The following is a 55,350-nucleotide window of genomic DNA, read 5'->3' as shown; positions in this document are numbered from 1 at the left end:
CTGACAAGAAGATCAAATTGTGGAATCTCGACACGCGTAAAGAAATTACCACTCTGAGAGGGGATGGTTACTCATTCTACAGTGTCGTCTTCAGCCCGGATGGCAAAACTTTAGCTTCCGCTAGTTTGGACAATACGATCAAATTGTGGAATCTGAATCTTGATGATTTATTAGCACAGGGTTGCAGTTGCCTTAAGAGTTATTTGGCTAGCCATCCTGATGCAGTTAAGGTGTGTCCAAGGCAGTAGGGAGAGGGGAAGCAGGGGGGCAGAAGAGCAGAGGAGCAGGGGTGTAGATGATGGTGAGTAGACGTAGCCCGTTGTAGACATCACCTGTGGTAGTTCTAAGTTTAAATGTATAGTGTGAGGCGTAGGCGTAGCCCGTCGTAGACATCGCTCACTAAAAAGAAATGCGATCGCAGCTTAAAACTCGTGGTGTCCAGTGATTCTAAGCTTAAATGTAGAGCCAAAGGCGATCGCTCACTAAAAAAGAAATGCGATCGCACTTTAGAACCTAATTTTTGCAGTGATTCTAAGCTTAAATGTACAGCTAAAGGCGATGCACTTTAGAACTCGCGGTGTCCAGAACCCCATCTAATTTTTGTAGTGATTCTAAGCTTAAATGTATAGTGTGAGGCTTAGACGTAGCCCGTCGTAGACATCGCTTGATAACGAAGGGACAAAATTCAAGTTTGGAACTCGAAACGCCGAGTTCCGAACACCAATCACCGAGCAAAAAGGTCGAAGCTCCGAGTTCCGAACACCAATCACCGAGTTCTAATGTTGGATTTACCTCAATACGGTTCGGTTAAGGTAAAAGACGGCGATTTATCGCGTCTTTGCGATCTAGGGCGTGTCATCAAAAAACCTTATCCGAACCGTATTGGGATTTACCTACTCCAAAGATATTCGCTGCTACTTCTTTTCTTTAATTGCAGCGTCACCGAACAGCCCGTCGTAGACATCGCACTTACTAATCTCAGCAAAGAGAAAATTATTTTTAAGCATTGCTTATTAGCATCCGAGATTCGATAAACTCAGATTGCCCCAAGATTTACTTACCATGTCCGATTCCCAAACTGTTAGTGCTGCTGTTGCCAAACTCTACAATACCTACCCCTTTCCGCCGGAAGCCCTGTTGGATGAACCACCTCCAGGCTACAACTGGCGCTGGAATTGGCTAGCCGCTCATAACTTCTGCACAGGTCAAAAACCTCAAAAGCAAGATATTCGGATTTTAGATGCAGGTTGCGGTACCGGCGTGGGTACAGAGTACCTAGTTCACTTGAATCCTCAAGCTTCGGTTGTGGGAATTGACCTCAGTACTGGCGCTTTAGCTGTAGCCAAAGAACGTTGTCAGCGTTCAGGGGCTACCCGCGTTGAATTTCATCACCTCAGTTTGTTTGATGTGGAACAGTTACCGGGTGAGTTTGATTTAATTAACTGTGTTGGCGTTTTGCATCATACCCCCAATCCCATTCGCGGTATTCAAGCTTTGGCGAAGAAGTTAGCCCCAGGTGGCTTGATGCACATTTTTGTGTATGGGGAATTGGGACGCTGGGAAATTCAACTCATGCAAAAAGCGATCGCACTTCTTCAAGGTGACAAAAAAGGCGACTACCGCGATGGTGTCCAAGTCGGGCGACAAATATTTTCTTCCTTACCAGAAAATAACCGAATTGTCAAATACGATAAACAGCGTTGGTCATTAGAAAACAACAAGGATGAATACTTTGCTGATATGTACGTTCATCCCCAGGAAATTGACTACAACATTGAGACGCTGTTTGAATTAATTGATGCTTCGGGATTGGAGTTTATTGGTTTCTCGAATCCGAGTTTCTGGGATTTAGAGAGACTTTTGGGTAAAGCACCAGAGTTAGTAGAACGGGCAAAAGAATTGAGCGATCGCCAGCTTTACCGGCTGATAGAATTACTAGATCCAGAAGTAACTCATTACGAATTTTTCCTCGGTCGTCCTCCCCTCATCAAAGCCGATTGGACAGACGATAAGGCTCTACTGACAGCGATTCCCGAACTTAATCCTTGTATTGAGGGATTTCCCAGCCAATGTTTTTTTAATTACGATTACCAGATTATTAATTTATCAGTAGCAGAGTTTGAGTTTATGCAAAGATGTGATACTCATTCCACAGTTGCAGAAATTTTGGTAGGTGTAGAACTGGGATTGGATGAAGTAAGAAGGCTTGTCCAGCAGCAGTTGATTTTGTTGACACCTGCTTAAGTCTCGTCAGATTAAATTTGAAAGCCTATTTTGATGTTAGTCCGAGCAGGCGGACTTTGCTTGTGTAGCCGCGATTTCCAATCGCCTGGATTATTCTCTCTCCAGAGTCATAGAAGAGCGTTAATTACACTGCATTTTGATACGGAGTTAATCAAAGCAATTTATACTCGTGGTGAAGTGCGATCGCCCATCACTACTTTTGGTAAATCTAATGTAAATTAGTAAAGTGCCCAAGAAACGCGTTATTGTACATCCAAAGAATTGGAGTTTTTGGGAATTCAGCAGTGGTGCAATGTCTAACGACGGTCTGCTACTCTACAATTTCTGATTTGCAGCCCGTGTCTATGCTCCTCAAGCACCAGTTGATTTGAAGCACCCTAGTTATACAAAAACCCTGGAGGAGAATTATTCACCGAAAAAAAGCGAAATTGGAAGAAATTTTGAATTTTGCAGGCAGTAATTATTGATAATTCTCCCCTTCACTTCCCCATCTCATGAGCCGCACTCTCGCCACTATGAGCGCGATTTTACTGACTGCCTGATGTTGACAAGAAGTTAATTGTTTTTTCCTAAAGTATTGTTACCGGATCGTGATATGATTCAGCTGACTGAATGTGCAGTCATCATATTTAACTGTACTGGTTTCAAGTCCCGTGAGCTTGTCAGACGAATCAATTGCGCCCACTCCGACAACGCAACAAGATGCTAAAACTGGTTCTGGAGACACAGAATCAGGTAACTCCATGCAAGAGTTCCATCAACTCTTCCAGCGATTGTTGGTAATCACGCTTGTCTTGACGGGGGTTATTTTTATCTCTGTGTGGATTTTTTATTCCTTAAACATTGCCCTAAATTATTTAATTGGGGCATGTACAGGTGTGGTTTACTTAAAAATGTTGGCTAGAGACGTTGAGCAGCTTGGTAGTGAGAAAACCAATCTGAGTAAAACTCGTTTTGCTCTGTTTATGGGAGTAATGCTCGTGGCAACTCAATGGCGTGAGCTACAGATTCTGCCCATTTTTTTGGGATTTCTAACTTACAAAGCCACGCTCCTCGTCTATATGGTGCAAATTGCGTTCATTCCTGATTCTTAAAAAGTCAGGCTCACAAAGATAGTAATCCCATCCTCGCTCGTTGGGGAAAATGCTTGAAGAATGCAAATGCTTAGTGTCTTAAACGCCTTTAATTCTTTTCCCCTTGCCGCATTAGAAGTAGGTCATCATTTCTACTGGCAGTTGGGCAATCTTAAAATTCATGGGCAAGTTTTTCTCACCTCATGGTTTGTGATTAGTATTCTAGTAGTGGCTTCAATAGCTGCTACTCGCAATGCAAAAAGAATTCCTAGTGGCATCCAAAATTTGATGGAGTATGCCCTAGAATTTATTCGTGGTTTGGCGAAAGACCAACTCGGTGAGAAAGAGTACCGCCCTTGGGTGCCATTTATTGGCACATTGTTTTTGTTTATTTTCGTATCGAACTGGTCAGGGGCGCTAATTCCCTGGAAGCTCATCAAGCTACCTTCGGGTGAATTGGCAGCTCCAACCAATGACATCAATACGACTGTTGCATTGGCACTGCTGACCTCCTTAGCGTATTTTTACGCAGGTTTTAGCAAGCGTGGTTTGGGCTACTTTAAGAAATATATCGAGCCGACACCCATTCTATTGCCGATCGCAATTCTCGAAGATTTCACCAAGCCCCTCTCCCTAAGCTTCCGGCTATTTGGTAATATTTTGGCGGATGAATTGGTTGTAGCGGTTCTGGTGCTGCTAGTTCCTCTGTTTGTACCTCTACCCGTAATGGCCTTGGGTTTATTTACCAGTGCCATTCAAGCCTTGGTTTTTGCTACCCTAGCCGGAGCATACATTCATGAGGCTTTAGAGGGACATGGTGAAGAAGAACATGAGGAGTCACATTAGAGTCCCTCAGTTGATGTAATGTTAGATTTTGGATGCTTATTTTAGATTCAATTCAAAATCTAAAATCGGAAATCTAAACACAAAAATTGTTCATTTTGTACTCAAGGTAAGGAAAATCAACATGGGCTCATTAATTTCTGCTTCTTACGTTCTAGCTGCTGCGTCAGGCGCCGGTGTTGATCCATTAGTTCAGGCTGCTTCAGTTCTGGCTGCTGCTCTAGCAATTGGTTTAGCTGCAATTGGCCCTGGTATTGGTCAAGGTAATGCTGCTGGACAAGCAGTAGAAGGTATTGCCCGTCAACCAGAAGCAGAAGGAAAAATTCGCGGTACTCTGCTATTAACCTTGGCATTCATGGAATCCCTGACTATTTATGGTCTAGTTATTGCCTTGGTATTGCTATTCGCTAACCCCTTCGCGTAAGACCTAAAAGTATTTGTGAGTGTGGAGACGTGAACCATCACGCCTCTACAATCGAAAATATTTTGAGTATTTAATCCTTCTGATGTAGTTTACTACCAATTTTGGATTTTGGATGATCAAGAGTTTTTGGTATATGCTCCTGAGCTATACCTGCTCTCAAATCTACAAGACGCTCCTACGTTGCTCATAGCTTTGCCATGCCGTTGGCGCAGCCTCTCTAAGAGTTGGCTTTACGCTACGCCATCGTCAATCTAAAATTGCAAATCCAAAATCCCTTGCCCCTTCTTGGCTCTGGGTTTTCTAAAATATGAAAGGTTGGATGATATTGCTAGCCATGAAAACTGCTACTCCAGCCAAAGAGGAGAGAAATGTTTGATTTCGATGCTACCTTGCCCTTCATGGCATTGCAATTCCTGCTATTAGCAGCTTTGTTGAATGCAATTTTATACAAGCCACTGACTAAGGTACTAGACGATCGCGATAATTATATCCGAACGAATACCCTTGAGTCGCGGGAGAGCTTGGCAAAAGCCGAGCGTTTAGCCGCCGAATATGAACAGCAACTAGCAGACGCTCGCAGACAATCGCAAGCGACTGTAGAAGCCGCTCAACTGGAAGCTAAGAAAATTACTGCCGAGAAAATTGCTGAGGCCCAAAAGGAAGCTCAGACTCAACGAGAACAAGCTGCTGTTGAAATAGAACAACAAAAGCAGGAAGCTTTTCGCACCTTAGAGCAACAAGTTGATGCTCTAAGCAGGCAGATTCTAGAAAAACTATTGGGGTCAACTCCAGTTAGATAAGCTAACGAGACTGGCTCTGTGAAAGCATACGCGCAACTGGGCCCTAGTCCAGAGCGCAAAATTTAAGTGTCAAAAAAGGCACTTTTTCCCAACGAGATAAAGATACTTTATTTCCCTGCGGGAAAATACAACGTATTAGCAAGCGAGCAGCGCACTTGTAAATGGGTATCATGGGCACATTCTTATTACTTGCCGCAGAAGCGAACGCTGTTCAGTCTGAATTGGCAGAAGGCGCAGCAGAAGGTGGTTTCGGTCTAAACCTAGACATTTTTGAAACCAACCTGATAAATCTAGCGATTCTGATTGGCATATTATTCTACTTCGGACGTAAAGTTTTAAGCAACATCCTGAACGAGCGACAATCCAATATTGCCACTGCAATTCAGGAAGCAGAAGGGCGCTTAAAAGAGGCAAAGACTGCCCTTTCCCAAGCGCAAGAGCAATTAAAGCAATCTCAGGTAGAAGCAGAACGCATCCGCCAATCTGCCACAGAAAACGCTCAAAAAGCGAAAGAAGCCTTGTTAGCGAAGGCAGTGCAAGACGTAGAACGCTTGAAACAAACAGCAGCAGCAGATTTAAACACTGAAACTGACCGAGCGATCGCACAACTGCGGCAACGAGTTGCTACACTAGCATTGCAAAAAGTCGAATCGCAACTCAAAAGCGGGATTGCCGACGATGCTCAACAAAGTTTAATTGACCGCAGCATCGCACAACTGGGAGGCAATGTATGACAAGTCAAGTAGCTTCAGCCGAAGTAGCCCAACCTTATGCACAGGCACTTTTGTCAATAGCGCAATCGAAAAACTTGACCGAAGAGTTTGGGGAAGATGCGCGGACTTTCCTGGGACTGCTTAGGGCAGACAAACAGCTACACAACTTCTTCAGCAACCCGTTTATTCAGGCTGAGAACAAAAAAGCTCTCATCAAACAAATACTCGGTGAAGGCGCTAACCCCTACTTACGCAATTTTTTGCTGATACTAGTAGATAAGCGGCGCATTGCATTCTTAGAAGATATTTTTCAACAATATCTGGCGCTGTTGCGGCAGCTGAATCAAACCGTATTAGCGGAAGTAATTTCAGCCGTTCCCCTCACAGAAGCTCAACAGCAGGCAATCATCCAAAAGGTCATTGCCATCAGTAATGCTCGCCAGGTAGAACTAGAAACCAAGGTAGACAGCGAGTTAATTGGTGGTGTGATCATTAAAGTAGGCTCGCAGGTAATTGACGCTAGTATCCGGGGTCAGTTGCGCCGCCTTTCATTGCGCTTAACTAATAGTTAGAAGTTAGAAGTTAGGAGTTAGAAGTTAGGAGTTAGAAGTTAGGAGTTAGGAGTTAAGAGTTAAGTAAATAGTAATTTATTTTGACTTTTAACCTTTGCTTTTTTAACTCAAATCTCTTAACTTATTACTACTTACTATTAACTCATCACTCCTAACTATTAACTCCTAACTGAATTAATTTTTCCGTCTCGAAAGCAAAAAAGATAGACACATGAGCATATCAATTAGACCTGACGAAATTAGCAGCATTATCCAACAACAAATCGAGCAATACGATCAAGAGGTCAAAGTTGCTAACGTTGGTACTGTTCTCCAAGTTGGTGATGGTATTGCCCGGATTTATGGTCTGGAAAAGGCTATGTCTGGGGAACTTTTGGAATTTGAAGATGGCACAATTGGCATCGCCCAAAACTTAGAAGAAGACAACGTGGGCGCGGTGTTGATGGGTGAAGGGTTAGAAATTCAAGAAGGTAGTTCTGTAACCGCTACTGGTAAAATTGCCCAGATTCCAGTAGGAGAAGCCTTAATTGGACGAGTTGTAAACGCTTTGGGTCTTCCCATCGATGGTAAGGGAGACATCAAATCCTCAGAAAGCCGTTTGATTGAATCTCCAGCACCCGGTATCATTGCCCGTCGGTCTGTACACGAACCCATGCAAACGGGTATCACAGCTATTGACTCAATGATTCCTATCGGTCGCGGTCAACGGGAATTGATTATTGGCGATCGCCAAACCGGTAAAACTGCGATCGCGATCGACACCATCATCAACCAAAAAGAAGAAGATGTAATTTGTGTCTACGTTGCGATCGGTCAAAAGGCTTCCACAGTTGCTAACGTGGTGCAAACATTGCAGGAAAAAGGCGCACTCGATTACACCGTCGTCGTCTTTGCTAGCGCCAGTGAACCAGCAACCCTGCAATACCTAGCTCCCTACACAGGCGCAACTATTGCTGAGTACTTTATGTACAAAGGCAAAGCTACCCTGGTAATTTATGATGACCTTTCCAAGCAAGCCCAAGCTTATCGCCAAATGTCCCTATTGCTGCGTCGTCCACCAGGACGCGAAGCTTACCCCGGAGATGTATTCTACATTCACTCCCGCTTGTTAGAAAGAGCCGCAAAGCTGAGTGACGAATTAGGTAAAGGCAGTATGACCGCCCTACCAATTATCGAAACCCAAGCTGGTGACGTTTCAGCATACATCCCCACCAACGTAATTTCCATTACCGATGGTCAAATATTCCTATCTTCTGACTTGTTTAACGCTGGTATCCGTCCCGCTGTAAACCCCGGTATTTCCGTATCCCGCGTGGGTTCTGCCGCTCAAACCAAGGCAATGAAAAAAGTTGCCGGTAAGATTAAATTGGAACTAGCCCAATTTGACGACCTACAAGCCTTCGCTCAATTTGCTTCTGACTTGGATAAAGCCACTCAAGACCAGTTAGCACGGGGTCAAAGGTTACGCGAACTTCTCAAACAGCCACAAAATTCGCCACTCTCGGTATACGAGCAAGTAGCAATTCTCTACGCTGGTATCAATGGTTACTTGGATGACGTTCCTGTAGATAAAGTCACAACCTTTACTCAAGGTCTGCGGGAGTACTTAAAGACTGGTAAAACCCAGTATGCCCAAGGAGTACAAGCCTCCAAAGCACTAGGTGATGCAGAAGAAGCTGCCTTGAAGGAAGCACTTAGCGAATACAAGAAAACCTTCAAAGCAGCAGCGTAATCAAAGTGAGGAGTGAAGAGTTAAGAGTTAAAAGTTAATGAAATACTCCTAGCTCTTAACTCCTAACTCCTAACTCCTAACTCCTAACTCAAGAATATGCCCAATCTAAAAGCAATACGCGATCGCATCCAGTCGGTCAAAAACACCAAAAAAATCACAGAAGCCATGCGCCTTGTAGCTGCGGCTAGAGTGCGCCGAGCGCAAGAACAAGTGCTAGCAACTCGCCCCTTTGCCGATCGCTTGGCACAAGTATTGTATGGTTTGCAAAGCCGTCTGCGCTTTGAAGAAGCAAACCTACCACTACTGAAAAAACGCCAAGTTAAATCAGTTGGGTTGTTGGTTATTTCAGGCGATCGCGGTCTATGCGGCGGCTACAATAATAACGTCATCCGTCGTGCAGAAAACCGCGCCAAAGAAATCAAGGCAGAAGGTTTAAACTATCAATTTGTACTCGTCGGGCGCAAAGCTACCCAGTACTTTCAACGCCGCGATCAGCCTATTGATGCCACCTACAGCGGCTTAGAGCAAATTCCCACCGCAGCGGAAGCTAATCAGATTGCCGATCAACTACTTTCCTTGTTCCTTTCGGAAGAAGTTGACCGCATCGAATTAATCTATACCAGATTCCTTTCCTTAGTTAGCTCCCGTCCTGTGATCCAAACCCTACTGCCCCTCGATCCACAAGGTCTAGAAGCAGCCGATGATGAAGTCTTCCGCTTGACAACCCGCGGCGGTAAATTTGAAGTCGAACGGGAGAAAGTGACTAGCCAAGCCCGCACATTGGCTCCTGACATGATTTTCGAGCAAGATCCAGTGCAGATTCTCGATTCTCTATTGCCCCTGTATCTGAGTAACCAGCTATTGCGGGCGCTGCAAGAATCGGCGGCTAGTGAACTAGCAGCGCGGATGACAGCCATGAGTAATGCTAGTGAAAATGCTGGTGAACTGATTAACACCCTCACCTTGTCTTACAACAAAGCTCGACAAGCTGCAATTACTCAAGAACTCCTTGAGGTTGTGGGCGGTGCTGAAGCACTAACTTAGGGTATAGCTAATTATTTATTTGTAGTGCGTTGTAATATATAGCCAATTGCTAATTATTTTAAGATTAGCAATTGGCTATTTTAGTATTGGGGACTTTTAATTATGTCTATTAACACATTTCAAGAATTGCGTATTATAATTGAAGTATGAAACGCATGGGTCCGTCACGGTTTCGACAGGTTGGCGAACGCTGCTCTGTGATTCAGGTCGAGAGTGAGTCTCCTCTCGGAAATCAAAGGCTCAAACAAAAAGTAAATGCGAATAACATCGTTAGCTTTGCTCGTAAGGATGCTCTAGTAGCTGCCTAAACACCTCTTATAGGTTCGAGCGTCTTCGGTTTGACTCCGTTAAGGACTGAAGACCAAACCCCAACGGATGCTCTAGTAAGCGTTCTCTGGTTGGCTTGCTGGCTAAGATTAAATCAGAGCATCCTACGTTCGGGATAATGAACGATTCCCGCCTTGAGGGTCAGAAAGGCTAAACCTGTGAATGAGCGGGGGGTCAATACCCAATTTGGACAGCAGTTCGACTCTGCTCGGATCCACTAAAAATAGTTAACGAGTCCACTTGACACTGTGATGTGTAAGTGGACTTTGTTTTATGGGAAACTCCCATTAGAATTTTCTAGAATGTATAGCAATCGAAATATAGATTAGGACGTTAAACGAATAGCTGTATCAACTCTCTCCCGAAAATTGTCGATAGTACCAACTGATTTCCTGACACGATTTTTTATGGGAAACCAATAATGTTCAATCTCATTTAAATCAGGAGAGTCGGGTGGTAAATACTCAAGTTCACATCCAACTGATTCAATTAATTCACGAATTTTCTGAGATTTCTGAAAAGTGGCATTATCAAGAATAAGTCAAGTTGCTGATAGTTGGGAGATACTTCGTCAGTATGGCAACATGCTTAGTCCCTCAGTACTATTTGTCATGGAACGTATGCTATTTAGTAGCGAAAATAATTCTGCTGCTGATAAAGAATACGTGGGGTTAGAAAAACCGAATCACCATTGGAAAGATGCAACTGAACAAATGAAAGCATTAACTGGAATTGCCTTTTCATTTTCACCAGGAGTTGGAGTAGAAGGAATTCTATTTCAAAAAGTTTAAAAGAATCATCTTAATATTATAAACGCCACAGTTTTGAGCCATCTGAAAGGACACAAGTATGAGATTTATTCGATTTCTTTGGGAAATATCATGGCGGAGTATCTTAATTGGAACTATCACAGGCTTAATTAGCGGTGGTAGTAATGCAATGCTGATTTCACTCATAAATAGGGCTGTCAGTCAAGCATCACTCCCCAATGCACTGTTATATTTTGCGGCATTAGCTCTTTGTACTCTCTTCACAAGTACTGTCGCGCAATTCATGCTGATTAATCTCTCGCAAAATGCCATCTACCAATTGCGAGTTAGGTTAGGTCAAAATATCTTATCTTCACCTTTAGAACATCTAGAAAGACTTGGAGAAAATCGTTTACTTGCAACACTAACTGATGATGTTCGAGTTCTTTCACACGCTGTATCTGCAATTCCGAGTATCTGTATCGATTTCGCTACTGTTCTGGGATGCTTATTCTACTTGTCTTTGATTTCCAACATTATATTTGTCTTGACGATCGCTACATCTGCTGTTGCTATTTGGTGTGTGCAAACCAGACTAGGCAAAGCGCAACATTTGTTCTCTATAGCACGTGAAGAGGAGGATAATTTATTCAAGCATTTTCAAGCTATTACAAGAGGTACTAAAGAACTAAAACTGCACAAAACTAGACGAGAAGACTTTTCCTCAAAGAACTTGCAAGGTAGTGCCACAAAACTGCGTCAGAAGAATACTACCGCAATGCAAAGTTTTGCGATCGCTAATGGGTTAGGGCAATTTTCACAGCTTTCTACTTTAGCTTTGATGCTTTTCATATTGCCCTGGTTTATGCATATCCCAGTTCCAATGTTGTCAACCTATGTCCTCACTACTACCTATTTATCCCTACCACTCCAGAACCTATTACGCAGATTACCCGATCTCTTGCAAGGTAATGTTGCATTGCAGAAAATAAACATGATGAAGCTGTCATTAACCAGCCAAGCAGAAGTTGACACAACAATTAACTCCTACAGTGTCAAACAACCTAGTCAAATTGAACTGAAACTTGAACTCGATCGAGTGAGCTATCTCTATCACCCTAATAGTGATGAGAAAGGATTTCTCTTGGGGCCAAACAATCCATCTTTGCCTCCAAAACATAAATCGGGACAGGGACGTAAACCCAGAGATATCCATCCGCCTCGTGGCAACGAAAAAGAGTTTCTCTTAGGGCCGCCGGGACATAAGCCCAGAGATATGCATCCCCCTGCTGACGATGAAAAGGGGTTTTTACTAGGCCCAATTAGTATAACTTTGCAGCCGGGACAAATAACATATATTGTCGGTGGTAATGGTAGTGGCAAGTCAACGCTAGCTAAATTAATTACGGGATTGTATCCACCTAAAAATGGGTCAATTTATCTCGACGGAGTATTGATTACAGATGAAAATCGGGAATGGTATCGCCAGTATTTCTCTGCTATTTTCTCTGATTTCTATCTTTTCGATAGCTGTTTAGGGTTCAATCATCCGAATCTTGACCGAGAAGTTGAAAGTTATTTGAAGCAATTGCAGTTAGACCATAAAGTTCAAGTAAGGGATGGTGTTCTATCAACAACTAATCTGTCCCAAGGGCAGAGAAAACGCCTCGCATTACTAACAGCTTATCTAGAAGATCGCCCAATTTATTTATTCGATGAATGGGCATCTGACCAAGAGCCACACTTTCGAGACCTCTTTTATCGGCAGAGTCTTGTTAAACTCAAAGAACGTGGTAAAGCCGTGATAGTAATTACTCATGATGATCGTTACTTTCACCTTGCTGATCAAATTATTAAGCTTGATTATGGTAAGGTTCAACCTGACTATGTTCCGACAAATAGCCATCTAAGTGAAAGTAAAATTTATGAACTAAAATTATCGAATTAATAATCTTAAAGTTCTAGATTTAAGATGGCTATATCAGGTGAATATTACCTAAATAACTCTGAAAAAATGGGTTGGCATTGCAGGCTTTAACCCTTTGATTTGTGATAACATGATGTCGGAATTATATCAACTAGGTAAAAAGTATGAGTGTTAATGAGCAGGAATGTAATTATAGGATTCATAATGAAATGACTCAAATTCAAATAGATTTGGAGAGAGCATTAAAAAATATCCTAGAACAAGCTGGTAGTAAAATTAAGCCAGAAAAACAAGAAGAATTAAAGAAGGAAGTTGAAGATACTAAGCAGATTATCGAACGTTTTAAGAGTAGATATGCTTGAAATTTTCTCAACAATAATTGCCTGGAAAAAGCCATTACAAATCTCAGCTTATGGTTACATAAACTCAGCCAAACAGAGGCGGGTCTGGTTTTTACTTAAGGAGTGAACATGGCATTGAATCATTACCCAAATTTATCCAAGCTAACTGACTCCACATCTTCACTCCCACTCATAAAGAAACAAGGCATAACAAAATGGTTAATTGGATTTCTCTCCCTATTTTTACTTATGGGTGTCAGTTATCTGATTCATGACCAGCTTGTTAAACGACAACAGCAAGCAAATCTACGCTTGGCAGTAGTGCCTTTAAAACGGACAAATTTTTCTATCACTGTCTCAGCCAATGGGACTGTTAAACCTGAGCGGGCAATCAATCTCAGTCCTAAAACGGCAGGTACTTTAAAAAGGCTGCTAGTTAAGGAAGGTGATTATGTCAAAGAAAAGCAGGTGTTGGCTTATATGGATGATTCTAATTTGCAGGGACAATTGATCCAAGAGCAGGGGAGATTGGCACAAGCAAAGGCAAATCTACGCAAACTTATGGCAGGTAATCGCCCTCAAGATATTGCTCAGGCGCAGGCGAAATTGGAGGAACTCAAAGCAAAATTACGCAAACTCATGACAGGTAATCGCTTTCAGGATATTGCTCAAGCGCAAGCCCGTTTAGAGAGATATCAAGCTACTTTGAGTCAAGCAAACGACGACTTTCAGCGCAATCAGAAACTTTACGATGCTGGAGCAATTTCTCGGCAAGCTTTAAACCAAAAACGTGCAGACCTCGACAGCGCCCAAGCCCAAGTAACGGAAGCACAACAAGCACTATCTCTGCAAAAGGCGGGAACCCGTCAAGAAGATATCGACCAAGCCCGTGCAGAAGTAAAGCAGCAACAACAAGCACTATCTCTGCAAAAAGCGGGAACCCGTCAAGAAGATATTGACCAAGCCCGTGCAGAGGTGATATCTGCTAGCGGAGCGTTACAAAACATCCAAACTCAGATTGATGACACACTGATTCGCGCACCCTTCGATGGGGTTGTGATTCGCAAGTATGCTGACCCAGGGGCTTTTGTCACGCCAATGACGGCAAGTAGTTCGGTTTCTTCTGCAACTTCATCATCGATTCTGGCATTAGCTGATACAAATCAGGTTGTGGCAAATATCTCCGAGAGCAACATTTCTCAAATTCAGATCAATCAACAAGTGGTAATTAAGGCAGATGCTTACCCCGGTAAAACATTTCAAGGACGAGTATCGCAAATCGCGGCTCAGGCAACAGTAGAACAAAATGTCACTAGCTTTGAAGTGAAAGTTACTCTGCTTTCAGATTCCAAGAAGTTATTGCGCTCTGGAATGAATGTATCTTTGGAGTTTAATGTTGGTGAATTGCAAAACGCCTTGACTGTACCAACGATCGCAGTGACGCGTCAACAAAAGGTAACAGGTGTTTTTGTGGCACGAAAAAATCAACCACCTGTATTCACTCCCATTACAACTGGAGCAACGGTTAACAATCGTACCCAAGTCAAGGCGGGACTAAACGGTACAGAAAAGGTTTTGATTATCTCCCCGCCTCAACCTCAAAATAAGTCTGGTATTTCTTTTCCAGGTTTACCAGGAAGCTCTAAAGCGGGCAGTTCTGAACAAGAACCTCCAATGGGGCCACCACCTGGCGCTGCTCCTCCCGCTCATTAATTCAAGGTACAAAAAATGACTATTTCCTTTCGCTTACCTCGCAGAATAGCGACTTCTCGTCGTGCCCATACTGTCTCAGTAATCGAAATCTTATCAATGGCAATGGAGGCATTATGGCGCAATAAACTTCGCACTGGTTTGACGATGTTGGGTGTAATTATTGGCATTACTTCTGTAATTGCCATTACTTCTGTTGGCCAGGGTGTGCAAAAAGCGACAGAACAGCAAATTCAGTCTTTGGGAACTGATGTTTTGCAGGTTTTTGCAGGTGCCGCCCGTTCTGGTGGGATCAGTCAAGGGATGGGTTCTAGTTCAACACTTACTTGGGAGGATGCCAAAGCTATCCAAGAGGAGGCTCCTGCTGCTCAAGTGGTTTCTGCCTACCTCCAGCGTCCGGGGCAGGTGGTTTATGAAAAGTTGAATAATTCTACTAATATTGTCGGAACCGATTTGAACTATCCCGAAGCCAGAAATACTTCCCTTACCCAAGGTAGGTTTTTTATCCAAGAAGAAATGGACAACGCTAAATCAGTGGTTCTACTGGGGCAGACAGTACGAGATGAACTATTTGGCACTGGTAAAAATCCTGTCGGCGAACAGATTCGGATTCAAAGTAACATTTACGAAGTTATTGGCGTATTTGAGAAGAAAGGTTCAGAAGGCCCGATGGATCGGGACGATCAAGTTTTCATTCCCCTAACTAATATGTCAAGTCGCATCGTGGGGAATAATGCTTTAAAAGGTTTTGCGATCAATGGCATTTATATAAAACTAGCCAATCAAGAGCAGTCAGCAACGGCTCAATTTCAGGTTGTGAATCTTCTGCGCCTACGTCACAATCTCAATTCATCTCAATCTGATGATTTCAGCATTAGAAATCAAACAGATGTTGTTAATACCTTCACGACTGTGGTGGGCTTGTTTACGATGATGGTAGTAGCGATCGCTAGTATTTCTCTATTAGTAGGAGGCATTGGCATCGCTAATATTATGCTGGTTTCTGTGGTTGAGCGAACCAGAGAGATTGGGATTCGCAAAGCCGTTGGTGCAACTAATTCCGCCATTTTGAATCAGTTTTTAGCAGAATCCATTGTAATTTCTACCGCCGGAGGCGGTATTGGTATGGGAATTGGGATTGGCATTGCCTTTGGCGCTGCGATGATTTTCCATTTTCCCTTTATCGTCTCTGTGTGGTCAGTTGTGTGTGGATTTGGATTATCGTTCATTGTCGGCTTACTGGCTGGGGTGATTCCGGCTCGGAATGCTGCTCAGTTAGACCCAATTGCCGCCTTACGGAGTGATTGATATGACAACTATGATTTGGATGCAGGCGATTAGCAAAACTTATCGCTTGGGTGAAGTGACAGTACCGGTGTTGAAGCAGATTGATTTAACAATTGAGCAAGGGGAGTATGTTGCCATTATGGGTACATCTGGCTCAGGAAAGTCTACACTGATGAACCTGATTGGCTGCCTAGATTGTCCAACGGCCGGACACTACGTTTTAGAGGGCAGAAACTTGACTAGTTTTGGCAATGACGAACTGGCGCATATCCGCAATCAGCGCATTGGCTTTGTATTTCAGCAATTCAATCTGTTGCCAGGTGCTACGGCGCTTGAAAATGTTATGCTGCCGATAATTTACGCTAATATTCCTAAGCAAAAACGTCACCAGCAAGCAATTCAAGCACTGACACGGGTGGGATTAGGCGATCGCTTATGCAATTTTCCCAGCCAACTTTCTGGAGGACAACAACAACGAGTAGCGATCGCTCGTGCGTTAGTTAACCGCCCAGCACTGATGCTAGCTGATGAACCAACAGGTGCTTTAGACACTCAAACATCCCAAGAGGTAATGAATTTATTCACCGAACTCAACCAACAAGGCATGACGATCGTGATTGTCACCCACGATCTGGCGATCGCAGCCCAAACGAAACGAGTGATTCGAGTCCAAGATGGTTTAATCAGCTAATTATTTGCTGTTCCTGGGTTTGTGTGCGTGCGCTTCCAAACCTCCTTCCCCTTTTTTTAAGTACCCGTCGTAGTCGATCTGCACTCAAGTTTACTTGGCGTTCAGATGCCAGTTTTTTGGCTAATTGTATAGAGTTATAAGCCTGTGACTCTTGAGCTAAACAATTTTCGAGATAAACCAAATCTGATTCTGAATATCGAGGTTTTCCTCCTCGACCAGGAGCATCCCATAAACCTGCTAAACCCATCTTTTCCCAGCGATGAAGGGTTTGACGCACTGTTGAAATCGCCCAGTTCAAGCCTTTAGCAATTTGCTCATTTTTTAAGCCGCGAGTATTCAGCAGTAAAACTTGAGCGCGATCCTTAGTACGTTGAGGAACATCTTTGGCTTTTCTCAACTCTTCTAAAGTCAGCTTTTCTTCTTCAGTTAGAAACACTTTTAATCGGCATCCCATAAATAATACCCTTTTACACTATTAATTTTTGCTATTTTTATATCTATTTACGGTCTATATACTTAATCACATACGTATTTCATCACACACTTTAAAAAGTGAACTACAAGTATGAATAATACCGAGATGGAAGGCTGCTACATGAGAAGTATTGGCTTGATAACACTATCAAAGTTTGTAATTTATCATCGAAAATCGCTTTTTATCATAAATTTAGTCACATCATAAATGACACCATTAGCCTGCATAGACAGGTTTATTGGTTAGCCACACGCTGTAGCTTATAACTCAACAATAATTTGTTGGCGCTATGTTGATTAATGTTTAAAGTCGATAATAAAAGACTTTATCATTAAATTTCTGAAATTATTAGTACAGTTACGGATGTTTATGGAAACTTTAAAAATGATTTTTCCTCTAGTTCCCATTGGGATGAGCATCAAAATATATACAAGCACAGTTGTTTTTTATTCAACTCGTCTCAGGAACATTTGCTTTGATCGTCTCTAAACAAATAGCTATTTTATAAACTTTACAGAAAATTTATATTTTACATAACCAGATTTTTGATGGAGACAACAACATATTCAAGACCTATTGGATAAATCAATATTAGCAGCTTATTTGATACTTAGTAAAATCTTTCCTACCTTTCCTACCTTTCCTACCTTTCCTACTTTTCCTACCTTTTCTAATTACTTCTAAAGGAATAGAGCTAAACAAATAAGTTTTTATACTTGAGATATAAATGTATTCTCTAGCGATATAAAAATATGACAAATAATTTAGGATTAGTAGAGAAACTAGCAAGATAATATTGTTTAATTATGCTTTTATTCTCAGAAAAGATGATGGTAATGATATTTTTGAATTAGGATATAACTAGATAAATAGCAAAAATAAATACTCAGTGAAATTAAATAATTAATTAAGATTTAGTATATTTTTTGTAGTCACATTTTTAGCTAAAAAACAGCAATAATTGATACAAGTTAAATTTTTCAAAAACTGATATTCATTACAACTTCAACATTAAATAATAGAGACAATGGGGGCAGAAGAAAAACCTGTTAATTTGCGCTCGGAGACGAATAATGGTATCGATGTCTACGACCGGCAAGGCCAATGCAGAGAACGCTCAACATCGGCTAACTATACAAACTGTAGAAATTGCCCCTAACACAACGGCGATTCGCTCTCTTGATTGGGATCGCGATCGCTTCGATATCGAATTCGGACTGCAAAACGGCACAACCTATAATTCATATCTAATTAGAGGCGAACAAACAGTTTTGATTGATACTTCTCATCAGAAGTTTCGCAATCTGTATTTAGAGACTCTCAAAGGTCTTGTTAACCCCAAGACAATTGATTATATAATTGTCAGTCATACAGAGCCAGACCATAGCGGCTTAGTAGAAGATGTTCTCCAGTTAGCTCCTAGAGCTACTGTTTTAGCCTCAAAAGTTGCGCTTCAGTTTTTAGAAGGCTTAGTACACGATCCTTTTTCCAAGCGGGTTGTCAAAACTGGCGATCGCATTGATATTGGTAAAGGACACGAAATGGAATTCGTGAGTGCGCCTAACCTGCACTGGCCGGATACAATCTTTAGCTTTGACCGCAAAACCCAAATTCTCTACACCTGTGATGCTTTTGGGATGCACTTTTGTGACGATCGCACATTTGACGAAGATTTAGAAGCGATCGAAGCTGACTTTAGATTTTACTACGACTGTTTGATGGGCCCTAACGCTCGTTCTTTGGTGAATGCCATGAAGCGGATGGGCGATCTCGGAAAGATTAATATTATCGCAAATGGTCACGGCCCACTATTACACCACCATTTAGATGTTCTGACCGGGTGCTACGAAAATTGGAGTCAAAAACAAGCTAAAGCAGAAACAACAGTTGGCTTGTTTTTCGTCTCAGAATATGGGTATGGCGAACGCCTTGGTCACGCGATTGCTGAAGGTATCCTGAAAACTGGCGTTGGCGTAGAAGTACTAGATTTGAGTACTGCTGGGAGCCAAGAAATTCAAGAACTAGCCGGGAGAGCAGCTGGGATCATTATCGGTATGCCCTCGACTACCGCCGCCGCCGCCCAAGCGAGTATCAGTTCAGTGCTAGCTGTTGCCAAGAACAAGCAATTTCTTGGGCTGTTTGAATGTTACGGTGGGGATGACGAACCCATTGATACACTCCGCAAACAATTTCTTGACTCTGGCATCAAAGAAGCTTTCCCACCCATTCGGATTAAAGAGGCTCCCACAGCATCAACATTCCAGTTGTGTGAAGAAGCGGGTAAAGACATCGGACAATTGCTAGTGCGCGATCGCAACATCAAGCAAATTAAGTCCCTTGATGTCAACATGGAAAAGGCGCTGGGTCGCATTAGCAGCGGACTATATATAGTTACCACCAAAAAAGATAACGTCTCAAGTGCCATGCTGGCATCCTGGGTAACGCAAGCGAGTTTGCAACCATTAGGATTCACAATTGCTGTTGCGAAAGACCGCGCCATTGATTCCTTAATGCAAGTAGGCGATCGCTTCGTCCTCAACGTTTTGGAAGAAGGCAATTTTCAAGAACTCAAGAAACACTTCCTCAAACGCCTGCATCCTGGTGCTGACCGCTTTGCAGGAGTAAAAACTCAAACCGCGAAAAACGGTTCGCCGATTCTGACAGATGCTTTGGCATACATGGAATGTGAAATACAGACCAGCATGGAATGCAGCGACCACTGGATTTTATACTGCACCGTCCAAGAAGGTCGTGTCTCCAAAAACGATGGATTGACCGCTGTTCGCCATCGCAAAGTAGGTAATTACTACTAAGGAATTGGGGATTGGGAAAACTCTTCCCCAGTCCCCAGTCCCTCAATACGGTTCGGTTAAGATCCTCCCGCCTACGGCGACCCCCTTAAAAAGGGGGTAAATAGGAGGAAAAGCCCCCCTTTTTTAAGGGGGGTTGGGGGGATCTCCGAGAGCCAAATATACTAACCGAACCGTATTGCCCAGTCCCCAGCCCCTAGTCCCCAGTCCCTAGTCTCTGTTCCCCAACTTTAAAACAGCTATGACCAATTCCAAGCCACGCGACGTACAAGTTTTACCAATTGCTACCAATACTAAAGCTATCAGGGCACGTAGTTGGTCACGTCTGCGGTTTGAAATTGAATACGCACTTGAAAGAGGTACAACCTCCAATTGCTATTTAATTGAAGCTGATAAAACCGCACTTATCGATCCACCGCCAGAAAGCTTTACCGAAATTTATTTAGAGGCATTGCGGCAGACTTTAGATTTGACAACTTTGGATTATATTATCCTGGGTCATTTCAACCCCAACCGAGTTGCAACCCTCAAAGCAATTTTAGAACTGGCACCACAGGTAACTTTTGTCTGTTCTCTTCCCGGTGCGAACAATTTGCGGGCTGCTTTTCTAGAACAAGATTTAAATGTCTTGGTGATGCGGGGGAAAGAAACTCTGGATTTAGGCAAGGGTCATGTTTTAAAATTCTTCCCCACTCCTAGTCCGCGCTGGCCGGAAGGACTTTGTACCTACGATCAGCAAACCCAAATTCTCTACACAGATAAGTTATTTGCAACTCATCTCTGTGGTGATGAAGTGTTTGATGATAACTGGGAAGCGCTCAAAGAAGACCAGCGTTACTATTTTAACTGCTTGATGGCTCCCCAAACTCTTCATGTGCAAGCAGCTTTGGAGAAAATCTCAGATTTGCAGGTGAGAATGTATGCTGTGGGTCATGGGCCTTTAGTACGCAGTAGCTTAATTGAGCTTACCAAAGCTTATGGAGAGTGGAGCCGTTCTCACAACGATCGCGAAATTTCTGTTGCCTTACTTTACGCTTCAGCTTACGGAAACACAGCTACTTTAGCACACGCGATCGCTCTGGGACTAACTAAAGGTGGAGTTGCAGTTAAATCAATCAACTGTGAATTTGCTACCCCTGATGAAATTCGCATCAACCTAGCGCAATCAGAGGGTTTTATCATCGGTTCTCCTACCATCGGTGGTCATGCACCTACTCCCATTCATACCGCTTTAGGGATTGTGCTATCGAGTGGTGACAATAGCAAACTCGCCGGGGTTTTTGGTTCTTATGGCTGGAGTGGCGAAGCATTTGACTTAATTGAAGGTAAACTCCGGGATGCCGGATATCGCTTTGGCTTTGACACCTTGAAGGTGAAGTTTAAACCTGATGATGTCACTCTCAAGTTCTGTGAAGAACTAGGTACAGACTTTGCCCAAGCACTAAGAAAGGCTAAAAAGGTACGCGTACCCCAACAAGCCGCTACCCCAGTGGAACAAGCTGTTGGTCGGATTGTTGGTTCCGTTTGTGTGGTGACAGCGAAACTTGGAGAAGTGTCTACAGGGATGTTAGGCGCTTGGGTTTCTCAAGCCACCTTCAACCCACCTGGACTAACTGTTGCGATCGCCAAAGACCGAGCGATCGAATCTTTGATGTATCCAGGCGGTAAGTTTGCCTTAAATATTCTACCTGAAGGCAATCATCAAGATTACATGAAACATTTCCGTAAATCTTTCGCCCCTGGAGAAGATCGATTTGCCAACTTTAGTACAGCAGTTGCAGATAATGGCTGTACCGTCCTCACTGACGCATTAGCATATTTGGAATGCTCAGTCAACCAACGTCTAGAATGTGGCGATCATTGGGTCATCTATGCAACTGTAGACGAAGGTAAATTACTCAAACCTGATGCTGTTACTGCCATCAACCATCGTAAAACAGGCACTCATTATTAATATTGTGAGAAGTTTAACTTAACAAAATTGCCTTGACTATAGAGCTAAGGCATTTGATGACAAAAATTCTCTTTTTTCTTGTGGGATGGGCATCTTGCCCGTCCCAGTTTTTTTGTCGATATGCAGAATACGCCCAAGTAAATTTTAGTTATCTAGAAGGTTCTCTATCTTTAGACAGATGTTCAGGGTTATTTAAGTTTTAGATTATACACTATATGTTCTTATGTTACAACTCCATCTATTGTTTTAAAAGAACTCCGACAATACTCTGGTAAATTTCTGAAATAAAGAACCACTGACTACGAACTGTATCAAGAGCGCTTGCTCAGAACTGCTGATGAAACGGATGTTGCTGGCGTATTGCGTTATATCAAGGGTTTGGTAAATTTGCCTAATATAACTTTACAAGGTGTTCTAATTTCCATATATCTTGGCCGATCCACTATTAGGCTATTCTGAATAATCCCAATAAACCTTGAATATCCAAATGTTTAAAATCTGTCTAGCTGTTGCTACTTTTTTACCTTTTATTTTCTTTCCTCTTTACTCACAATTCCCGCATTCACCACTAACTTCTATCAACGTTGCTTTTCTTTTTTTTGGAACTGCTCATGTTGCAACTACTGGATATTTTTATTGGTGCAGAGAATTTAGAGAAAATATTATAGTTAAGAATAAGATGAGATACATATTCTTACCTATTATGCTGTTTCTGATAGCAGGATTTATTTATGCTTACTCACCGGATTTTTTAAAGATATATCTGCTGCTGTTCTATTGGGTTTGGCAATCTCATCATTACGGACGCCAAAATATTGGTGTGTATAGCTTCTGGGTTAAACGACCTCTGAAAAAACTGGAAAGACAATGTATCACAATAGGAACATTAGCAGGTACATTTGCAGCATTGAAGATAACAGGTTATGCAATCGCTCCTATTTTCTTACATCAATTAATTGATATGATGTATTATTTTGGACTGTTTCTTGCTGTTAGCGCTTTTTTTCTATCAGCTTGGACAATCTTCAAAGGTGCGAATCCTTTTCTTTTTGTTATGTCACTCTTTTTTGTTCCGGCTTTTCTTTCAAATAATATTGCCATAAGTTTTTTTACTTATGCGATCGCACATGGTTTGCAGTACATCGTATTTATGGGGGCGATCGCACTTGGGGATAGTAAGAAAGCACTGATTCCTTTCAGTATATATATGATTCTTGGTGGGGCGATTTTATATAGTAGTCAGTGGGCTGGTGATTCTGTGTGGATACAGTTCTTTGCTGGTGGAGTACTTGGTTTGACAATGGCCCATTTTGTTGTAGACGCCCATGCATGGCGTTTGTCAATGCCAGTGCAGAGAGAATTTGTGTTGAAGAGACTAACTTAATTCTCTTTCTGTTTTTTTGATTTTTTATGCCATACTCGTTCAAGTTTTATGGATACTTCAAGCCTAAATTTTTCTTTTCAGGAGTGTGCGTTATTAATTGGCTCGTACTCAAATGTATAACATAATACGGTTAATTTAAGTATTTATTTTTTCTCTTTTTGTCCTTCACTACCTATCAAGCGGGCAGGAAAACTCTGGCTGCTCAACTCAGGCACAGGAGAGTTTAGCTTTGCCGATTTAAAGCGGGGAGTGTTTGAATCAGTCGTCTTTTGTCCGGGATATCTGCGCGGTTGTGCATTCTATGGCAACTTTGCAGTAGTGGGAATTTCCCAACCCAGGCATAACAAGACATTTAGCGGCTTGGCTTTGGGGACTTCCAAGAAATAAATGTCGTCTAATGGCGATCGGGTTTCGCAGCGACGAAATTCGGCGGGTGGTAAGGCTGGGATGAAAAGCAATTCAATCAAAATTTATGTCTAATTCCGGCTTTGTAACAGTTTGCCTTAAGCGAACCTTATTATGTACGCCCCTAGCAATGTCTTTGAAGCAAGAATTTCGTGAAAAGTAAAATATTTCACAGGATAATACAATTCTCAGTATTAAAGCGGAAACAACATAAATTCACCTACTGAAATTCCGCAATTGCCACAAAGACAATTGCAAAAACACAGTGTAGCCTTTAACTAGAAAAACACTATCAGGCAGTTTCTAGACAAAACTTTTATATTATTTTTTGTTCTTATGACTCCAAAACACACCAAAACTAAATTTCCTCTTTGGCAATATCTGAACCAGCCCTTATTTAGCCGCGAGACTAAATTAGTATTGAATCCCCGACGCTTTGTCTTGATTTGGCGTCTGCACCTTCTAGAACGTTGCTGGGGTAAAGAATGTGACGCCAAAGGGCCTCAACAGCATTAGATATTTGAAAAGCTGGCAAACTAAGCCTCGTCTACAGAACGAGGCTTTTTGCCGTCAAGTAAAGCACTGACAGTCATATCTCCCATGACATTAATTGCGGTGCGGCAGCGATCCAAAAACCAGTCTACAGTAACTAGCAAAGCAATGTACTGGGTAGGTAAGCCTACAGAAGTGAATACCAGTGTCATTGTCACCAGTCCAGCATTAGGAATATTCGCCGCACCTACCGAGGCAAATATCGAGGTAAGGATGACAACTAACTGCTGTGTTAAGCTCAGATGTTGCCCAATTAGTTGGGAAATATACAACGCAGACATTGCTTCATAGAGGGCAGTACCATCATTATTGAAATTTGCCCCGACTAATGCCCCCAAGGCAGCAGAAGATTCTCTTAAACCGACTTTTGTTTGCAAAACCTCAAAAGTTACGGGCATTGCTGCCGCCGAAGAAGAAGTTGAGAAAGCTGTTAAAAAGGCATCAGAACCGCCAGCGAGGAATTTTAGCGGGTGTACCCAAGAACCGAATTTTACTCTGGTGAGGTAGTAGCAAGCTTGCAATCCCAGTGCTAACAACACGGCTAAGATGAATGCACCCAAAGATTTAAACGGTGCAAAGCCCTGCATCGCAATAGTTTTAGCTACAATCCCAAAGACTGCGAACGGCACTAAGGCAATTACCCAGTTGAGGATGCGGACTACCGCTTCAAATAAAATTCCGATGACATCCTCTATCGGCTGGAATCCATTCTTGCCTTGGGCAATTTGTTCAGATTTTAATCCCCGCAGGACAATGCCAAAACTTAGAGCAACCACAATCAACTGGATGACATTATTATCAACCAATGGCTTGAGTACAGCTTCCGGGACAGCATCTTTGAGTATTCCCCAAGGATCGAGACTCTGAGCAGTTATTGCCGTACTGGTTGAGGTGGCTACATTGCCCCAAGTCCCTGGACGCAGAACATTGGCTACCAAAAGTCCCACTAAAATAGCTACAGTTGTGTTGGTTAAGAGTAGTACTGCCAGCCGCCGCCCAGCTGTACCAGGGATATTGGTAGTCATCAAAGTATGCAGCACAGCTACTAGAATTAAGGGTGTAGCCAAGGCGCGGAGAGCCTTTAGCACCAATTCCGCCGGAATTGCTAAATTGTTGATTAAAGCCGCGTTGCTGGGGTTGGGATTTCCCGCACCAAGGGCAATTCCGACGCTGATTGCGGCGACTAAGGCGATGACTATTTGTAAGGTGAGAGGGATACGCTGCCACCAAGGGCTAGCTTTGGTTGCAGGCGAAGTAGTTCTCTCTGTTTGACTCATTGGCTAGGTACTGCTTAACTACTGTAACTATTAAAACAACACTAATGATAGTGACAATTCCCGAAAAAGAACAGCATTAATTTTAGTTAAAAACTGTTAATCTAATATTCCGTTGCTTTGCAAAATCTAGCTCAAAAGGGTATACCACAAGGTAGGCCCCTAGAGGGATCTTGGCTTGTGGTTGGAGATGCTTATGTCCTTTGTTCCTTTACATATTCACAGCGACTATAGTTTGCTCGATGGGGCAAGTCAGTTACCAGAGTTGGTAGATCAAGCGATCGCACTGGGAATGAAAGCGATCGCCCTTACCGATCATGGTGTCATGTATGGAGCGGTTGAATTGATCAAAATCTGCCGTAGTCAAAATATTAAGCCGATAATCGGCAATGAAATGTATGTAATTAACGGTGATATTGAAAAACAAGAACGCCGCCCCAAATATCATCAAGTTGTCTTAGCTAAAAATACCAAAGGTTACAAAAATTTAGTTAAATTAACTACAATTTCTCACCTCAAAGGTGTTCAAGGGAAAGGAATTTTTTCTCGACCTTGTATTAATAAAGATTTATTAAAAGAATATCATGAAGGCTTGATTGTCACCAGCGCTTGTTTGGGTGGAGAAGTCCCCCAAGCGATTCTCAGTAATAGACCAGATGCCGCCCGAAAAGTTGCCCAATGGTATAAAGATGTATTTGGTGATGATTATTATCTAGAAATTCAAGATCATGGCTCCCAAGAAGACCGAATTGTAAATGTTGAAATCGTCAAAATTGCTCGGGAACTAGGAATTAAAATTGTTGCGACTAATGATTCGCATTTTATTTCTTGTTTTGACGTTGAAGCCCACGATGCTTTGCTATGTATTCAAACTGGCAAATTAATTATTGAAGAGAAGCGGATGCGTTATAGCGGTACTGAGTATCTCAAGTCTGGTGAAGAGATGCGGCAGCTATTTCGTGACCATTTACCAGATGATGTGATTGTAGAAGCGATCGCTACCACTGAAGAAGTCGCTGACAAAGTTGAGCCTTACCATATTATGGGTGAGCCTCAGATTCCTACACCCCCCATTCCCCCTGGTCATACTGCTGACACTTACGCCGAAGATGTTGCATGGAGTGGACTTTTAGAACGCTTAAATCGCAAATCTCGTCAGGAAGTCGATTCCGTCTATAAAGAAAGATTGGAATACGAACTGAAAATGATTCAGCAGATGGGTTTTTCCAAGTACTTTTTAGTTGTATGGGACTACATCAAATTTGCTAGAGATAATAATATTCCCGTAGGGCCAGGTCGGGGTTCGGCGGCTGGTTCATTAGTTGCTTATGCGATGCGAATTACTAATATTGACCCTGTACATCATGGGTTACTATTCGAGCGCTTCTTGAACCCAGAACGTAAATCCATGCCTGATATTGATACAGATTTCTGTATTGAACAACGAGATAAAGTTATTGATTATGTAACAGAGAAATATGGTGCAGATAGAGTTGCCCAAATTATTACTTTTAACCGCCTAACTTCTAAAGCAGTTTTAAAAGATGTCGCCAGAGTATTAAATATTCCCTACGGTGAAGCTGACAAAATGGCGAAATTGATTCCTGTAGTGCGGGGGAAACCAACGAAACTCAAGGTGATGATTTCCGATAAAACTCCAGAACCAGAGTTTAAAGAAAAATATGATAAAGAACCCCATGTTCGTCATTGGCTTGATATGGCGATGCGAATTGAAGGAACTAACAAAACTTTTGGTGTTCATGCAGCAGGTGTAGTAATTTCCGCAGATCCACTTGATGAAATTGTCCCGTTACAGAAGAATAATGACGGTTCTGTGATTACCCAATATTTCATGGAAGACCTAGAATCAATGGGTTTGTTGAAAATGGATTTTCTAGGTTTACGGAACCTGACGCTGATTCAAAAAACTGTTGATTTAATTCAAGAAACAAAAGGATATCGGATTGATCCTGATGAAATTCCTCGCCAGGAAAGAAAAGCCCAGAGGATATTAGCTAAAGGTGAACATAGCACTTTACCAAAAGATGTCCAAAAAACTTATGAGTTATTAGAAGCAGGTGAGTTAGAAGGGATATTTCAACTAGAATCTTCTGGGATGCGTCAGATCGTGCGAGATTTGAAGCCCTCTAATATAGAAGATATTTCTTCAATTTTGGCACTTTATCGACCCGGCCCATTAGATGCGGGACTGATTCCTAAATTTATTAACCGCAAACACGGTCGAGAAAAGATTGATTATCAACACCAAGTTCTAGAACCAATATTAGACGAAACTTATGGAATTATGGTCTATCAAGAGCAAATCATGAAAATTGCTCAAGATATGGCGGGATATTCTTTAGGACAAGCTGACTTGCTGCGTCGGGCGATGGGTAAAAAGAAAGTTTCTGAGATGCAAAAGCAGCGAGAAAAATTCGTAGATGGCGCAGCAAAAAATGGCGTTCAGAAAAAAGTTGCGGATGAATTATTTGAGCAAATGTTAAAGTTTGCTGAATATTGTTTAAGCTATGAAACGGAAATATTGACAGTGGAATATGGATTGCTGCCGATTGGAGAAATTGTCGAAAAAGGCATTGAATGTAGTGTATACAGTGTTGATAATAATGGAAATATTTACACGCAACCTGTGGCACAGTGGCACGATCGCGGCGAACAAGAGGTATTTGAATATTGCTTGGAAGATGGTTCAATAATTCGGGCAACAAAAGACCATAAATTTATGACTGTTGATGGTCAAATGTTGCCGATTGATGAAATATTTGAACGGGAATTGGATTTAATGCGGGTAGAGGGTTTGCCGAATTGACAGGAGGGGTATTCAGAGGGTGTAGGGAACCCACGTTTAAAAACGTGATATTAAGGAAGATGCGCCAATAATACCAGGGTTTGATGGGTTTTAGTCGAGGGCGATACTCTTTGAGAGTCGCTTTGTAAAAAAGTTATCATACCATCCTGCTAACCAAATTCATTGGTTTACCAACCAGACCGCCAGACCGCCAGGGAATAGAATTTCCTGTCTAATAGTGCAAGTCCTCTTCTAGAGGACTAGAAAAAACTTGGTTTAATTATTCACTAGCTTCACATAGTCGTCTTCAGACGACTTTAGCCTTTACACAGGGAATTTCATTCCCTGGCTGGCTTCGTGAACTGTGGCTGATTTGCTGATTCCTGCTTCCCTGGCTAACTGACTCATTGCCTGGCTGCCTGGCTGACGGACACTGCTAATATGATAATTTTTTCCAGCAATATGGGAAACATAAATGTATGTAAATAAATACAAAATTTAAAAAATATTATGTCTCTGTGGCGACTTTTTTATCATATTTTTTGGACAACAAAACAACGCCAACCTCTAATTACCTCCGATCAAGAAACTGAGCTTTATAATTACATTATTGATAAATCCAATAGTTTAAATTGTAGACTCCATGCCATTGGAGGTGTTGAAGACCACATACATTTAGTAGTATCTATCCCGCCAACAATCGCGATCGCAGAGTTTGTGAAAAGAATTAAAGGAAGTAGTTCTCACCATTTCAACCACAATCTTTGCCCTACATCAGAAAAATTTGCTTGGCAAGAAGGATATGGTATATTTTTTTGGGCAGTAAGCAACTTGAGCAAGCTGTTATATATGTTAAAAATCAAAAAATACATCATCTTGAAGGCACAGTAAATTTCCATTTAGAAAAAGCAGGCGTATAACCAAGAAAAAGAAACTGCTAATATCTACGGGCAACTCAAAGCTGATTTATTTAATCAATTTGCACCCAGAGAAAAAAGTAAGCGGAGAAAACCTAAAATAACTGATTTAGGTTTTGGTGAAGTAAAGAGCGTCATTTAGAATTTTGAATTGTTAATTGCGGTTTTCCCCAAAGTATAGTTTCCTGCTTATAAATGGCAATTCCCGGTTTGGCTCCTTTGGGTTTGTAGACGTGTTTTGGCTGAGTGTAAACTACTGGCACTTGATCGCTCTGACGGGCGCGACTGTAGTAGGCAGCAAGATTAGCCACAAATTGCAAATCAGCTTCTTCTGCAACAGCACCCGGTTCTAGACGTAGTAACACATGGCTTCCTGGAATTTCTTGAGCGTGGAACCATAAGTCATAATCCCCTGCGACACGAAAGGTTAATTGGTCATTCTGGCGATTGTTGCGACCGATTAATACTTCAAAGCCGCCGGGGGTAAGGTAACGATGAAAGTTGGTGCTGGGGGGTTCGTTTGCACTGCGGCTGCGGTATTCTGGATCTTCCAGATACTTTTGCCCTATTAACTCTTCGCGGATTTCTTCTAAAGCTCGTAAATCTTCTGCTGTTTGGTAGGTGTCTATTTGCCCGATCGCAGCTTCTACTTGCTCTAAATACTCAATTTCCGTCTGCACTTCCAATAGTAGCGGTTCCACAGCAGCACGGGCGCGTTTAAGCTTTTGGTGCTGTTTGTAAAGACTTTGGGCATTTTGGACGGCATTTTTATCTGGCTGAAGTGCGATCGCAATTGGCAAATTTGTCTCAAAATCTGCAAGGATAATTTCTTTCATCCCCGGTTCCCAGTTTTGCAGGTGAGCCATCAATAAATCTGCTTTTTGCCGATATTCATCGGCTCGATCTGATTGCTGTAAGCGCGTCTGAAAGGTTTGAGCTTTATTGCGTAATTTCGCCAGAATATTATTCAATTTCTGACTCAATTGATGGCGCAATTGCGAAAATAACTGTTGATCAATTTGGTTACTGTAATAGCGGTTGAGCAACTCCTGAATATTTTTGACCTTTTCAACTACACCCCAACCCATTACGGTGTAACCATCTTTTGTCCAAGCGGGTTGAAATTTTTTGGAATCCAAGGCTTGCAGCCATTCTTGCCAACGCTCAAACAGCTGTCGCCAATCGTCGGGGTTGAGAGTATCGGTAGATGTTTCTGGTGTGATATTTGCTTCTAGCAGCATTAACTCCAGTAATGCGGCACTCAAGCCACTATAACTTTTGAGTAATTGCCGCTTGATTGCTCCTGGTACTAAACTTACCCGTTCTTGCCAACGTTCTTGAGATTCGCTCAAACTGGGGACAGTTCCAGTCAGTTTCGGCGGTGTTTCATAAGGTTGTCCGGTTTGGATGGGACGAACACTAGATTGTTGCTGACTGACTTGATGGGCGGCGGTGATAATTATATTGTTAGCGTCGGTGAGAATCACATTGCTATACTTGCCCATGATTTCGGCATAGAGATGATACAGGGCGCTTTCTCCAGGACGACGGGCAAATTGCAAATCGATAACCCGCTCCCAAGGGGCGATCGCTTCAATTCCTACCAATGCCAAACCACCCAATTGGTGTATTAATTGTTGGCTAAAGGTAAAGGTATCAGGCGATCGCGGTGGCGGATCGCCGATACAAATATGTGCAGCTTGGGGATGCCAAGAAATTTGTAGCCAATCCCGTTGTTTCAGGGTGCGTAATGCTATGGCAATAGTGTAGCGATCGCGTTGATAAACCTGTTCTGTCCGCGAGGGCAGCCAGTTAGCGCGTATTTCGCTACAGGTAGCTGTAAGAGTAGTGAAGTCAACTGGTTGCATAGCCATTCGCGTTCAAAGGTCGATGCTCAGTATACTTCTATCTATTGATATTAGCGTAGGTGTAGCCCGCCTTCTCTACAGGACGCACTCACGTTTGCGATCTTGTATCAGTTGGAAAGGCTATTTCTGGTGTAGTTAGTGATCCTTGCAAGTATTGCCAAATTCTTTACGGTTGGTTGGCAATACTCTTGGCTTAGAAATTGTTTGTCATAATTTCAGACTTAATAGAGACGCAAATTTTGCGTCTCTACAAAAGTTATCACTATGTAGATAACCTGATCGAAACCGTATCGAGTTGCTGAGAAGATTATTTAGCAAGCAATAGGGGTTCTTGGACTGGTTGTAGCAGTTGAGTATAAAGTTCACTCAACTGAGTTGCTACACCATGCCAACTAAACTTGCTTTCGACGCGCTTTCTACCAACTTTACCCAATTCGTCTCGCCACTCTGGATTTAAAAGAATTCGGTCAATGGCAGACGCAAAGGCATTTACATCTTGTGGTGGTGCTAATAAACCAGTTTTTTCATTAACTACAGTAAACTGAAGTCCGCCGACATCGCTAGCCACAACTGGTGTACCGCTTGCCATCGCTTCGATCGCTACGAGTCCAAAGGGTTCATAGTGACTAGGAACAACGCAAACATCGGCGGCTGCGTAATAAGTTGGCAAAATCTCTTGACTGAGACGACCGACAAGGATGGTGAAGCCGCTCATTCCCAATTCATTGATAATAGCCTCAATGCGATCGCGCTCAATTCCGTCGCTGTTACCTGGAGTGCTACCACCACCAATAATTAGCTGGATATTTTTCGAGTCACGTAGTTGAGACTCGTTGACTGCACGCACCAAAGTTTCTATACCTTTGCGTTCGTCAAAACGTCCTACATACAGCACAACCTTTGCTTCTTTATCAATACCCAATTTAAATCTGGCTGCTTCTCGCCCAATGGAACCAAACCGCTGAATGTCTGTACCACAGGGAATGATGTCGATATTGCCTTTAGTGGAAACTAGCGATCGCATGTGTTGTTGTTCTTGTGGACTTGTCGCCACAATTCGCTCTGCTGTTTCCAACACTTGTTTTTCTACTGCTAATCGCACACTAGCAATCAGAGGAATATTTTCTATAGTGTTATATTTAACTGCCCCTAAGGAATGGTAGGTGTGAACTTGTTGACTTCCTTGGATTTTCTTTAACTCCATTCCCACCCAACTAGAGAGCCAATAATTAGTGTGAACTAACTGGTATTTAAGCTCATTTTTTACTTGAAATTTGAGGAAATTATCCACAAATTCAGACAGATAATCAAAAATTTCATCTCGCGGCACAAACTCAAGAGGGCCAGCTTTTAAACGAATAGTTCGACAATTGTCACTATGTTCAATAATCGAGTCTTGCTCCAGATTCACCTTGCGGGTAAACATATCAACTTGCCATCCTAGCTGCGCTAGTGCTTCACCCACCTGGCGCACATAAACATTTTGTCCCCCAGCTTCTTCTTTGCCTATTTCAATCGCCGGATCTCCGTGGACGGAAATCAAGGCGATACGTTTTTCGGTGGTAGAGTTCATAGTTTGTGTGTGGCTGATTTTAACAAAGTTTTAGGCTGTTCCAAGCTTGTGAATAACACACTGCCTGAATTGTTTAGGAACTTTGATTAATATTGAATTGATTTTAATTTACTATGCCTAATCTTTTTTTACATCTTCTGTCAGAAGTATACTTTTAGATTAAATACAAATATTTAATCTATATTTAATTTGTTTTTAATTTCTTTAGATATAGAAAATCGTTATAGTTATATTTCATACTTTTGATATACGAAAATTATATTTTGCATTCATCTCTAGCTCTAATTTCATAGATATAGCAATCTTAAATTTGCTTTCTACCAAGATACTCAGCTCCCCGGCTTCTTCAAGAAGTCGGAGAGCTTCTCGTTTATAGATGTATTGACGCTATATAAGTAAAATAACTTATCAATGAGTATTAATTTTAATAAGTATATGTTCAATTTAGATATTGAAGTTCAAATCACCTACCACATTTACCTCACCGCGTTGAACTCATTTTGTATTAAGTAGTAAGAATAACTGTTAAATATTGATGCAAAATCGGGTACTTTCTTGAATTTGCTTCGGAAAGTTTCAGATTATATTTTCAACCCTTAATAAATTTCAGGAGCAAATCAGGTGTTTACTTCGACCTTACTCGCTGCTGCAACCACACCCCTGGAATGGAGTCCGACAGTTGGGCTGATTATAATTCTTGCTAATATCGTTGCCATCGCCTTTGGCAAATCTAGCATCAAGTATCCCAACGCAGAACCAGCACTACCTTCACCCAATTTATTTGGTGGTTTTGGTTTACCCGCACTTTTAGCAACTACTGCCTTTGGTCATATCTTAGGCGTGGGCGCTGTCTTAGGGCTGCATAACCTGGGAAGAATTTAGGTTATTACCCAAAATAGCCTTAATTTAATGATTCTTTTGTCTCCAGCTTGAGCCAGAGAGTTAGTTCTCTGGCTCTTTTTTATGCAAATTCTCCTGAAATATCTCTGTTTTGCCTAGTAGGAAACCACTTTGTATAAAGATTATATTGGTATACTTATACACAAATAATCATTTTTAAGATAAATAGACTTAAATTGCGTGTATCTAACTCTTAACAAATGTCCATTCTAATACCCTGATGGGGGCTTCTTGTAGGACTTGAGCTAATTCAGTGCTGCTCTCAAATTTCACCTCGAAGAGGTCGCAAGCTTCAATGTTGACCGTGAATTTATCATCTTGGAAGGGCCAGGGTTTGACAACGACCAAGTTATCACTGCGCTGCATGATGTTATAGCGCTTACCTTCAGGGCCCTTGCTAATTTCTAAAAACCGCTCATCTTCAGGTAGTTCTTGCTGACAAAGAATAAGCGAAAGGCGATCGCACCATTGCATAAATGCATAAGCTGCATCAACTCCGTCTTTTTCGATGCCCAATTCTTTACGCCAACGTTTCTGATTCTGAAGTTGCTCATCTAAAAGTTTGTCTAATTTTGAAGACTTACCCCGGCTTGGCTCATTTAAACGGCTGATGTGCATGGAAATTAATAGAGCTACCCATCGTCCACGGTAAAGTGAATTCTTTGCTAAATTAGCCAATTTATCGACACCTGTATCTAAATCAGCATTAGAGGAGAGGGTGAAGTCCTTCGGCGCACCTGCTTCAGTCAAAATATCTTCTTCCCACTCTTTTTCTAGGTCATCGTGGTGGGAGATTGCAGTTATTGTTTCATATAACCTTACTGGAGCATCTTTGCGTCGCCATTGTCCTGCCAATTGAGCTGCTAATAAAGCATGGGCACGATGATAAATAACTTCCCAACCATTTTGCGTAGCGTTGACAATCACAAGTTAATCTCCTGATTTTGAGTTGAATTAATTTCTGAATTTAGAAATATTGGGGTAGAAATTGAAGCAGCGATCGCTCTAACTTTTTCAGTGTGGCTGAATATTTCTAGCTAGAAATATTTTCAATTAAGTCTCATAGCCAAATACTTAGCTAATATTCCCAACTTCTTAGAAAAGTCGGGAATATTTTTGCTCCCTAAATATAGCTAAATGCCAAAAAATGGTGGGCTATTTGCCCACCGAAATGATTGGGAGTTTTTTAGAATATCCCAAAAATCTCTTTGCTCAAAATCAATCTATACTCTAAGAGTGGCTTTCTTGCGGATTAGCAATGTATTTGAATGTTGGCTCAGAATTCCAAGGGCCACGCTCGTCTTTACCATCGCCGTCTGTCGATAGGTTGTAGTAAAGAGCAACAGTTTCATCTGGTTTAATATTACCAAAGAAAGGATCTGTCAACTTACCTAGTGAATCTAGAGCTTTCATAAACATCTGAGTATGAGAAATTTCTCGTGTTAACAGATGCACTAAAGTCTCTTGAGTTCCTTTGTCGGTTGCCAACTTAATCAATTCTTCGTAAGTTTGACGAGCGCCAGCTTCAGCTGCAACGTTAGCTCTTAAATCACGCACTACATCTCCGCCCTCATTTAAGTAATTTGCAGTCCAAGCATTACCCTGGCTATCTAGAAAATGAGGCCCAATCCCTCGGACTGCAAAGAGAGTACTTTTATAAGCCTCTGTTTGATCTACATTTTTAGTATGAGCCTCAATAAGTTTCCCAACCATTTCTAAATGGCTGAATTCCTCAATGGCAATGTCTTGGAGCATATCTTTAATGCCAGCATTCTCAACATGGAATGATTGAACCCAATATTGAAGTGCTGCACTAAGCTCTCCAGTAGCTCCGCCAAACTGCTCTAGTAGCAACTGAGCAAAACGAGGGTTTGGTTCGCTAACGTTAACTGCATGAATAGGCTCTTTTTTGTGAAAAAACATAGATTTACACTTCCCAAAATTTGGTGTTACAGAATGAGTCAACTTATCTTTTAGTCTTTTTCCAGAGAGAGAGCTAATTCGATGTTTGATAGCTTCTTCAACTGGTCAACTAGAAGACTGAATAAAATACAGTAGTTATCTCAGGTTTGATAACTGCACAATCAATGATTAGGCATTGCTACTTCTTCTAATTAATCCCCATAGATAAATAGCAACAATTGCGCCAAGCACAGCCACTAAAATACCAGGTAGAGTTAAACCAGTGCCAGCCGCAGTAATTTGTAGAGTTCCTGTTCGTAACAAGGTAAATAGAGTTCCACCAACGAAAGCACCAATGATACCCAATATTATTGTGGAAAGGATTCCGCCACCTTGATAACCAGGATAAATAGCTTTAGCAATCGCACCTGCGAAAATTCCTAAAACTATCCAAGCAATAATACTCATAACTGCCTCAACAAACTCACCTGTATCTAAGTTATCAACTCTGATTTCAAATTCTTTCTACCAGATGGGGTAAATGCTAAATCCAAAAGTTAGACAAAAAAACTTTATATCCAGATTGATTGGATGATAATTTATCTTTACTACTATTGTTAAAAGTTTCTTAAATGCAATAGCACAATATTTATTTAATTTATGTTTTTTTATATCTATCTTAAGATTTAGAATATTATCTAACTTTTTGGAGATGCGTCAAAATATTGATTAATAAAAATATCAGATGAATTTAGATCCCCAACTTCTGAGGGAGCCGGGGATCTGGGCAGCAACAGTTGCAGAAATAATATCAAATGGCGCGGGAAAATTTTGTCTCTCGCGTCCTTGTATGAGTATCAAAGATCACAGCAATATTTCTTACTAGTAATCTACCGATATCTGTAATCTGAATCTGATTTTTTGATAAACTGACTAGTCCATCGGCTTCTAGTGGTTTTAAAGCCTCTAGTTCCTCAGAGAAATATTCATCGAAACTTATATGATATTTGTTTTCAATGTCTTGCTTATGAAGCTGAAAGTGAGACATTATACCCATAATCACATCCCGTCTGATGATATCATTCTCAGTAAGTTTAATACCTTTACTAACAGGTAATGCACCCGCTGTAAGTGTCTGATAATAATCCTTTAATTCTTTGTGGTTTTGGGCATAAGCATCTTCTAGCATACTGATGGATGTGGCACCAAAACCAAACAATTCTGTTTCAGCATGGGTAGTATAACCCTGGAAATTGCGTTTGAGAGTGCCATTGCGTTGAGCGATCGCTAGTTCATCATTAGTTTTCGCAAAATGATCCATCCCAATAAATAGATATTCGTTATTTGTTAATTCTTCAATGGTCATTTTTAGAATCTCTAACTTTTCCTCTGCTGGGGGTAACGCTTCTTGAGGAATATTTTTTTGTGTCGGTTTGAGCCACGGCACATAAGCAAAGTTAAAAACTACAATTCTGTCAGGATCTAATTCAATCGTCTTTTTCAGCGTCTCTTGAAATGTCTCGCGGGTTTGATAAGGTAAACCATAGATTAGGTCTACATTCACACTTTCAAATTTAGCTTCTTTGATCCAACTCATGACATCAAATAGCATCTCTTCTGGCTGGACACGATTTACAGCTACTTGAACTTGGCGATTAAAATCCTGAATGCCAAAACTAATGCGGTTAAAGCCAATCTGTCTCAGAAAGAAAATGTAGTTTTTATCGATATAGCGAGGATTAATTTCAATTGAAATTTCTGCTTTGGAATCGATGTTAAAATAGCGATTGATATTTTTCCATAAAAATTCTACTTGGTGACGTTCTAAGTAATTAGGAGTACCACCTCCCCAATGGATTTGCAACACTTTTCTATCTGGATCGATTAAAGCTGCGGTGTTTTTGATATCTTGAACCAAAGACTCCACATAAGGTTTAGCAATATTCTTGTTGTTGGAAATTACTGTGTTACAGCCGCAGAAGTAGCAAGCACTTTGGCAGAAGGGGATATGGAAATACAAAGAAAGAGGGGTTTTGCGTTGATTCGAGGCTGCGATCGCGGCCTTAAAATCAGTTTCAGTGAATGTTTCGCTTAACTCTGTAGCGGGCGGGTAACTGGTATATCTAGGTGCGCGAGTGTCGTACTTTTGAATCAGATCCAGATCAAACTTGACACCAGGTAATAGAAAAACCATTGAGTTGCTTTCCAATGAATGAAGGGGGATTGGGGACTGGGGACTAGGGATTGGGGACTGGGGATTGGTGGAGAGGGGAGAATTATTGAACAAGTTTCTTTCTAATCCCCAATGCCCAATTCCCAATCCCCAATAAAAATTAATTAGTCGCAGCTACTTCAGTGCTACCTGAATTCCGAGAACGAGTGAGGCTATTAAACAGGACTTGACCGAGTGCTTTAACTAAACTTCCCTCTAACTCTTGAGCCATTTGTAAATTGAACCCAAAGGCATTATTGGCTTCTGCAACAATCCGTTCTGCTGTTATATCATCAACGGGTAATGCATTTAATGCCTGACGATACTTATCCTTAAATGCCTTTTTGTCAGGAATTTGCTCAAAGTTGTAAAAAGATGTGCCTTCATAGCCCGAAAGTTTCAGGGCTGACTGAGCAACTTTTTGTAACATTTGACCCCCAGAAAGATCGCCCATGTAGCGAGTATACGCATGACCTAACAGTAACGCTGGTTCACTAGCAGAAATTTCCCGAATGCGGCTAATGTATGTCTGGGCCGCTGGTGAGGCTGTAACTTGCTCTCTCCAATTATCCCCATAATAAAACACCATATCTTTTTCGAGCGATAATTGGCGATTAAGTTCAGGAAAGTAAACGGCACTAATTACAGGATGCTTTACATGGCTTTCTAATGCCGCTTCTAGTTCACTATAGACGTAATACAAGTTGCTTAAGAACTTGGCAAAGCAGTCTTTATCCACAACTCCTTGCAAAAAACATTTCATGAATGCCACATTTTCCGCTGATGTATGGGCTTGTTGAGTTCCAGAGCGGAGTTTGATGGCTAGATTGCTACTCATTGTTGCTTCCTTCATGTTCAAGCACAAGGTTTATTGGCAGTCACCGATTCACGATGCCTGCCAAGGCCAGCTAAAAAATTGTTATTCTAGGTTTAGGTTTAGAAAGTATTTGCATCACTCTATCCAGCAAGAATCACTGCCGATGCAAATCCCAGCTATTTTTATCTCTCCTAAAAATATTTAACTGTTCATTCATATATAACTATGGGGATATTAATATTTATTTATGTTTTTCTGATGCTCATATTCAGGCAAATTTCAGTTGAGTAGTAACAAAACTGATTTTGGAATAGGCATTTTAACTCTGCTGAAACTATCGGATTCTTTAATACCAGAGTCATTGAAGAGACGAATCACATTGCCACACGCGTATTTATTCTAATATTGAATACAAATCATCCAGAATTTGTCCGATGATTAAAGCAGTGTTACGATTTTAATTTAATAATATAGCGGTTATCGATTGGATGAGAACACCAAAGTCCTTACTGTAATATCATTTCAGCAAAGTTTTTGTATCTCATTTAACTGCACACTGCTATAGCAGAGATTAATAAGAGCGATCGCTCAATTCAATCCTCCAGCTTCTTGTGTTAAAGGTGGGTTCTTAGTGAGCGCCAGGTATACCTTCATACATGAACGATCGCACCGAGCAATCAATATTGATATTTCCTCATCTCAATAATCCAAGCAACCTCATACTCCTGCAAATCTAATCACCACACGAGCAAGGCTAATCAAAAAATTCAATACTCTCTCTGCTTTAATTGCAGCATCAATATCTCGTTTGATGTTTTGCAGCTCGGCAATAATTTGGTCGTGATCTGGACGGATCAAAACTTGTGTGAACATAGCCGCTCTCACAGCATTGAGTGCATCCTGGCATTGTTCAATAGGTTCAGATAGTATATCGATAAATCCCCAATTTTCTTCTTCTTCTGCTTGCAAAAGGGCAAATTGCAATCTAAAAAGGATGTTTTTTAGATTTTTTTCTGCTTGTCGAAAAACTTGCAGGTCGATAGATTTACCAGGAGGCAGATTTTCTATCGAATCAATGCTATCAATAATCTGTTTTATCTGTTCTTTAATCTTGTTGAGGCTAATTGGTGTAATCATTTTGAACTATCTCGTTATGATGAACATTCGAGAGGTTGAGTATCAGAAGTTGCCGGAAGGAGATTCTGTCTTTGTTTGTTTAACATATCATTTAGGATGGGATCTTCCTGAATTACTGTTTGAATCTCTTTAATTCTTACATTTACAGCAGTAATATCCGACCCAAAGCTAGAGGCTATTCCTAAAATTGTAGTGATTTTTGCAACAATTTCATCAAAACTTACATCCTTGTATTTTTCGATAAGTTGGGAAAGCTTTGCTCCTGTCTCGGCTGTCAGCAAAAGTTTAGCTCTAGCTTGACAAATAATTTTTTTATCTTCTATATTGATGCTGAGTAACTCATCTAAAGCTTGCTCCGCCTGATTGAATATTTGTGTTTTATCTACCTCAGAAGTAGCATTCTCAAATTGCGTTCTGAGCTTGCTAAACCGAAAAAGAATCACAACTCGATCTGGATTTTTCGGTGAGGGTGGATCTTGAGCAATCAGTTCAGCTAGAAGTAGCATCTTGACAGTTAATCGCCTAGAAGGTTCAGCCGCTCTAGTAACCGCACCCGCTTCAGTGCCTAATAATCCTGCTTGTTCAATATTGTTAAAAGTCTCGCCTGCTACGATATATTCTTGCTTGAGATCGTTGAGAACGTTATTAACAGGATTTGACCGGGTGTTTGTCTGAAGTTGATTTTCAATTATATTCGATATTTGGTCTATATCAGCAAAGTCTATATTGCGATCGCTTAAGAGTCTTTTTACCAGTCTTCCCCGCAGTTCAACAGTTGAGCGCGGTAGAGGATTGAGTTGATAGATAGTTTTGACAGATTCAATCGCATCACTTGCCTGAGTTTTAAAGTTCAGTGCCGTTAGTCGCAGTACCGCTCTCCTCTCTGGACTACAACTGCTTAGAGCGATACTCACTATCAAAAAAAGCAGGAAACTTTTTAATTGAACTGGATTTTTCATCAAGTAGCCTCAGAGAGTGTTAGAAAAGTAAAAGTTACTCTAAAAACATTAGCCGAAAAGTATTGCGATGCCTGCGGCGGGCGTAGCGATCGCACTAAAATTCAGCTAGGGTAGGTTAGCGACAGACTAGTTAAGTAAGATTATTATTTAAGCTTGCAAAATTTCTACTGCCAATACCAGCAAAGTTTGCAATTTTAAGAAAAAAAGTTAAAGATTTAGCACTAGCAAATCCACAAAGCATTTCCCAATCTCGGTTCCAGTTACCGAAAATTTAAGTATTTCACAACCATTAGTTAACATCGTTATTAACTTGGGGTTTTTTCCAAACTTAAGAACTATGCTTCTGTTTACCTTTTCCTGAGCAAACTCCAACTCCAAGACGTATTCAGAATAAACTTTTTGAAATTACATCCTTAAGATTTGTAACTATACTGCATAAATTTGGAAACAACATAAGTAATAACAGTATTCACCTACCCTAATAGGTAAATTTTTAGTACATTTATATATTTTTTTTGATTAAAAATGCAATTACAATCGAAAAATCATATACGAAGGCGGGGTGCGACTTTGACAACTCAAGGCTCAAGGAAACTGAATCAGGCAAAATCTCAGTTAGAAATTGAGCAAAACTTTAAGCGATACACTCTTGAAGACCTCAGTGAGAAAACAGGTTTAACCCCCAATACCCTTAGTAAAGTCTTTAATGGCTCAGTAGGAGTCGATAAGCGAACCTTGGGTGCTGCTTTAATGCCTTTAATATGACCTTGTTAAAGGACGATTATTTCTATCTGGAGCCTCATCAAGACAATCTTACCGAGACTGGCTTAATGTCATCGGCTGAAGCCTGCGGCCGCATCGAACCAGTATGCGATTCTCGCAGCAATGTAGGGCAACCCCACAAAATGCAGCGATTCCCGAAGGGACGGCAGAGCCGAACGCCAGACAATCTATACCCTCGTTCCCCAAACCCACCAGGAGGACAGATGCCCCTGGATTCAGTCTTGTACATTGATCGTCCTATTCTCGAATCCCTCTGTTATGAAGCCATCCAACAAGCTGGTGCGTTAATCAACATCCGCGCCCCTAAGCAAATGGGCAAAACCTCCCTAATGGCCCGTATCCTGACTTATGCTAGCTCCCAGGGGCATCACACCGTTTCCGTGAACTTGCAACTTGCTAACGACGAGATTTTACAGAACTTAAAACGCTTCCTACAATGGTTCTGTGCCAGAGTTAGCAAGCAGTTAGACTTGCCAAATGAGACTGCTAATTTTTGGGATAACTCCTTGGGCAGCAAATCAAGTACCACTGATTATTTTCAGGATGTAATCTTAACCAACCTCGATCGCGGAGTCTCTTCAAGGGAGAATCGCCCCCTAGTCATTGCGATCGATGAAATCCACCAGCTTTTTGCCTACCCCGACGTTGCTCGTGAATTTCTCCTACTTTTACGAACATGGTCTGAGCAAGCCAAAGAAGTTGATGCAGACATTAATCCTTGGCACAAGCTGCGATTGGTGACGGTTCATTCTACTGAAATTCTGATGCCTCCCTCCATCGATCCCTCTCTCTTGAATACTGGGTTAGTTATTGAGTTACCTGAGTTTACCCCTGCTCAGGTACAGGATCTAGCATATAGGTGCGAACAAGAGATAACCTCGTCACAAACCCAGCGTTTGATCGCTCTGTTGGGGGGACATTCCTATCGGTTGCAGTTAGCATTTTATTACCTAGAGCAGCAGACAATAACCCTAGAAGAACTCTTAGAAAATTCTGCGATCGCTACCGCTATCTATGCAGACCACCTAGAACAGCAATGGTGGAACTTGCAACACTATCCCGATTTATTGTCATCGTTGACAGAAATCGTTACACAGTCAAGTCCTGTAGATTGCGAGGCTGTGCAAGGCTCCCAGTTGCACAAAATGGGATTAGTGCATCTGCATGATATGAAGGCAAGTATCGCCTGCGAGTTATTTCGTCCGTTTTTCTGCAATCGCCTGCGGTAAATCAATGGTGAGCGATCGCATTTCTCATCTATTAAGTTTTGGTTAAATGGAATAGATAGCGTTCACTACTAAGTACTGGCGTATTTCAGCGCTACTGAAGCAAAAATTTAACTTAATCTTATCCTGTTTTTGATTTGTTCTTAGTTGTACTAAGACTTTTAATACAATATATTCTATTCAATCAGTATTAAATCTTTTATAAAAATCCGATTTAATCTTGGAAAATATTGGCTGCTATAGCTTTAAGTGATGTAAATCAGAGCTTCAGTATACTTAACAAGATTCATACCGGATTCTTAAGATTTCTATGTGATATTTTCAAAATAAGTTTAAAGATTCAGCCTGACTGTTTGGTATCGTACTCACTAAATCAGGATAAACTCTATGTATCGATTCCAAATCAGTGCATACACGCATACGAGCGAATCCATTGGTATCGTTGGTTCTACTCCAGAGTTGGGATTGTGGGACATTACCAAATGTATCCATCTGCGTACAAGTGGCGATCACTATCCTTCATGGTGGAGAGATATTGACATTCAAGAGTCAGGCGATGTCTCACGACAAGCCACTTCGTGTCTACGCCAGAAAATTGAATACAAGTATGTGCGTCTCGATGCAAACGGTAACGCAACATGGGAAAGCTTACTAGATACAAACCGCTGGATTCCTATTGATTCTAACAATGATGCCAACACAATTATTGTGGATGATGGCGCATTCGGTTATTTACAACCTTATCCGTTCGGATATATTGAGAACCCTGCTGTTAAAAGACCTCTAGATGAAGAGTCTCAAGGGTTAAAAATCTTAGTCATTGGTAGTTCTGTGGCATTAGGTCATAAAGCCTGGTTTTTGAAAGGTTGGGTTTGGTTGTTGGCACAGGCTTTACAGCAAAAATATGGGCATAAACTCGTGAATGTGTCGGAGGTGGGGGCGAATGTCAGCAGAACGATCGCTAGATTCCCCTGGTTTGTCACCCCAGAAAAACCGGATATCGTCATCATTGCTCTATCTCTGGGTAACGAAGGGTTAGCTTACTGTCCCCCTCACGAACGTCGGGCGGTACAACGGCGGTTTGAAAGTGGCTTGCAGCAGCTTGTGAAAATGACGCGCGACATCGGAGCAATCCCGATTTTAGGCGGAGTCTATCCTAACGGTGATTATTCCCTGGAACATTACTCGCTGATCCGAGACACACACAAACGAATGCTCAGTTGGGGCGTGACTGTATTGGATTGGTTGGCAGCTGTAGATGATGGACAAGGACGATGGAAAGCGGGGACATCCTTCGATCCAGCCCACCCGAATACAGTCGGTCATAGCCTTATGTATCAGCAGATCGACCACCACTTATTCAATATCGATAAAGACGAATTAGTAAAAGAAAAACAACGCTCCCAGCAACCGAATGAATTCCCCATCTACTTTGATAATGGTGGCTTTCATCTCTCTGTCTGTATCGAAGAGAAGCGTTTGCGGATTGTTAATCCATCACAATACAGCTATACGATCGCTCCCTATTGGCAGGAACTACAAACTGCACTGCAAAGTAAGGCGGGATTGATATCAGGTATTTACATTGCCAAGAATGCCCAGACGGGGACGCTCCCTTTCTTGGCTATAGAGGATGGCGCGATCGCAACTACAATAAACATCCCCCCAAATACCGATTTAGAATATAGCGCCGCCTTCAATCTCTTTTCGCCGAACAACGTTTTATTCTATGACGGGCATTTGGGAATTTTGCAAGCTGATGAACGCCACCTCTGGATAATCAACGAATCAGACAATGAGTACAACATCCAGCCGATGTGGACGGAAGTTTGTAACGCACTTAAAGCTATGCCGTCGGGTGTTTATGAAGATCCGCTTTATCCCCATGTCCCCTTTCGCACGATGATGATTGGTAAGGATGGGTTAGAAAGCCGGGTGAAGGCACCACCTAAGTCTGCGGTGTTGTTCCAATACAAATGTGAGTTATCGGATATCAGCCGTGTGGCTATTCTTCCCCTTGGCGATCGCTGTGCCGTCCGCATGATGTTATATAAGATGGAGTATGATGGCCCCGCTTTTCCCTTTGATCTAACGCGCACCACCAATATTGGAGATGTTGCGGATGCGATCGCACACGGTTTTGATGATATGTGGAACCCTGCTTTTCTGCATTACAGTCCTGATGCAGCTAGAATTTACCATAGTAAGTGGTCGGGTTTATCCTTTGCCCATGAAGTTGAGGAGACAGACAACCCAACAAACGATATGTTTCCCGTTCATGAACGGATGCGCGTTCGTTACACAGCGCGCTCTGAAAGGTTTTGGTACGCACTGCGGCATTGCGACAAAGTGCTTTTCGTTCGTACAGGAATTAGCGATCACGGTGGTGTGATAGATTTGGTGAACAAGCTACAAAAACAATGCCAGGGGAAACCATTTCATCTGTTGCTGCTTTCTCCCCAAAGCGATGATGAGTTTTTAGACCTTCCCAATGTGCTGCATTACAATGTCGAGTTTAATCCCGATCGCATGTATGACGATTTAGGACACTGGATGTACTGCACAGAGGTGATGCGAGGAATTCTGGAATCCCTTGGGGTGTCTAGTAAAAACCTCTTTTGGTGTCCGCCTAAAATACCGAAGGGGTGAGAAAGTAGGTAGAGGCGATGCCTATGGCTAGCTACACCTACGCATTTGCTATTTCGGCGATCGCATTTGCTATTTCGGTGAACTCATTTGCTATTTCGGCGAACTCATTTGCTATTTCGGCGAACTCATTTGCTATTTCGGTGAACTCATTTGCTATTTCGGCGAACTCATTTGCTATTTCGGTGATCGCATTTGCTATTTCGGCGAACTCATTTGCTATTTTGGCGAACTCATTTGCTATTTTGGCGAACTCATTTGCTATTTTGGCGACTGGGTTGTTTGAGTGGCTATGAAATGATCTGCCGACTACTTACAGCTTGCTTTTGTCGCAAATCATCACAAATTGCTTGTAAATCGTAATTGAAAGCCTTTGCATGTTCTTCTCGAATTCTATAAATCTCTTCAAGAATTTCATCTTTCCACATATCTACTCTCCCATTAATGGTCTAGTTCAGTGTCGATGATCGCTATCAGCAAAATAACTCAACCACTGTCGGTTTAGTAACTTTCCCCATCGCGTTGCGTGGTAATTCTTCAACTATCAAAATTTGGGTTGGCACTTTATAGACAGCCAATCGCTCTTTTGCCCAACTCCTGAAAGCTTGTAATGTTAAAGGTTGTGAGCCTTGCAATACTAAGGCAGCACAAACCCGTTCACCCCACTCTAAATCGGCAACCCCAACCACTGCACATTCTTGGATATCTGGATGGGTTCTTAGCACTTCTTCAATTTCTAAAGCTGAAACTTTATACCCTCCAGTTTTGATGATATCCACGCTCATCCGTCCCAGAATGCGGTAGTTGCCGTTTTCCACTACGGCGGTGTCTCCAGTACGGAACCAGCCATCTTGGAAGGCTTTGGCGGTTGCTTCAGGGTTTTGCCAATATTCGAGAAACACTCCAGGGCCTTTAACTTGGATCTCTCCTGGGGTTTCGCCTGGAACTAACTCTCCGTTCTCATCCACTAATCTTACTTCAACACGAGGTAGAGGTTTCCCAACATATCCAGACAACCGCTCACCATGTAAAGGGTTTGATAGCGCCATCCCAATTTCAGTCATACCATAGCGCTCAAGCAGAAAATGGCCACTGATAGTCTGCCACTTTTCTAAAACTTGAACTGGTAATGCTGCCGAACCAGAAACCATCAGGCGCATTTTCGCACAGCCTTCTGACATACTTTTTTGGCGTTCCTTGGAGGCAGTTTCCCAAGCAGTAATTAGCTTTACATAAATTGTTGGTACTGCCATAAATAAGGTTAAGTCGCCGTCATAAATTCGGTTCCAAACGGTTTCGGCATCAAATTTACTCAATATATGGCACTCCGCGCCAGCCCATAAAGCACAAGTCAGTACGTTAATAATCCCATGAATATGATGTAGTGGCAGGATATGTAAAATGCGATCATCCGATGTCCATTCCCAAGCGGTGTTTAAGCTAGTCACTTGCGCTTGAATATTTTGATAAGTCGTAACTACACCCTTGGGTTTACCTGTTGTACCACTTGTGTAGAGAATTAAGGCGCGTCTGGTGATATCTACCTCTGGGAGCGGAGCAATATTAGATGGGAGCGTTTCTGAGGTGAGGATAAATCGCAAATTGTGTTCTTGGGTGAGCGATGCCTGCGGCGGTAAACTACGCAGTATACTCTCAAAATTGGGATGAGCAACAATAATCGATGCTCCAGAATTAGTAATTACATACTCCAATTCTGGACGTGGGTGGGAAACACACAGAGGTACAGCTATGCCACCAGCCCGCCAAATTCCCCATTGAGTGGCTACATACTCAAACCCAGGCGGAATGAGAAAGGCAACTCGCTGCTCTTGTAAATCTTCTGTATTTTGAAGAAGACTTGTTGCTATTTGACTGGAAGTGTGTAGCAAATCCCGATAGGTAAATGCTCCATCTGTTGTCACAATTGCGATTTTTTCGTTGTGTTCTTCAGCACGAATAATCAATGGGAGATTCACGTTTGTTTACCTATTTAGGGTTGATTTAGTCTACTTATTGAAAATATATATAATAGTAATCTTATTTGATTTACTTTTCACTGACAGGCTCAGATCCCGACTTCTTGAAGAAGTCAGGTATCTTTTTATTCGTAACTTCATAGCTATTACAACCAACGTTGTTTTTTTGCATAAGCAATACTGCCAATCACAATTAATGCCATCATAGAAATCACCATAGGGTAAGCCCAAGGTTGTTCTAATTCCGGCATATATTTGAAGTTCATACCATAGAAACCAGACATAAAAGTAATTGGTAAAAATATTGTCGAAAGAATAGTCAGGCGATTAATTCGTTCACCAGTTTTACTAGCAATATTATCACGTTGAATTTCCATTAATTCTGACATCCAGGCTCTTATAGCTTGATATTCTTGCCAAAGTTTATCAACGTGATGAACCAATTCTTGATTGAATAATTCTTTCACTGGCTGGCCGATCCATTGGAAATCTTCATTATCCATAATCGCCATAAGTAACTTGATGCTTTGAAAATTACGGCGTCCAGAACGAGTAGATTGTCTCATAGTGGCAATTTTTTGATATGTTGATTCATCACCAGAATTGTCTAAAACTTCATCTTCTAAATCATCCAGTTTTCTAGAAATATAAGTAAATACAGTTTCGTAATTATTTAAAATATCTTTAAATATGAGATAAAAAAGATAATCAATTCCTAATTTTTGGATATCTAGAGTTCGCTTTTGGAGATTATTAGCTAGAACACTTAAAATTTTTAATTCAGTGATTTCAAAAGTTATAATGAAGTTCTTCCCAACGACAATATTGCCACGCACCATCTCAAACTCATTATTTTTTATTTGAGAAGTTAGGATTTCATAGCTGTCAAATAAACAATCTTCTACGTCTTCATCAATTCCTAGAGGTGAATGGTTGAAAATCATGTTAACACGAGAGGGATCGAGTCCAAAGTGCTTGATAATTCTAGCTGTTCCAGTGCGATCGCGGAAGTGAATACAACGCAACCAAATATTGTGAGAACCATCTATTCTTTCCAGTACCGTATCGACATCCCTACTGGTAAATATTTCCAGGTTATCTGGATAAAAAGTCAGGAGAATTAGCATATAGCAATCCTAATTGAGTCGTAATAAAATACTGTGACTCATGGTAATTAATAAGGACTTTAATTCTTGTTTTCTAAGTACTAAAGTGCTTACTACAAATCATCAAAACTAGTTTGATAAAGTACTAGTGGACTGTCCCATTAAATATAATGGCTGAACTGATTTTTAACTTTTTCTTAGAGGATGTCTGAGAAGTATCAAATATTTCTTGATCCCCCCTAACCCACGCCAGTCGCTCATGGGAGAAACCCCCAAGACCGCGCTGGCTCCCCTTAAAAAAGGGGGGAATAAGAGTCTTAAAGTCCCCCTTTTTAAGGGGGATTTAGGGGGATCTCCAAGGGTTAGATATATACAAAAAAAGTTTTCAGACATCCTCTTAACTTTTTTTGCGCTCTTTGCGTCCAACTCTTACGAGATGCTGCGCGTAGCTTGCTTCTCCGTAGGAGTATGCGGTTTGTTCTTTTATCTCTCAAAATTAATGGGACAGACTACTAGTCGTAAATTTGTAAAGTAAAACACATTTAAATAGCACAATCACTTTCTAAGAGTTTTGACTGTTGACAGTCAACATTATATTGAATTGTGGCTCAATTTTTTTCTATTTTCCCAGATTTAGGGCGCGTAGTTGGCGCTGGCGCTGAATTATTTTGCAGAATTGCAATTTCCCGCCGTGCATCTTGATAACTATCTTGTTCCCCTTGCTGTTGGAATAGTTTTGCAGCTTTTTTGAAATCTGCGATCGCACCTGGTTTATTTTTCTGCTTGGTGCGAATCACGCCCCGATTATAATAGGCTAAGGCATTGTTAGCGTTAATTGCGATCGCTCGTGAATAATCCTGATTTGCAGCTTTTTTATTTCCCAGTTCGAGATAGGCGTTACCACGGTTGTTGTAAGCTGCTACATTATTAGTATCTAGTTTTAGCGCTGCGGTGTAATCTTCAATAGCACCTTTATAATCTCCGAAAGAAAAGCGGTGAATACCTCTATGAATATAAGCTGCAATAAATTTTGGGTCAATTTGTAAAATAGTCTTGTAATCTTCAGTAGCTTCTACTTGATTGCCCAAGTCGCTGTAAATATCACCACGATTAAGATAAGCTTCTATATATTTGGGACTGATGTTAATTGCATCTGTATAATCTTTAAGTGCTGCATATTTTTGTTTATTAATCGATTGAGTTAAACCCCTTTGATAATAAGCTTTGGCATCACTAGGATTAATCTTAATTACTTTATCAAAATCTTGGATAGCTTCAACTCTTTGTCTGAGACGACGACGGAGAATTCCTCGCTGTAAGTAGGCTTCGGTATACTCAGGCTTGAAAGCGATCGCTTTGCTAAAATCTTCGATTGCACCTTTATTATCCTTCAATTGAGTACGAGCTAATCCCCGGCCATAGTAAGCATAAGCATCTTTAGAATTTAACTTAATTGCTTGGGTATAATCTGCGATCGCTTCTTTGTATTTGCCTAATTCCGAAAAAGCAAATCCTCGATCAAAATAGGCATTAGCATCTTGAGGATTGAGTAAAATGGCTTGGCTAGAGTCTGCTTGTGCTTGCTCATAATCTCCTAATCGATAATAAGCATCACCTCGCCGATTATAAGCCAAAGCATTTTGCGGATCTAATTTAATAGCCTGATTGAAATCTTCAATTGCTCCTTCATAATTTCCTTCCTCGTATTTATTTTCTCCCTTTTGGTAAAATGTCTGTTGAGTATTACGTACAGGTTTTGCCGATCTGAATTGCCACGCTGCAACACCAAGGGTGATACAAACAATTATCCCAATTAGAACTAGTAATAATTTTTTTTGAAGCTGTTTTTGTTGTTCGCCACCAACATTTGTTATCTTTTTCAGATCGTCTAAAACGTCCGTTGCATACTGGTAACGCTTACGATAATCAAAACGCACCATTTGATTAATAATTTGTGCTAGTTTTCGGTTAACTTTGAGATTTTTATCGCGCCAAATTATTTCACCTGTCAACTTATTTCTCTGGTTTTGTAAATTAGATATTTCTTTTGCAGGTAAACCTTTTAGTGCTGCGATCGCAACAATACCTAAAGCATATATATCACTGTTATATTTGAGGTTACCATTAACTTGTTCTATCGGCATATACTCGGAACTTTCAACAGTATTAGTAATGCCTTCATTAACAGTAACATTAACCAAAACTAACTTTTTATCTGATTCACGGCGAATAATATTTGCTGGTTTAATATCTCGATGAATTACGCCATAGCTGTGTATAACAATCAAAGTTTCTAATATCTCTGATAAAAGAGTGATTACTTCGTCTTCTCTCAAAGGTTGTTCCTGGATAATTTCGTCAGTTAAAGCATTGCCAGGGATGAATTCTTGGACTATATAAAACTCTTCATTTTCTTCAAAATAAGCAATTAGCTTTTGAATTTGCTCGTGTTTCTGTCCGAGTTTTTCTAAAGTTGCTGCTTTATTAGCAAATAAGCGGTGTAAGCTTGTTAAAGCTTGAGGATTGCTATTAGGAAGAGATAACTGCTTTACGAGAAATTGGCTGCTAGGAAGATTAACATCTTCAACTAGATAGATTTTTCCTTTTTCTCCATCATTGAGAATTTCTAGTATTTGATAATGTCCATCTAAGAAATGACTATCCATCAATATAAATATAGTTTGATAAATTGTTCGATTATAGCTTACGTGTTATTATTGGTTTTAAAATATAAATATTTATTTATTAAGCTGTAGGGGTAATTCATAAATTGCCCCTACCTGAATAAAGCGCAGCCTCACATAGAATTAGTATAAGCGGCTCCAGTCCTTAGAATAGGGCTGGAGCCGCTTACTACAAACCTTTAATTATTCACGCCTGCCTACTTACCAAAAGAGTAAATAGACCACACGGTTAATTACGAATTATTCAGTTAAGTTTTACGCTGGCACGACAAATTTCTCGCTACCAGCCAATTCAAAGGCTGCGTGAATGGCCTGCAAAGCTTTAACACCTTGCTCTTGCGCCACAACACAACTGATTTTGATTTCTGAGGTGGCTATCATTTGAATATTGATTTGTTGTTGGGCTAAAGCTTCAAACATTTTAGCGGCAATACCTGGTTGTCCTACCATCCCTGCACCGACAATACTCACCTTAGCGATCGCACTGTCTAAAACAACTTCACCCCATCCTAACTCTCCCGCTACTTGGGTGAGCATTTTTTTGGCATTTTCCCCATCTATCCGCGAGACTGTAAAAGCAATATCTCGCCTGGGAACACCATCAATCACCCGGCAACGCTGAGATTGGATAATCATATCCACGCTGATATTATGCTGCGCTAATAATCCAAATAACTTCGCCGCCATCCCCGGACAATCTGGCAATTGGCGAATAGCAAGACGCGCTTGATTCAAATCGAGAGCAACACCTCGAACGGGAGGTGGGGAGTGAGGAGTACAGACGCGATTAATCGCGTCTGTACAAGAGTTAGGAGTGAGGAATTCTCCCCTGCTCCCTGCTCCCTGCTCCCCTGCTTCAATTTCAAAGGCGGTACGGAGTGCTAAGACGGCGCGATCGCATTGGTTGGCATCGACTACGCAACTTACTTTCACTTCGCTGGTGGAAATCATTTGAATGTTCACGCCTGCTTCAGCTAATGTGGCAAACATCTTTGCAGCTACACCAGGGCGGCCAATCATTCCCGCGCCTGCGATGCTGACTTTGGCAATGTTATGTTCTACCATTACCTCGGCTTCGTCAAATTTGGGGTTAGATTGATTTCTCAGTGCTGGGGCGATCGCTGTTGCTACTGCTTCTGCCCGTTTTAATATTGGTGTGGTGACAGTAAAGGCAATGTCATTACTATTACCATCATGAACTGACTGAATAATCAAATCTACGTCTACTTTTTGCCGAGAAATTTCGCCGAATAATCTCGCTGCCACGCCTGGTTTGTCGGGTACGCGCAACAAAGCGACTTTTGCTTGGTCAGTGTCAAATTCTACAGCATCTACTGGACGGGCAATTTCTAGATTGATGAGCGATCGCCCTTGGGGTTTGGCTGATGTCACCCAAGTACCTGGTTGATCCGTCCAACTAGACCTAACCACTAAGGGAACACCATAGTTACGGGCAATTTCCACAGCACGGGGATGCAGCACTTTTGCGCCCAAGCTAGCTAATTCCAACATTTCATCGCAGGTGATGGCATCCATCAACTGAGCTTCGGCAACTAAGCGGGGATCTGTAGTGAGAATACCTGGAACGTCTGTATAAATTTCGCAAAAATTCGCTTTTAGTGCGGCTGCGATCGCCACTGCTGACGTGTCAGAACCACCGCGCCCCAAAGTGGTAATTTCCATCTCTCCAGCGCTAGAGATACCTTGGAAGCCAGCTACTACAACAACTTTACCTTCATTTATGTGGCGAGTTAGACGAGTAGTTTCAATATGCAAAATCCGAGCGCGGCTGTATTCCGCTTCAGTAACAATTCCTACTTGAGCGCCAGTCATGGAAATTGCAGGCTGTCCGAGTTCCTGCAAAGCCATACTGAGTAAGGCAATAGTTACTTGTTCGCCAGTGGAAAGCAGCATATCCATTTCCCGGCGATTAGGATTTGGAGAAATTTCAGTGGCTAGTTTGACGAGTCCATCGGTGGTTTTGCCCATCGCCGAAACCACTACGACAATAGAGTTTCCAGCTTTAACAGTTTTATAAACACGCTGTGCAACAGCTTGAATACGTTCGACTGAACCGACAGATGTACCACCGTATTTCTGAACTATGAGCGCCATAACTTTTTTTAATCAATTGTGCCTGCTTTCATCAACGCTTCCGCTTGGTTAGGAAGCCTTCAAGGCTTATCAGTTATATAGTTTACTAAATATTGCGTCGAATACCCTATAATAATTGATTATTCAAAAACCACATCTTCGTAGAGTGCTGTCATTGTTTCCTCAAAATCCACGCTATTGAGTCGAAACGATTGATGCTCTGCTGTGTAAGATTGTAAAACCCACAACCCTTGCTCATTGCGTCGAAAACACTCAACTCGCTGACGTTTGGTATTAATTAAAACATATTCTTGCAGACTTTCGAGTGTTTGATAATCGGCGAATTTATCGCCTCGGTCAAAGGCTTCGGTAGAATTAGATAAAACTTCAACAATTAAACAGGGAAATCTTTTATAACCTGGCGTTTCTTGATCTTGGCGATCGCAAGTAACCATCACATCGGGATAATAAAAGCGATTCAGAGATTCGATTCTGGCTTTCATGTCAGCGATGTAAACACGACAACCAGAGCCGCGCACATGATTACGGAGGAGAGCGAACAGGTTTCCCGCAATGGTAACGTGTGGATCTAGCGCTCCAGCCATTGCGTAGATGTAGCCGTCTATATATTCATGCTTGATATTGCTCTGTTCCTCCATTTGGAGGTATTCTTCAACGGTGAGATAGTTTTGTTGGGGCGAGGCAATCATAGTTGAAACTTTAATTCATGAATAGAGGCTTCATTCTAGCGAGTGATTACTATCATCATCTTGATATTCTTTGATTTTTGCATATAAGCTGACAACCGTTTCTTGAGCAAACAGTTTCTCTTTAACTTGCAAATAGTCACCTTCACTTAGTTTACAAGCTGCCCAAAACTTCATTACCTTCGATGGTTCTAAGTGAGTGAGCAAAACCTGCATCACTTCTTGTAAATTTTCTTGTTCGTTAATAACTTTAATTTCCATTGTCTACCTCAAAAATAAAATTAGTTGGGTTGATTACCATAAGTGATAAATCTTGGCATCGGTTGATTAATCTCCGATCGCAAGTAATAAAATAATTACTTTGGGAAGCCTCTGCACAAGCTACATGAAGTGCATCAATAGGTTTAATTCCTTGGTGTTCTAGTTGTTCTGCTCTCACTCTAATATTTTCATCTACTAATACTCTCAAGACAGCTATTTGTAAATATCGCTCCATTAATTGCTGATTTACAAGAAAAGGGTTACGTCTATTTTCATATTCTAGAACTGAAGAACTAACTAACTCTATTAATCTTGCCTCTACCATTTGTAAAATTAAGATGATAGCTTGTGTTTCTAGAAAAATTTTTGGCTGTGTTTGGTCGTCAAACGGACGATTATAAATACTGGTATCTAGATAAACCCTGGTCATATAGCTTTTTTTACAACTTTCTCTCAAGAAAAGCGATCGCCTCTAGCAGTGCGCTCTATGCGTAGGTGTAGCTCGTCGTAGACATCGCTTATCTATTTACACTTCTTTTCTAGAGCATCGCCAGCTTTCGGCTCAATGATATACCAAAATGAATGCGTGAATTACTCAAATGAGAAAGCAAACTGGGGTTTGAGAAAGTAAAAGCTCATTTTGCTTGCGGAAAACACTAAAATGAGAAAGCAAAAGCTCCTTTTTAGTAAGTAAAAGCTTCTTTTGCTTGCGGAAAACACTAAAATGAGAAAGCAAAAGCTCCTTTTTAGTAAGTAAAAGCTTCTTTTGCTTGCGGAAAACACTAAAATGAGAAAGCAAAAGCTCCTTTTTAGTAAGTAAAAGCTTCTTTTGTTTGCGGAAAACACCAAAATGAGAAAGCAAAAGCTTATTTTGAGTAAGTAAAAGCTCCTTTTGAGTAAGTAAAAGCTCCTTTTGAGTAAGTAAAATGGCATTTTTACTTAGTTCAATATGAATTTTAGTCTAGGCGATCGCACTTTTCAGTTTTATCACGGTACGCTTTGCACAAAACTAGCTTATTCTGGATTTGGAGGGAGGCGATGCCTGCGGCGGGCTTTGCCTACGCGCAAATCTGCTAAATTTTTACGCACAGTAACAGTATTAGGATGATCTGCACCTAACCGTCGCTCAAAAATCTCTAAAGCTTGCAGATAAAATGGTTCAGCTTCGATATAACGTCCTTGTAAGTAGTAAAGTTTTGCCAGGTTGTTGAGACTTTGTGCGATATCTGGGTGTTCTTCACCCAGCAGCTTGCGCCTGAGTGCCAAAGCTTGGATGTAAAGGGGTTCGGCTTCGCTGTATCTGCCTTGAGAGTAGTAGAGTAACGCTAGGTTGTTGAGACTTTCTGCGACATCTGGATGTTCTTCACCCAGCAGCTTGCGACAGAGTGCTAAAGCTTGGATGAAAAGGGGTTCGGCTTCGCTGTATCTGCCTTGGGAGTAGTAGA

49 protein-coding genes, 1 other RNA gene and 3 pseudogenes are annotated in these 55,350 nt (G+C 41.4%); 31 read left to right on the top strand and 22 right to left on the bottom strand.

Going from position 1 to position 55,350, the window contains the following annotated elements; translation table 11 throughout:
- A pseudogene (locus tag HWQ39_RS26030) lies at positions 1 to 248 on the top strand (hypothetical protein); the annotation flags it as partial.
- Positions 249 to 349: 101 nt separating this feature from the next.
- On the opposite strand, the gene HWQ39_RS26025 reads toward HWQ39_RS26030, so the two are convergent.
- Positions 350 to 505 carry a hypothetical protein gene (locus HWQ39_RS26025; protein WP_292851595.1) on the bottom strand — a complete coding sequence of 52 codons (156 nt, stop codon included), beginning with the start codon at positions 503 to 505 and terminating at the stop codon, positions 350 to 352.
- A gap of 274 nt (positions 506 to 779) precedes the next feature.
- On the opposite strand from HWQ39_RS26025, the gene HWQ39_RS26020 reads away from it, so the two are divergent.
- From HWQ39_RS26020 to ssrA, 12 genes are all read left to right on the top strand, one after another.
- Positions 780 to 1,034 (top strand): hypothetical protein, encoded by a 255-nt coding sequence (locus HWQ39_RS26020; protein ID WP_292851592.1) that lies wholly within the window; start codon positions 780 to 782, stop codon positions 1,032 to 1,034.
- 28 nt (positions 1,035 to 1,062) lie between these two features.
- Positions 1,063 to 2,244, top strand: a complete 1,182-nt coding sequence (locus tag HWQ39_RS26015; protein ID WP_292851590.1) for a class I SAM-dependent methyltransferase — start codon at positions 1,063 to 1,065, stop codon at positions 2,242 to 2,244.
- 33 nt (positions 2,245 to 2,277) lie between these two features.
- Positions 2,278 to 2,466 (top strand): hypothetical protein, encoded by a 189-nt coding sequence (locus HWQ39_RS26010; RefSeq protein ID WP_292851588.1) that lies wholly within the window; start codon positions 2,278 to 2,280, stop codon positions 2,464 to 2,466.
- A 431-nt stretch (positions 2,467 to 2,897) separates the two neighbouring features.
- Positions 2,898 to 3,338, top strand: a complete 441-nt coding sequence (locus HWQ39_RS26005) for an ATP synthase subunit I (RefSeq protein ID WP_292851585.1) — start codon at positions 2,898 to 2,900, stop codon at positions 3,336 to 3,338.
- Between the two features lie 60 nt (positions 3,339 to 3,398).
- Positions 3,399 to 4,163 (top strand): F0F1 ATP synthase subunit A, encoded by a 765-nt coding sequence (gene atpB / locus HWQ39_RS26000; RefSeq protein WP_292851582.1) that lies wholly within the window; start codon positions 3,399 to 3,401, stop codon positions 4,161 to 4,163.
- A gap of 121 nt (positions 4,164 to 4,284) precedes the next feature.
- Positions 4,285 to 4,584 carry an ATP synthase F0 subunit C gene (gene atpE, locus HWQ39_RS25995; RefSeq protein ID WP_292851579.1) on the top strand — a complete coding sequence of 100 codons (300 nt, stop codon included), beginning with the start codon at positions 4,285 to 4,287 and terminating at the stop codon, positions 4,582 to 4,584.
- 368 nt (positions 4,585 to 4,952) lie between these two features.
- Entirely contained in the window at positions 4,953 to 5,384 is a 432-nt protein-coding gene (locus tag HWQ39_RS25990) for a F0F1 ATP synthase subunit B' (RefSeq protein WP_292851576.1), read from the top strand.
- A gap of 161 nt (positions 5,385 to 5,545) precedes the next feature.
- Positions 5,546 to 6,118 carry a F0F1 ATP synthase subunit B gene (locus HWQ39_RS25985; RefSeq protein ID WP_292851573.1) on the top strand — a complete coding sequence of 191 codons (573 nt, stop codon included), beginning with the start codon at positions 5,546 to 5,548 and terminating at the stop codon, positions 6,116 to 6,118.
- Positions 6,115 to 6,669, top strand: coding sequence for an ATP synthase F1 subunit delta (gene atpH / locus HWQ39_RS25980; protein ID WP_292851570.1), 555 nt, complete (start codon positions 6,115 to 6,117; stop codon positions 6,667 to 6,669). Before HWQ39_RS25985 ends, atpH begins: the two co-directional genes overlap by 4 nt.
- 211 nt (positions 6,670 to 6,880) lie before the next feature.
- On the top strand, positions 6,881 to 8,401 hold the full coding sequence (atpA, locus tag HWQ39_RS25975) for a F0F1 ATP synthase subunit alpha (protein ID WP_292851567.1): 1,521 nt from the start codon (positions 6,881 to 6,883) through the stop codon (positions 8,399 to 8,401).
- Between the two features lie 96 nt (positions 8,402 to 8,497).
- The gene (locus tag HWQ39_RS25970) at positions 8,498 to 9,445 is read left to right on the top strand and encodes a F0F1 ATP synthase subunit gamma (protein WP_292851564.1); all 948 of its coding nucleotides are present in this window, start codon (positions 8,498 to 8,500) and stop codon (positions 9,443 to 9,445) included.
- A 157-nt stretch (positions 9,446 to 9,602) separates the two neighbouring features.
- Positions 9,603 to 9,992, top strand: a transfer-messenger RNA (tmRNA) gene (gene ssrA / locus HWQ39_RS25965).
- A 105-nt stretch (positions 9,993 to 10,097) separates the two neighbouring features.
- On the opposite strand, the pseudogene HWQ39_RS25960 reads toward ssrA, so the two are convergent.
- Positions 10,098 to 10,313: pseudogene (locus HWQ39_RS25960) on the bottom strand (transposase); the annotation flags it as partial.
- On the opposite strand from HWQ39_RS25960, the gene HWQ39_RS25955 reads away from it, so the two are divergent.
- From HWQ39_RS25955 to HWQ39_RS25930, 6 genes are all read left to right on the top strand, one after another.
- Positions 10,294 to 10,563 carry a hypothetical protein gene (locus HWQ39_RS25955; protein WP_292851561.1) on the top strand — a complete coding sequence of 90 codons (270 nt, stop codon included), beginning with the start codon at positions 10,294 to 10,296 and terminating at the stop codon, positions 10,561 to 10,563. The pseudogene HWQ39_RS25960 and the gene HWQ39_RS25955 overlap by 20 nt on opposite strands.
- 58 nt (positions 10,564 to 10,621) lie before the next feature.
- Positions 10,622 to 12,469, top strand: a complete 1,848-nt coding sequence (locus HWQ39_RS25950; protein ID WP_292851558.1) for an ATP-binding cassette domain-containing protein — start codon at positions 10,622 to 10,624, stop codon at positions 12,467 to 12,469.
- 143 nt (positions 12,470 to 12,612) lie between these two features.
- Positions 12,613 to 12,810, top strand: a complete 198-nt coding sequence (locus HWQ39_RS25945) for a hypothetical protein (protein WP_292851555.1) — start codon at positions 12,613 to 12,615, stop codon at positions 12,808 to 12,810.
- A gap of 108 nt (positions 12,811 to 12,918) precedes the next feature.
- Positions 12,919 to 14,502: an efflux RND transporter periplasmic adaptor subunit gene (locus HWQ39_RS25940; RefSeq protein WP_292851552.1), complete on the top strand. Its 1,584-nt coding sequence runs from the start codon at positions 12,919 to 12,921 to the stop codon at positions 14,500 to 14,502.
- Positions 14,503 to 14,598: 96 nt separating this feature from the next.
- Complete coding sequence (locus HWQ39_RS25935; protein ID WP_292851601.1) at positions 14,599 to 15,807, top strand: ABC transporter permease; 1,209 nt, start codon at positions 14,599 to 14,601, stop codon at positions 15,805 to 15,807.
- Between the two features lies 1 nt (position 15,808).
- Positions 15,809 to 16,477, top strand: coding sequence for an ABC transporter ATP-binding protein (locus tag HWQ39_RS25930; RefSeq protein WP_292851549.1), 669 nt, complete (start codon positions 15,809 to 15,811; stop codon positions 16,475 to 16,477).
- On the opposite strand, the gene HWQ39_RS25925 is transcribed toward HWQ39_RS25930, so the two are convergent.
- The gene (locus HWQ39_RS25925) at positions 16,470 to 16,931 is read right to left on the bottom strand and encodes a helix-turn-helix domain-containing protein (protein ID WP_292851546.1); all 462 of its coding nucleotides are present in this window, start codon (positions 16,929 to 16,931) and stop codon (positions 16,470 to 16,472) included. The genes HWQ39_RS25930 and HWQ39_RS25925 overlap by 8 nt on opposite strands.
- 1,094 nt (positions 16,932 to 18,025) lie before the next feature.
- Here HWQ39_RS25925 and HWQ39_RS25920 point away from each other — a divergent pair.
- The 5 genes from HWQ39_RS25920 (at position 18,026) to HWQ39_RS25900 (ending at position 24,021) form a co-directional block, all read left to right on the top strand.
- Positions 18,026 to 19,765, top strand: a complete 1,740-nt coding sequence (locus HWQ39_RS25920; RefSeq protein WP_292851543.1) for a diflavin flavoprotein — start codon at positions 18,026 to 18,028, stop codon at positions 19,763 to 19,765.
- Between the two features lie 238 nt (positions 19,766 to 20,003).
- Entirely contained in the window at positions 20,004 to 21,716 is a 1,713-nt protein-coding gene (locus HWQ39_RS25915; protein WP_292851540.1) for a diflavin flavoprotein, read from the top strand.
- A gap of 487 nt (positions 21,717 to 22,203) precedes the next feature.
- On the top strand, positions 22,204 to 23,100 hold the full coding sequence (locus tag HWQ39_RS25910) for a hypothetical protein (RefSeq protein ID WP_292851537.1): 897 nt from the start codon (positions 22,204 to 22,206) through the stop codon (positions 23,098 to 23,100).
- 141 nt (positions 23,101 to 23,241) lie between these two features.
- Entirely contained in the window at positions 23,242 to 23,487 is a 246-nt protein-coding gene (locus tag HWQ39_RS25905; RefSeq protein WP_366932301.1) for a DUF4915 domain-containing protein, read from the top strand.
- A 354-nt stretch (positions 23,488 to 23,841) separates the two neighbouring features.
- Positions 23,842 to 24,021 carry a hypothetical protein gene (locus tag HWQ39_RS25900; protein ID WP_292851534.1) on the top strand — a complete coding sequence of 60 codons (180 nt, stop codon included), beginning with the start codon at positions 23,842 to 23,844 and terminating at the stop codon, positions 24,019 to 24,021.
- Positions 24,022 to 24,041: 20 nt separating this feature from the next.
- On the opposite strand, the gene HWQ39_RS25895 is transcribed toward HWQ39_RS25900, so the two are convergent.
- Positions 24,042 to 25,334 carry a dicarboxylate/amino acid:cation symporter gene (locus HWQ39_RS25895; RefSeq protein WP_292851531.1) on the bottom strand — a complete coding sequence of 431 codons (1,293 nt, stop codon included), beginning with the start codon at positions 25,332 to 25,334 and terminating at the stop codon, positions 24,042 to 24,044.
- A 193-nt stretch (positions 25,335 to 25,527) separates the two neighbouring features.
- Here HWQ39_RS25895 and HWQ39_RS25890 point away from each other — a divergent pair, with 193 nt between their 5' ends.
- Both HWQ39_RS25890 and tnpA read left to right on the top strand, forming a co-directional pair.
- Positions 25,528 to 28,158 (top strand): DNA polymerase III subunit alpha, encoded by a 2,631-nt coding sequence (locus tag HWQ39_RS25890; protein WP_292851528.1) that lies wholly within the window; start codon positions 25,528 to 25,530, stop codon positions 28,156 to 28,158.
- A gap of 489 nt (positions 28,159 to 28,647) precedes the next feature.
- A pseudogene (tnpA, locus tag HWQ39_RS25885) lies at positions 28,648 to 29,057 on the top strand (IS200/IS605 family transposase).
- A gap of 131 nt (positions 29,058 to 29,188) precedes the next feature.
- Here the strand turns inward: tnpA and HWQ39_RS25880 are convergent.
- Positions 29,189 to 30,922: an NFACT family protein gene (locus HWQ39_RS25880; RefSeq protein WP_292851525.1), complete on the bottom strand. Its 1,734-nt coding sequence runs from the start codon at positions 30,920 to 30,922 to the stop codon at positions 29,189 to 29,191.
- Between the two features lie 307 nt (positions 30,923 to 31,229).
- Entirely contained in the window at positions 31,230 to 32,495 is a 1,266-nt protein-coding gene (locus tag HWQ39_RS25875; protein WP_292851521.1) for a glycosyltransferase family 1 protein, read from the bottom strand.
- A 621-nt stretch (positions 32,496 to 33,116) separates the two neighbouring features.
- Between HWQ39_RS25875 and psaK the strand changes: the two genes are divergently transcribed.
- Entirely contained in the window at positions 33,117 to 33,377 is a 261-nt protein-coding gene (gene psaK, locus HWQ39_RS25870) for a photosystem I reaction center subunit PsaK (RefSeq protein ID WP_292851518.1), read from the top strand.
- Between the two features lie 204 nt (positions 33,378 to 33,581).
- On the opposite strand, the gene HWQ39_RS25865 is transcribed toward psaK, so the two are convergent.
- From HWQ39_RS25865 to HWQ39_RS25835, 7 genes are all read right to left on the bottom strand, one after another.
- On the bottom strand, positions 33,582 to 34,322 hold the full coding sequence (locus HWQ39_RS25865) for a DUF3891 family protein (protein ID WP_292851515.1): 741 nt from the start codon (positions 34,320 to 34,322) through the stop codon (positions 33,582 to 33,584).
- 303 nt (positions 34,323 to 34,625) lie between these two features.
- Positions 34,626 to 35,318, bottom strand: coding sequence for a manganese catalase family protein (locus tag HWQ39_RS25860; protein WP_292851512.1), 693 nt, complete (start codon positions 35,316 to 35,318; stop codon positions 34,626 to 34,628).
- Between the two features lie 168 nt (positions 35,319 to 35,486).
- Positions 35,487 to 35,765 (bottom strand): GlsB/YeaQ/YmgE family stress response membrane protein, encoded by a 279-nt coding sequence (locus tag HWQ39_RS25855; RefSeq protein ID WP_292851509.1) that lies wholly within the window; start codon positions 35,763 to 35,765, stop codon positions 35,487 to 35,489.
- 343 nt (positions 35,766 to 36,108) lie between these two features.
- Complete coding sequence (hemN, locus tag HWQ39_RS25850; protein ID WP_292851506.1) at positions 36,109 to 37,491, bottom strand: oxygen-independent coproporphyrinogen III oxidase; 1,383 nt, start codon at positions 37,489 to 37,491, stop codon at positions 36,109 to 36,111.
- Positions 37,492 to 37,630: 139 nt separating this feature from the next.
- A complete protein-coding gene (locus HWQ39_RS25845) occupies positions 37,631 to 38,347 on the bottom strand; it encodes a heme oxygenase (biliverdin-producing) (RefSeq protein ID WP_292851503.1) in 717 nt (238 codons plus the stop codon).
- Positions 38,348 to 39,043: 696 nt separating this feature from the next.
- The gene (locus tag HWQ39_RS25840; RefSeq protein ID WP_292851500.1) at positions 39,044 to 39,463 is read right to left on the bottom strand and encodes a hypothetical protein; all 420 of its coding nucleotides are present in this window, start codon (positions 39,461 to 39,463) and stop codon (positions 39,044 to 39,046) included.
- Between the two features lie 14 nt (positions 39,464 to 39,477).
- A complete protein-coding gene (locus tag HWQ39_RS25835; protein WP_292851497.1) occupies positions 39,478 to 40,422 on the bottom strand; it encodes a hypothetical protein in 945 nt (314 codons plus the stop codon).
- Positions 40,423 to 40,947: 525 nt separating this feature from the next.
- Between HWQ39_RS25835 and HWQ39_RS25830 the strand changes: the two genes are divergently transcribed.
- The 4 genes from HWQ39_RS25830 (at position 40,948) to HWQ39_RS25815 (ending at position 45,373) form a co-directional block, all read left to right on the top strand.
- Entirely contained in the window at positions 40,948 to 41,187 is a 240-nt protein-coding gene (locus HWQ39_RS25830) for a helix-turn-helix transcriptional regulator (RefSeq protein ID WP_292851494.1), read from the top strand.
- Entirely contained in the window at positions 41,184 to 42,434 is a 1,251-nt protein-coding gene (locus HWQ39_RS25825; RefSeq protein WP_292851491.1) for an AAA-like domain-containing protein, read from the top strand. Before HWQ39_RS25830 ends, HWQ39_RS25825 begins: the two co-directional genes overlap by 4 nt.
- A gap of 384 nt (positions 42,435 to 42,818) precedes the next feature.
- Entirely contained in the window at positions 42,819 to 45,080 is a 2,262-nt protein-coding gene (locus HWQ39_RS25820; RefSeq protein WP_292851488.1) for a DUF1796 family putative cysteine peptidase, read from the top strand.
- Between the two features lie 23 nt (positions 45,081 to 45,103).
- Positions 45,104 to 45,373, top strand: coding sequence for a hypothetical protein (locus tag HWQ39_RS25815; protein WP_292851485.1), 270 nt, complete (start codon positions 45,104 to 45,106; stop codon positions 45,371 to 45,373).
- Here the strand turns inward: HWQ39_RS25815 and HWQ39_RS25810 are convergent.
- The 9 genes from HWQ39_RS25810 to HWQ39_RS25770 form a co-directional block, all read right to left on the bottom strand.
- The gene (locus tag HWQ39_RS25810; RefSeq protein ID WP_292851482.1) at positions 45,368 to 45,505 is read right to left on the bottom strand and encodes a hypothetical protein; all 138 of its coding nucleotides are present in this window, start codon (positions 45,503 to 45,505) and stop codon (positions 45,368 to 45,370) included. The two genes, HWQ39_RS25815 and HWQ39_RS25810, sit on opposite strands and share 6 nt — an antisense overlap.
- Before the next feature lie 45 nt (positions 45,506 to 45,550).
- Positions 45,551 to 47,053, bottom strand: a complete 1,503-nt coding sequence (locus HWQ39_RS25805) for an acyl-CoA synthetase (RefSeq protein ID WP_292851479.1) — start codon at positions 47,051 to 47,053, stop codon at positions 45,551 to 45,553.
- Positions 47,054 to 47,199: 146 nt separating this feature from the next.
- Positions 47,200 to 48,180 (bottom strand): CorA family divalent cation transporter, encoded by a 981-nt coding sequence (locus HWQ39_RS25800; RefSeq protein ID WP_292851476.1) that lies wholly within the window; start codon positions 48,178 to 48,180, stop codon positions 47,200 to 47,202.
- Positions 48,181 to 48,767: 587 nt separating this feature from the next.
- Positions 48,768 to 50,825, bottom strand: a complete 2,058-nt coding sequence (locus HWQ39_RS25795; protein ID WP_292851473.1) for a serine/threonine-protein kinase — start codon at positions 50,823 to 50,825, stop codon at positions 48,768 to 48,770.
- Between the two features lie 273 nt (positions 50,826 to 51,098).
- Complete coding sequence (locus tag HWQ39_RS25790; RefSeq protein WP_292851470.1) at positions 51,099 to 52,958, bottom strand: aspartate kinase; 1,860 nt, start codon at positions 52,956 to 52,958, stop codon at positions 51,099 to 51,101.
- 119 nt (positions 52,959 to 53,077) lie between these two features.
- On the bottom strand, positions 53,078 to 53,647 hold the full coding sequence (locus HWQ39_RS25785) for a Uma2 family endonuclease (RefSeq protein WP_292851467.1): 570 nt from the start codon (positions 53,645 to 53,647) through the stop codon (positions 53,078 to 53,080).
- A 30-nt stretch (positions 53,648 to 53,677) separates the two neighbouring features.
- A complete protein-coding gene (locus HWQ39_RS25780) occupies positions 53,678 to 53,905 on the bottom strand; it encodes a hypothetical protein (protein WP_292851464.1) in 228 nt (75 codons plus the stop codon).
- Positions 53,895 to 54,335, bottom strand: a complete 441-nt coding sequence (locus tag HWQ39_RS25775) for a PIN domain-containing protein (RefSeq protein ID WP_292851461.1) — start codon at positions 54,333 to 54,335, stop codon at positions 53,895 to 53,897. The genes HWQ39_RS25780 and HWQ39_RS25775 overlap by 11 nt, the downstream gene beginning before the upstream one ends.
- Before the next feature lie 584 nt (positions 54,336 to 54,919).
- Positions 54,920 to 55,350: tetratricopeptide repeat-containing protein (locus tag HWQ39_RS25770; RefSeq protein ID WP_292851458.1), on the bottom strand; the 431-nt coding region annotated here is incomplete at its 5' end.

It is taken from the genome of Nostoc sp. NMS8 (assembly GCF_017115045.1).
Classification (GTDB): Bacteria; Cyanobacteriota; Cyanobacteriia; order Cyanobacteriales; family Nostocaceae; genus Nostoc.
The sequence above is the reverse complement of the archived record's forward strand: the minus strand, read 5'-3'. Positions and strand labels throughout refer to the sequence as shown.

Bases quoted from the DNA above. Each gene is read 5' to 3' on its own strand.
- HWQ39_RS26020 (WP_292851592.1), top strand. From the start codon at position 780: ATGTTGGATTTACCTCAATACGGTTCGGTTAAGGTAAAAGACGGCGAT.
- HWQ39_RS26015 (WP_292851590.1), top strand. From the start codon at position 1,063: ATGTCCGATTCCCAAACTGTTAGTGCTGCTGTTGCCAAACTCTACAAT.
- HWQ39_RS26010 (WP_292851588.1), top strand. From the start codon at position 2,278: ATGTTAGTCCGAGCAGGCGGACTTTGCTTGTGTAGCCGCGATTTCCAA.
- atpB (WP_292851582.1), top strand. From the start codon at position 3,399: ATGCAAATGCTTAGTGTCTTAAACGCCTTTAATTCTTTTCCCCTTGCC.
- atpE (WP_292851579.1), top strand. From the start codon at position 4,285: ATGGGCTCATTAATTTCTGCTTCTTACGTTCTAGCTGCTGCGTCAGGC.
- HWQ39_RS25990 (WP_292851576.1), top strand. From the start codon at position 4,953: ATGTTTGATTTCGATGCTACCTTGCCCTTCATGGCATTGCAATTCCTG.
- HWQ39_RS25985 (WP_292851573.1), top strand. From the start codon at position 5,546: ATGGGTATCATGGGCACATTCTTATTACTTGCCGCAGAAGCGAACGCT.
- atpH (WP_292851570.1), top strand. From the start codon at position 6,115: ATGACAAGTCAAGTAGCTTCAGCCGAAGTAGCCCAACCTTATGCACAG.
- atpA (WP_292851567.1), top strand. From the start codon at position 6,881: ATGAGCATATCAATTAGACCTGACGAAATTAGCAGCATTATCCAACAA.
- HWQ39_RS25970 (WP_292851564.1), top strand. From the start codon at position 8,498: ATGCCCAATCTAAAAGCAATACGCGATCGCATCCAGTCGGTCAAAAAC.
- HWQ39_RS25950 (WP_292851558.1), top strand. From the start codon at position 10,622: ATGAGATTTATTCGATTTCTTTGGGAAATATCATGGCGGAGTATCTTA.
- HWQ39_RS25945 (WP_292851555.1), top strand. From the start codon at position 12,613: ATGAGTGTTAATGAGCAGGAATGTAATTATAGGATTCATAATGAAATG.
- HWQ39_RS25940 (WP_292851552.1), top strand. From the start codon at position 12,919: ATGGCATTGAATCATTACCCAAATTTATCCAAGCTAACTGACTCCACA.
- HWQ39_RS25935 (WP_292851601.1), top strand. From the start codon at position 14,599: ATGGCAATGGAGGCATTATGGCGCAATAAACTTCGCACTGGTTTGACG.
- HWQ39_RS25930 (WP_292851549.1), top strand. From the start codon at position 15,809: ATGACAACTATGATTTGGATGCAGGCGATTAGCAAAACTTATCGCTTG.
- HWQ39_RS25925 (WP_292851546.1), bottom strand. From the start codon at position 16,931: ATGGGATGCCGATTAAAAGTGTTTCTAACTGAAGAAGAAAAGCTGACT.
- HWQ39_RS25920 (WP_292851543.1), top strand. From the start codon at position 18,026: ATGGTATCGATGTCTACGACCGGCAAGGCCAATGCAGAGAACGCTCAA.
- HWQ39_RS25915 (WP_292851540.1), top strand. From the start codon at position 20,004: ATGACCAATTCCAAGCCACGCGACGTACAAGTTTTACCAATTGCTACC.
- HWQ39_RS25910 (WP_292851537.1), top strand. From the start codon at position 22,204: ATGTTTAAAATCTGTCTAGCTGTTGCTACTTTTTTACCTTTTATTTTC.
- HWQ39_RS25900 (WP_292851534.1), top strand. From the start codon at position 23,842: ATGACTCCAAAACACACCAAAACTAAATTTCCTCTTTGGCAATATCTG.
- HWQ39_RS25895 (WP_292851531.1), bottom strand. From the start codon at position 25,334: ATGAGTCAAACAGAGAGAACTACTTCGCCTGCAACCAAAGCTAGCCCT.
- HWQ39_RS25890 (WP_292851528.1), top strand. From the start codon at position 25,528: ATGTCCTTTGTTCCTTTACATATTCACAGCGACTATAGTTTGCTCGAT.
- HWQ39_RS25880 (WP_292851525.1), bottom strand. From the start codon at position 30,922: ATGCAACCAGTTGACTTCACTACTCTTACAGCTACCTGTAGCGAAATA.
- HWQ39_RS25875 (WP_292851521.1), bottom strand. From the start codon at position 32,495: ATGAACTCTACCACCGAAAAACGTATCGCCTTGATTTCCGTCCACGGA.
- HWQ39_RS25860 (WP_292851512.1), bottom strand. From the start codon at position 35,318: ATGTTTTTTCACAAAAAAGAGCCTATTCATGCAGTTAACGTTAGCGAA.
- HWQ39_RS25855 (WP_292851509.1), bottom strand. From the start codon at position 35,765: ATGAGTATTATTGCTTGGATAGTTTTAGGAATTTTCGCAGGTGCGATT.
- hemN (WP_292851506.1), bottom strand. From the start codon at position 37,491: ATGGTTTTTCTATTACCTGGTGTCAAGTTTGATCTGGATCTGATTCAA.
- HWQ39_RS25845 (WP_292851503.1), bottom strand. From the start codon at position 38,347: ATGAGTAGCAATCTAGCCATCAAACTCCGCTCTGGAACTCAACAAGCC.
- HWQ39_RS25840 (WP_292851500.1), bottom strand. From the start codon at position 39,463: ATGATTACACCAATTAGCCTCAACAAGATTAAAGAACAGATAAAACAG.
- HWQ39_RS25835 (WP_292851497.1), bottom strand. From the start codon at position 40,422: ATGAAAAATCCAGTTCAATTAAAAAGTTTCCTGCTTTTTTTGATAGTG.
- HWQ39_RS25830 (WP_292851494.1), top strand. From the start codon at position 40,948: ATGCAATTACAATCGAAAAATCATATACGAAGGCGGGGTGCGACTTTG.
- HWQ39_RS25825 (WP_292851491.1), top strand. From the start codon at position 41,184: ATGACCTTGTTAAAGGACGATTATTTCTATCTGGAGCCTCATCAAGAC.
- HWQ39_RS25820 (WP_292851488.1), top strand. From the start codon at position 42,819: ATGTATCGATTCCAAATCAGTGCATACACGCATACGAGCGAATCCATT.
- HWQ39_RS25815 (WP_292851485.1), top strand. From the start codon at position 45,104: ATGGCTAGCTACACCTACGCATTTGCTATTTCGGCGATCGCATTTGCT.
- HWQ39_RS25810 (WP_292851482.1), bottom strand. From the start codon at position 45,505: ATGTGGAAAGATGAAATTCTTGAAGAGATTTATAGAATTCGAGAAGAA.
- HWQ39_RS25800 (WP_292851476.1), bottom strand. From the start codon at position 48,180: ATGCTAATTCTCCTGACTTTTTATCCAGATAACCTGGAAATATTTACC.
- HWQ39_RS25795 (WP_292851473.1), bottom strand. From the start codon at position 50,825: ATGGATAGTCATTTCTTAGATGGACATTATCAAATACTAGAAATTCTC.
- HWQ39_RS25790 (WP_292851470.1), bottom strand. From the start codon at position 52,958: ATGGCGCTCATAGTTCAGAAATACGGTGGTACATCTGTCGGTTCAGTC.
- HWQ39_RS25785 (WP_292851467.1), bottom strand. From the start codon at position 53,647: ATGATTGCCTCGCCCCAACAAAACTATCTCACCGTTGAAGAATACCTC.
- HWQ39_RS25780 (WP_292851464.1), bottom strand. From the start codon at position 53,905: ATGGAAATTAAAGTTATTAACGAACAAGAAAATTTACAAGAAGTGATG.
- HWQ39_RS25775 (WP_292851461.1), bottom strand. From the start codon at position 54,335: ATGACCAGGGTTTATCTAGATACCAGTATTTATAATCGTCCGTTTGAC.